The 57671-nt window shown below is 59.6% G+C and carries 50 protein-coding genes and 1 other RNA gene (2 of these 51 running past the window's edge); 30 read left to right on the forward strand and 21 right to left on the reverse strand.

From position 1 onward, the window contains the following. The 3 genes from ASC96_RS29920 to ASC96_RS29930 all read right to left on the reverse strand — a co-directional run. On the reverse strand, positions 1-224 hold the 5' portion of the coding sequence (locus ASC96_RS29920) for an ABC transporter permease subunit (RefSeq protein WP_060506701.1). The gene continues 649 nt to the left of window position 1, outside the view; the window shows 224 of its 873 coding nt (coding positions 1-224); it begins with the start codon at positions 222-224; its stop codon lies beyond the left edge, outside the window. A 72-nt stretch (positions 225-296) separates the two neighbouring features. Continuing rightward, positions 297-1400: an ABC transporter substrate-binding protein gene (locus ASC96_RS29925; RefSeq protein ID WP_060506702.1), complete on the reverse strand. Its 1104-nt coding sequence runs from the start codon at positions 1398-1400 to the stop codon at positions 297-299. A gap of 240 nt (positions 1401-1640) precedes the next feature. Then, positions 1641-2498, reverse strand: a complete 858-nt coding sequence (locus ASC96_RS29930) for a MurR/RpiR family transcriptional regulator (protein ID WP_060506703.1) — start codon at positions 2496-2498, stop codon at positions 1641-1643. A 290-nt stretch (positions 2499-2788) separates the two neighbouring features. Here ASC96_RS29930 and ASC96_RS29935 point away from each other — a divergent pair, with 290 nt between their 5' ends. The 6 genes from ASC96_RS29935 (at position 2789) to ASC96_RS29960 (ending at position 10231) form a co-directional block, all read left to right on the forward strand. Beyond that, entirely contained in the window at positions 2789-3556 is a 768-nt protein-coding gene (locus ASC96_RS29935) for an N-formylglutamate amidohydrolase (protein WP_156397736.1), read from the forward strand. Between the two features lie 113 nt (positions 3557-3669). After that, positions 3670-5217 carry an amino acid permease gene (locus ASC96_RS29940; RefSeq protein ID WP_060506797.1) on the forward strand — a complete coding sequence of 516 codons (1548 nt, stop codon included), beginning with the start codon at positions 3670-3672 and terminating at the stop codon, positions 5215-5217. Positions 5218-5321: 104 nt separating this feature from the next. Further along, positions 5322-6692, forward strand: coding sequence for a glutamine synthetase family protein (locus ASC96_RS29945; protein WP_060506705.1), 1371 nt, complete (start codon positions 5322-5324; stop codon positions 6690-6692). A 100-nt stretch (positions 6693-6792) separates the two neighbouring features. Next, a complete protein-coding gene (locus tag ASC96_RS29950) occupies positions 6793-8172 on the forward strand; it encodes an aldehyde dehydrogenase family protein (RefSeq protein WP_060506706.1) in 1380 nt (459 codons plus the stop codon). A gap of 3 nt (positions 8173-8175) precedes the next feature. Further along, entirely contained in the window at positions 8176-9321 is a 1146-nt protein-coding gene (locus tag ASC96_RS29955; RefSeq protein WP_060506707.1) for an iron-containing alcohol dehydrogenase, read from the forward strand. Between the two features lie 217 nt (positions 9322-9538). After that, a complete protein-coding gene (locus ASC96_RS29960; protein ID WP_060506798.1) occupies positions 9539-10231 on the forward strand; it encodes a ParA family protein in 693 nt (230 codons plus the stop codon). A gap of 67 nt (positions 10232-10298) precedes the next feature. Here the strand turns inward: ASC96_RS29960 and ASC96_RS29965 are convergent, their stop codons facing one another. Both ASC96_RS29965 and ASC96_RS29970 read right to left on the reverse strand, forming a co-directional pair. Beyond that, the gene (locus tag ASC96_RS29965) at positions 10299-11588 is read right to left on the reverse strand and encodes an FAD-binding oxidoreductase (RefSeq protein WP_060506708.1); all 1290 of its coding nucleotides are present in this window, start codon (positions 11586-11588) and stop codon (positions 10299-10301) included. Between the two features lie 359 nt (positions 11589-11947). Beyond that, positions 11948-13324, reverse strand: a complete 1377-nt coding sequence (locus ASC96_RS29970; protein ID WP_082512320.1) for a L,D-transpeptidase — start codon at positions 13322-13324, stop codon at positions 11948-11950. A 208-nt stretch (positions 13325-13532) separates the two neighbouring features. Between ASC96_RS29970 and ASC96_RS29975 the strand changes: the two genes are divergently transcribed. Next, the gene (locus tag ASC96_RS29975; protein ID WP_060506710.1) at positions 13533-14387 is read left to right on the forward strand and encodes a DUF4432 family protein; all 855 of its coding nucleotides are present in this window, start codon (positions 13533-13535) and stop codon (positions 14385-14387) included. A gap of 74 nt (positions 14388-14461) precedes the next feature. Continuing rightward, positions 14462-14800, forward strand: a complete 339-nt coding sequence (locus ASC96_RS29980) for a TIGR01244 family sulfur transferase (RefSeq protein ID WP_060506711.1) — start codon at positions 14462-14464, stop codon at positions 14798-14800. A gap of 54 nt (positions 14801-14854) precedes the next feature. Here ASC96_RS29980 and ASC96_RS29985 read toward each other — a convergent pair whose 3' ends face one another. The 7 genes from ASC96_RS29985 to ASC96_RS30015 form a co-directional block, all read right to left on the reverse strand. After that, positions 14855-15901, reverse strand: a complete 1047-nt coding sequence (locus tag ASC96_RS29985; protein WP_060506712.1) for a sn-glycerol-3-phosphate import ATP-binding protein UgpC — start codon at positions 15899-15901, stop codon at positions 14855-14857. After that, positions 15901-16749, reverse strand: coding sequence for a sn-glycerol-3-phosphate ABC transporter permease UgpE (gene ugpE, locus ASC96_RS29990; protein WP_060506713.1), 849 nt, complete (start codon positions 16747-16749; stop codon positions 15901-15903). Before ugpE ends, ASC96_RS29985 begins: the two co-directional genes overlap by 1 nt. A 9-nt stretch (positions 16750-16758) precedes the next feature. Then, positions 16759-17640 carry a sn-glycerol-3-phosphate ABC transporter permease UgpA gene (ugpA, locus tag ASC96_RS29995; RefSeq protein WP_060506714.1) on the reverse strand — a complete coding sequence of 294 codons (882 nt, stop codon included), beginning with the start codon at positions 17638-17640 and terminating at the stop codon, positions 16759-16761. An 83-nt stretch (positions 17641-17723) separates the two neighbouring features. Continuing rightward, on the reverse strand, positions 17724-19028 hold the full coding sequence (ugpB, locus tag ASC96_RS30000; RefSeq protein WP_060506715.1) for a sn-glycerol-3-phosphate ABC transporter substrate-binding protein UgpB: 1305 nt from the start codon (positions 19026-19028) through the stop codon (positions 17724-17726). A gap of 229 nt (positions 19029-19257) precedes the next feature. Beyond that, positions 19258-20904: a thiamine pyrophosphate-binding protein gene (locus ASC96_RS30005; RefSeq protein WP_060506716.1), complete on the reverse strand. Its 1647-nt coding sequence runs from the start codon at positions 20902-20904 to the stop codon at positions 19258-19260. 36 nt (positions 20905-20940) lie between these two features. Then, positions 20941-21891, reverse strand: a complete 951-nt coding sequence (locus tag ASC96_RS30010) for a DMT family transporter (protein WP_060506717.1) — start codon at positions 21889-21891, stop codon at positions 20941-20943. Positions 21892-21904: 13 nt separating this feature from the next. Further along, positions 21905-22840, reverse strand: coding sequence for an alpha/beta hydrolase (locus tag ASC96_RS30015; protein WP_060506718.1), 936 nt, complete (start codon positions 22838-22840; stop codon positions 21905-21907). Positions 22841-23031: 191 nt separating this feature from the next. Here ASC96_RS30015 and ASC96_RS30020 point away from each other — a divergent pair, with 191 nt between their 5' ends. From ASC96_RS30020 to metF, 4 genes are all read left to right on the forward strand, one after another. After that, the gene (locus ASC96_RS30020; protein ID WP_244482377.1) at positions 23032-23799 is read left to right on the forward strand and encodes a ribonuclease; all 768 of its coding nucleotides are present in this window, start codon (positions 23032-23034) and stop codon (positions 23797-23799) included. A gap of 92 nt (positions 23800-23891) precedes the next feature. Then, complete coding sequence (ettA, locus tag ASC96_RS30025; protein WP_060506719.1) at positions 23892-25541, forward strand: energy-dependent translational throttle protein EttA; 1650 nt, start codon at positions 23892-23894, stop codon at positions 25539-25541. 189 nt (positions 25542-25730) lie between these two features. Next, on the forward strand, positions 25731-26759 hold the full coding sequence (locus ASC96_RS30030; protein WP_060506800.1) for a metalloregulator ArsR/SmtB family transcription factor: 1029 nt from the start codon (positions 25731-25733) through the stop codon (positions 26757-26759). A gap of 1 nt (position 26760) precedes the next feature. After that, positions 26761-27687 carry a methylenetetrahydrofolate reductase [NAD(P)H] gene (metF, locus tag ASC96_RS30035; RefSeq protein WP_060506720.1) on the forward strand — a complete coding sequence of 309 codons (927 nt, stop codon included), beginning with the start codon at positions 26761-26763 and terminating at the stop codon, positions 27685-27687. A gap of 527 nt (positions 27688-28214) precedes the next feature. Here the strand turns inward: metF and ASC96_RS30040 are convergent. Next, positions 28215-29150 (reverse strand): DMT family transporter, encoded by a 936-nt coding sequence (locus ASC96_RS30040; RefSeq protein ID WP_060506721.1) that lies wholly within the window; start codon positions 29148-29150, stop codon positions 28215-28217. Between the two features lie 93 nt (positions 29151-29243). Here ASC96_RS30040 and ASC96_RS30045 point away from each other — a divergent pair, with 93 nt between their 5' ends. After that, positions 29244-30647: a cation:proton antiporter gene (locus ASC96_RS30045; protein ID WP_244482379.1), complete on the forward strand. Its 1404-nt coding sequence runs from the start codon at positions 29244-29246 to the stop codon at positions 30645-30647. Here the strand turns inward: ASC96_RS30045 and ASC96_RS30050 are convergent. The 4 genes from ASC96_RS30050 to ASC96_RS30065 all read right to left on the reverse strand — a co-directional run bounded on the left by ASC96_RS30050 (position 30634) and on the right by ASC96_RS30065 (position 34923). Then, positions 30634-31842 carry a lytic murein transglycosylase gene (locus ASC96_RS30050; RefSeq protein ID WP_060506722.1) on the reverse strand — a complete coding sequence of 403 codons (1209 nt, stop codon included), beginning with the start codon at positions 31840-31842 and terminating at the stop codon, positions 30634-30636. The two genes, ASC96_RS30045 and ASC96_RS30050, sit on opposite strands and share 14 nt — an antisense overlap. A gap of 132 nt (positions 31843-31974) precedes the next feature. After that, on the reverse strand, positions 31975-32790 hold the full coding sequence (locus ASC96_RS30055; protein WP_060506723.1) for a GH25 family lysozyme: 816 nt from the start codon (positions 32788-32790) through the stop codon (positions 31975-31977). Positions 32791-32998: 208 nt separating this feature from the next. Further along, positions 32999-33676 (reverse strand): class I SAM-dependent methyltransferase, encoded by a 678-nt coding sequence (locus ASC96_RS30060; protein ID WP_060506724.1) that lies wholly within the window; start codon positions 33674-33676, stop codon positions 32999-33001. Then, positions 33673-34923 (reverse strand): DUF3419 family protein, encoded by a 1251-nt coding sequence (locus ASC96_RS30065; RefSeq protein WP_060506725.1) that lies wholly within the window; start codon positions 34921-34923, stop codon positions 33673-33675. Before ASC96_RS30065 ends, ASC96_RS30060 begins: the two co-directional genes overlap by 4 nt. A 295-nt stretch (positions 34924-35218) precedes the next feature. On the opposite strand from ASC96_RS30065, the gene ASC96_RS30070 reads away from it, so the two are divergent. Together ASC96_RS30070 and ASC96_RS30075 are read left to right on the forward strand one after the other, a co-directional pair. Then, complete coding sequence (locus ASC96_RS30070; RefSeq protein ID WP_060511778.1) at positions 35219-36658, forward strand: bifunctional diguanylate cyclase/phosphodiesterase; 1440 nt, start codon at positions 35219-35221, stop codon at positions 36656-36658. Positions 36659-36777: 119 nt separating this feature from the next. Next, positions 36778-38130, forward strand: coding sequence for a serine hydrolase (locus tag ASC96_RS30075; RefSeq protein ID WP_060506727.1), 1353 nt, complete (start codon positions 36778-36780; stop codon positions 38128-38130). Positions 38131-38189: 59 nt separating this feature from the next. On the opposite strand, the gene ASC96_RS30080 is transcribed toward ASC96_RS30075, so the two are convergent. The 4 genes from ASC96_RS30080 to ASC96_RS30095 form a co-directional block, all read right to left on the reverse strand. Next, positions 38190-39146, reverse strand: coding sequence for a lytic transglycosylase domain-containing protein (locus tag ASC96_RS30080; RefSeq protein WP_060506728.1), 957 nt, complete (start codon positions 39144-39146; stop codon positions 38190-38192). 117 nt (positions 39147-39263) lie between these two features. Beyond that, entirely contained in the window at positions 39264-39899 is a 636-nt protein-coding gene (locus ASC96_RS30085) for a LysE family translocator (RefSeq protein WP_060506729.1), read from the reverse strand. Positions 39900-39983: 84 nt separating this feature from the next. After that, positions 39984-41198 carry a pyrophosphate--fructose-6-phosphate 1-phosphotransferase gene (locus ASC96_RS30090; protein ID WP_060506730.1) on the reverse strand — a complete coding sequence of 405 codons (1215 nt, stop codon included), beginning with the start codon at positions 41196-41198 and terminating at the stop codon, positions 39984-39986. 99 nt (positions 41199-41297) lie between these two features. Next, positions 41298-42173 carry a DMT family transporter gene (locus ASC96_RS30095; protein ID WP_060506731.1) on the reverse strand — a complete coding sequence of 292 codons (876 nt, stop codon included), beginning with the start codon at positions 42171-42173 and terminating at the stop codon, positions 41298-41300. Between the two features lie 315 nt (positions 42174-42488). On the opposite strand from ASC96_RS30095, the gene ASC96_RS30100 reads away from it, so the two are divergent. From ASC96_RS30100 to murG, 15 genes are all read left to right on the forward strand, one after another. Further along, positions 42489-43196 carry a DnaJ family molecular chaperone gene (locus ASC96_RS30100; RefSeq protein ID WP_060506732.1) on the forward strand — a complete coding sequence of 236 codons (708 nt, stop codon included), beginning with the start codon at positions 42489-42491 and terminating at the stop codon, positions 43194-43196. Continuing rightward, entirely contained in the window at positions 43193-43957 is a 765-nt protein-coding gene (locus ASC96_RS30105; protein WP_060506733.1) for an N-acetylmuramoyl-L-alanine amidase, read from the forward strand. Before ASC96_RS30100 ends, ASC96_RS30105 begins: the two co-directional genes overlap by 4 nt. 227 nt (positions 43958-44184) lie before the next feature. After that, positions 44185-44715, forward strand: coding sequence for a lytic transglycosylase domain-containing protein (locus ASC96_RS30110; RefSeq protein WP_060506734.1), 531 nt, complete (start codon positions 44185-44187; stop codon positions 44713-44715). A 107-nt stretch (positions 44716-44822) separates the two neighbouring features. Next, the gene (locus tag ASC96_RS30115) at positions 44823-46013 is read left to right on the forward strand and encodes an FAD-binding oxidoreductase (RefSeq protein WP_060506735.1); all 1191 of its coding nucleotides are present in this window, start codon (positions 44823-44825) and stop codon (positions 46011-46013) included. 66 nt (positions 46014-46079) lie between these two features. Beyond that, an RNA gene (gene rnpB, locus ASC96_RS30120) (RNase P RNA component class A) lies at positions 46080-46476 on the forward strand. A gap of 423 nt (positions 46477-46899) precedes the next feature. Continuing rightward, positions 46900-47340: a division/cell wall cluster transcriptional repressor MraZ gene (gene mraZ / locus ASC96_RS30125; RefSeq protein ID WP_060506736.1), complete on the forward strand. Its 441-nt coding sequence runs from the start codon at positions 46900-46902 to the stop codon at positions 47338-47340. Positions 47341-47354: 14 nt separating this feature from the next. Further along, a complete protein-coding gene (gene rsmH, locus ASC96_RS30130; RefSeq protein WP_060506737.1) occupies positions 47355-48380 on the forward strand; it encodes a 16S rRNA (cytosine(1402)-N(4))-methyltransferase RsmH in 1026 nt (341 codons plus the stop codon). A 3-nt stretch (positions 48381-48383) separates the two neighbouring features. After that, on the forward strand, positions 48384-48794 hold the full coding sequence (locus tag ASC96_RS30135; RefSeq protein ID WP_060506738.1) for a hypothetical protein: 411 nt from the start codon (positions 48384-48386) through the stop codon (positions 48792-48794). Beyond that, the gene (locus tag ASC96_RS30140; RefSeq protein ID WP_060506739.1) at positions 48794-50539 is read left to right on the forward strand and encodes a penicillin-binding protein 2; all 1746 of its coding nucleotides are present in this window, start codon (positions 48794-48796) and stop codon (positions 50537-50539) included. Before ASC96_RS30135 ends, ASC96_RS30140 begins: the two co-directional genes overlap by 1 nt. Positions 50540-50602: 63 nt before the next feature. Beyond that, positions 50603-52063: a UDP-N-acetylmuramoyl-L-alanyl-D-glutamate--2,6-diaminopimelate ligase gene (locus ASC96_RS30145; RefSeq protein ID WP_060506740.1), complete on the forward strand. Its 1461-nt coding sequence runs from the start codon at positions 50603-50605 to the stop codon at positions 52061-52063. Position 52064: 1 nt separating this feature from the next. Beyond that, positions 52065-53498, forward strand: a complete 1434-nt coding sequence (locus ASC96_RS30150; protein ID WP_060506741.1) for a UDP-N-acetylmuramoylalanyl-D-glutamyl-2,6-diaminopimelate--D-alanyl-D-alanine ligase — start codon at positions 52065-52067, stop codon at positions 53496-53498. Between the two features lie 121 nt (positions 53499-53619). Beyond that, positions 53620-54720 carry a phospho-N-acetylmuramoyl-pentapeptide-transferase gene (gene mraY, locus ASC96_RS30155; RefSeq protein WP_037096333.1) on the forward strand — a complete coding sequence of 367 codons (1101 nt, stop codon included), beginning with the start codon at positions 53620-53622 and terminating at the stop codon, positions 54718-54720. A 6-nt stretch (positions 54721-54726) separates the two neighbouring features. Next, positions 54727-56118, forward strand: coding sequence for a UDP-N-acetylmuramoyl-L-alanine--D-glutamate ligase (gene murD / locus ASC96_RS30160; protein WP_060506742.1), 1392 nt, complete (start codon positions 54727-54729; stop codon positions 56116-56118). A 60-nt stretch (positions 56119-56178) separates the two neighbouring features. After that, complete coding sequence (gene ftsW, locus ASC96_RS30165) at positions 56179-57333, forward strand: putative lipid II flippase FtsW (protein ID WP_060506743.1); 1155 nt, start codon at positions 56179-56181, stop codon at positions 57331-57333. Between the two features lie 22 nt (positions 57334-57355). Continuing rightward, positions 57356-57671: the 5' end (the start) of an undecaprenyldiphospho-muramoylpentapeptide beta-N-acetylglucosaminyltransferase gene (gene murG, locus ASC96_RS30170; protein WP_060506744.1), read on the forward strand. Its footprint extends 809 nt past the window's final position; the window shows 316 of its 1125 coding nt (coding positions 1-316); its start codon is at positions 57356-57358; the stop codon falls past the right edge of the window.

The following is a 57671-nucleotide window of genomic DNA, read 5'->3' on the forward strand; positions in this document are numbered from 1 at the left end:
GCCAGACTGATCTTGATGGAGATCCAGTAGGAGGCGACAATCTTGTCGGTAAACAGCCCGCCAATGTTCTCGAAGGTGAATTCGCCCGCCGGATTGAGGAAGGCGCCGGTGACGAGATAGAGCGTCGGGGCAACCAGGAACATCACTGCAAACAGCAGGAACGGCGTAATGCCGAGCCAGTCGATGGCCGTCTTCTTCAAATCAATGGCCCTGTTGGCGCTCATCCGGAAACCGTCTTGTAAAGATTGAAAAATAGCCTTCCCGCGCGGTCGCGGGAAGGCCTTGTTGCGACAGTCTTACTGTACGTTGGCGCCAACGACTGTATCCCAGCCCTTGGTGATGACTTCCTTGTAGGCTTCCTGCTGTTCGAGCGTCGGGAATACGGCCTTTTCATAGGCAGCGGCCGGCGGCAGCTTGTCGAGCAGGTCCTGCGGGATCTTGTTGTTCTTGGCAAGATCATTGAAGCGGATCGGATGGCAATAGCCCTTCAGCCAGCCGAGCTGACCTTCGTCGGAATACAGGTATTCCATCCACAGCTTTGCAGCATTCGGATGCGGAGCGTAGGCCGAAATTGCCTGGACGTAGACGCCGGCAACAACGCCCGTAGCCGGGATGACGACGTCGACCGGCGGGTTGCCGGCGAGCGTGTCACGGTCGGACAGCGCATTGTAGTCCCAACGCAGGATGATCGGGGTGGTGCCCTGTGCGAGCGGAGCCGACTTACCGATGACCGGAACGAAATTGCCCTTGGCATTCAGTTCCTTGAAGAAGGCAAGACCTGCTTCGCCGGACTTGGCAACATCACCGCCGGCGCCCGAAAGGCCAGCTGCGAAAACGCCCGAGATTGCCTGGTTGGCGGTGCGCGGGTCACCGGCCAGAGCCACCATGTTGGCATATTCCGGCTTCAGCAGGTCGGCCCAATCCTTCGGGCTTTCCTTGACGAGGTCCTTGTTCACTTCGAAGGCCATGACGCCGTAATAGTCGCCATACCAGTAACCTTCAGGATCCTTGGCTGTGTCCGGGATCGAATCCCAGGTTGCTACCTTGTAAGGCTGGATCAGGCCTTCGGCCTTGGCGGACGGGCCGAACGAGAGACCGACGTCGATCACGTCAGGAGCCTGGTCGCCCTTGTTGTTCTTGTTGGCCTTGATGGCTTCGATTTCGTCACCCGAGCCGGCGTCCGGGTTGAGTTCGTTGACCTTCAGGCCGTACTTGGCCTTGAAGCCTTCGATGACGCCGCCGTAGCCGCACCAGTCGTGGGGCAGGGCGATGGTCGTCAGGGTGCCTTCTGCCTTGGCAGCGGCAATCAGTTCGGCGCTCGGTTCAGCGGCGGCGATGGCGGTCGATGCCATGACCATGGCGGTCGAAAGCGAAAGCAGGCGGCGCATGTGTGAAATCACTGGTCTTCTCCTTTGGGTTATTTCAGTCAACTTCGAGGAAGCTGATACTGGGGTCCGATGAAGCTTATGTGACAGGTGTTGTCTCCTTTGCGGCCAGACGTTCGCAGGCGGAACACCTTCATTTCATTTTCAAAATTTACTTCCGCCTGGGTGCCGGCGTCACGTGTTTGTCTTGAATTGCGGATCGCGGCATCCCCGCACCGGTCAACCCGGCGCCACGCTCCGTAGGCACTTTCCCTCCTAAAGCGGCTTCCGAAAAAGCCTCGTTGAATCGAACAGCCCTTCGAGCGTTTTCATCCGGTCATGTGTCTCGTCCCAGATGGAACTCTGCACGGCTTCGATCAGCGCTTCGACGGCAAACAGGGTTACGACCGAGCTGTCCCAGGCCGAAGGCGCTTCGATCTGGATGCGAAAGACGCACCGCGCCGATTTGGCGATAGGCGAACTCCACTGGTCGGTGAACAGGATGATTTCCACGCCGCGTTCGCGGGCGATGCGCGACAGCGTTTCCATCTCCTGCTCGTAGCGGCGGATGTCGAACATGATCAGGACATCGCCCTTTTTCATATCGAGCACGTAATGCGGCCAGGAGCTGGAATTGGAGGCGATCTGGGTGACGCCGGAGCGGATGACCTGAAGATGCGTGAAGAAATAGTCGGCAAGAGCGCGGGTGATGCGGCCGCCGACGAGATAGATATTGCGCTTGCGCTCGGCAATCATCGCGGCGGCGCCGTCGAAATCGGCGGTTTCCAGCTGCGCCAGCGTCTCGCGCAGATTGTTCATCGTCGCATCGGCGAAACGGTTGAGAATATGCGTGCCCGGCGCATTGGCGGCCCAGCGGTCATGTTTGCTGATCGGATTTGAGATGGTTGCTTCGAGTTCCTGATGGAGGCGCGACTGGAAATCGGGAAATCCGCGGAAGCCGATCTTCTGCACCATGCGGGCGACCGTCGGCGTCGACACGCCGGCATTCTCGGCAACAGTCGTGATGCTGCCGAGTCCGGAGACCGGATAGTTGTCGAGAAGCGTCGCTGCCAACTGTTTTTCCGCGCGGGTGAGCACGGCAAAATGGGCGTTGATCACATCCGACACCGTCATAGTGCCTGCGGTATTGGTCAAAATTCATCCCCTGGGCCGGTCTCTGCCAGCTTTGTGACAGAGTAAACATCGCTGTCACAATTCGAGTCAATTGATTTTTTGAAGAGATCGTTTCAGATTCCGATTGACACGAAAGAAAACGTGAAGAATTCTTTTCAGTATCGGTAGTCGCCGGTGAATTGAGGAAAATCACCGGCCGTCCGCCATTTGCTTCCACGTCTGGTTTCAGGGGCTTTGAGCCTATCCGGGATATGCGTGGTGCCGATCAGGCAACCGGAAGGGGACCGGAGTTGACGGGACTTTTGACAGAGGCGGATGGATCGCCCGTAGCAGTGGAAAACCCGGAAGCGCTGAGCCCGGTCCTCCTGGTCTGTGAACACGCCTCCCGCCGCCTTCCGGAAAAGATGGGTTCGCTTGGGCTTTCCGAGGATGCTCTCAAAAGCCATATCGCCTGGGATCCCGGCGCACTTGCTGTCGCACAGCTTTTGGTCAAAAGCCTCGACGCTGCATTGATCTACCAGCGTTTTTCCCGCCTGGTCTATGATTGCAACCGTCCGCCGGAAGCGGAAGCGGCGATGCCGCCAGTCAGCGAAATCTTTGAAATACCCGGTAATGCAGCAATTTCACCAGCCGAGCGGCAGGCGCGAACGGACGCACTTTACGTGCCTTTCACCCGCACTCTCTCGGATTTTATCACCGCGCGAAAAGCTCAGGGCCGCGTGCCGGTTCTGGTGACGATGCACACGTTCACGCCAGTCTATCACGGCAAGCGGCGCGATGTCGAAATCGGCATCTTGCATGATGAGGATAGCCGGCTGGCGGATGCCATGCTGGCTGCTGCCGGAAAAACAACCCGTTATGCGGTACGCCGTAACGAGCCCTATGGACCGGCAGACGGTGTCACGCATACTCTGATCCAGCACGGCCTGAAGAACGGCCTGCTCAACGTAATGGTCGAGATCCGCAACGATCTCGTTTCAAATGAAATCGGCCAAAAGGTCATGGCCGATTATCTGACGGGTATCCTGGACGAAAGCCTGGCTGCACTGTCGCAATAAAAAGACCTGGGGAGCGGCATGTCCGCGGAGACTGGTCCATGGACTTCCATGGGCGGACTGGCATTTCGGCATCCGGCAATACCGCTGGAAGCTGGCTGATACAGGGGAAAAACATGTCAGACTATTCAGATACCGATAAACATGAGGACATGAAGGTCCTCCATTCGATGGGCTATGCGCAAGAACTCGAACGGCGCATGAGCTCTTTCTCGAACTTCGCCGTTTCTTTCTCGATCATCTGCATTCTTTCCGGCGGCATCAACTCGCTTGCCCAGGCAACCTCGGGTGCGGGCGGTGCTGCGATCGGCATCGGCTGGCCGCTGGGTTGCTTCGTTTCTCTCGTCTTCGCCGTCGCCATGGCGCAGATCAGCTCCGCCTATCCGACGGCCGGCGGCCTTTATCACTGGGGCTCCATCCTCGGCAACCGTTTCACCGGCTGGGTTACCGCCTGGTTCAACCTGCTCGGCCTCGTCACGGTTCTCGGCGCTATCAATGTCGGCACCTATTACTTTTTCATGGGTTCGTTCGGCACGCCGTATTTCGGCCTGGAAGACACCACGACAGTCCGTATCCTCTTCCTGGTAGTGATCACCGGCGCTCAGGCAATCGTCAACCACATGGGCATCGGCTTGACGGCCAAGCTCACGGACTTCTCCGGCTACCTGATCTTTGCAACGGCGATCGCGCTTTCGGTCGTATGCCTTGCCGCAGCGGACACCTATGAGTTCGGCCGCCTGTTCACGTTCTCCAACTATTCGGGCGAAGCCGGCGGCAATGTCTGGCCGGCAACTTCGGGCACCTGGGTCTTCCTGCTCGGCTTGCTTCTGCCGATCTATACGATCACCGGCTATGACGCTTCCGCCCATACGTCGGAAGAAACCGTCAAGGCGGCAACGTCTGTTCCGCGCGGCATGGTTTCCTCGGTTCTGTGGTCGGCACTGTTCGGCTATATCATGCTGTGCAGCTTCGTTTTGCTGCTCCCCAGCATGGACGAGGCCGCCAAGCAGGGCTGGAACGTGTTCTTCTGGGCGATGACCGAGCAGGTCAATCCGGTCATCAAGGACATTCTCTATCTCGCCATCCTGGTCAGCCAATGGCTGTGCGGTCTGGCAACGGTGACATCGGTTTCCCGCATGATCTTCGCGTTCTCGCGTGATGGCGGCCTGCCGGCATCGAAGGCTCTGGCAAAGGTTAGCCCGACCTACCGTACACCGGTAGCTGCGATCTGGACTGGATCGATCCTTGCCGTACTGTTCGTCTGGGGCTCGTCGCTCGTAACGATCGGCGAGACGCCGGTTTACACGATCGTCGTATCCTGCACGGTCATCTTCCTGTTCTTCTCCTTCGCGATCCCGATCACGCTGGGTCTGTTTGCCTGGGGTACGTCGAAGTGGGACAAGATGGGCCCGTGGAACCTCGGTGAAGGCGTTTTCAAGCTGTTTGCCGTTCTGACGATCCTGGCGATGATCCTGATCTTTGTGCTCGGCGTCCAGCCTCCGAATGATCCGGCTCTCTATGTGACCGTCGGCTTCCTGGTCCTGACCGGCATCGTCTGGTTCGGCTTTGAAAGCCGCCGTTTCAAAGGCCCGCCGATCGGCGACGAAGTTGCGCACCGCGCAGCTGAAATCGCGGCTGCCGAAAAGGCCGTTGGGCAGAAGTGATCCGCTAAAGACAGAGTGGAAGCCGCGTTCCGCGGCTTCCACGAGACGTCCACGAGACGCAGCCACGCAAGGCCGCGTTACGATCAAGCACGGGATTTTTTGCAATGAGCGCGAGCTATTCGTTTGAAGACTTGAAGAAGGATGTTGCCGAAGGCCGCATCGATACGGTTCTGGCCTGCCAGGTCGATATGCAGGGACGCCTGATGGGCAAGCGCTTTCACGCGCAGTTTTTCGTCGATAGCGCCTGGGAAGAGACCCACAGCTGCAACTACCTGTTGGCGACCGACCTCGAGATGGAAACGGTCAACGGATACAAGTCGACGAGCTGGGAGAGCGGCTACGGCGATTATACGATGAAACCCGACCTCTCGACGCTTCGCCGCATTCCATGGCTCGAAGGCACGGCGCTGGTTCTCTGCGACATGCTCGACCATCATACCCACAAGGAAGTGCCGCATTCGCCGCGCGCCATCCTCAAGCGCCAGATCGCCCGCCTTGAAGCCATGGGCCTCAAGGCTTTCATGGCGACCGAACTTGAATTCTTCCTGTTCGACCAGACCTATGACGCAGCACGCGAAAGCGGCTACCGCAACCTGAAGCTCGCCAGTGGCTACAACGAAGACTACCACATCTTCCAGACCACCAAGGAAGAGGACGTCATGCGGGCGATCCGCAACGGCCTGCAGGGCGCCGGCATTCCCGTTGAAAATTCCAAGGGCGAGGCATCGGCCGGCCAGGAGGAAATCAACGTGCGCTACGCCGATGCACTGACCATGGCGGACCGGCATGTGATCATCAAGAACGGTTGCAAGGAAATCGCCTGGAGCAAGGGCAAGGCGATCACCTTCCTTGCCAAGTGGAATTACAATGCCGCCGGCTCATCCTCGCATATCCACCAGTCGCTCTGGAGCGCCGACGGCAAGACACCGCACTTTTTCGACAAGGAGGCCAAATACGGCATGTCGGAAACGATGCGCCACTACGTCGCCGGCCTTCTGACCCATGCCAGCGAAATCACCTATTTCCTCGCACCCTACATCAATTCCTACAAGCGCTTCATGGCGGGCACGTTTGCGCCGACCAAGGCCGTCTGGTCGAAGGACAACCGCACAGCCGGTTATCGTCTTTGCGGCGAAGGCACCAAGGCAATCCGTATCGAATGCCGCGTCGGCGGCTCCGATATCAACCCTTACCTCGCCATGGCGGCACTGATTGCGGCCGGTATCGCCGGGATCGAGGGCAAGATGGAACTTGAGGCACCGTTCGTCGGTGACGCCTATGGCGGCAAGAATATCCGCGAAATTCCGGGTACGTTGCGGGATGCGACGCGCGCGATGAATTCGTCGAAGATGTTGCTTGATGCCTTTGGCGAGGATGTTATCGAACATTACACGCGCGCTGCCGAATGGGAGCAGGAAGAATATGACCGCCGCGTCACGGATTGGGAGGTGGCACGCGGTTTCGAGCGGGCGTAAGGCCTTATTTCGGGTGTAGTCGCACTCTATCTGCCACGGGCAGGCCAGCGGCCGGTCCGTGGCATCCAATATTTTCAAAGCCTAAAACAGGAAGATGATCATGACCATGATCCAATGCATTTCCCCGGTGAACGGGGAGGTTTACGCGGAGCGGCCGGCGGTTGACGCCGTTGCCGCATCCGCCGCCGTTGCGCGGGCGCGGATCGCGCAGAAAAGCTGGTCCAAGCGGCCGGTCGAGGACCGCGTCAAGCTGGTGCTGGCCGGTGTTGCACGCCTCAACGAGATGGTCGACGAGGTCGTGCCTGAGCTTGCCTGGCAGATGGGGCGTCCGATCCGCTACGGCGGCGAGTTCCGCGGCTTCAACGAGCGTTCCAACTATGTGGCAACGATCGCCGCCGATGCCCTGGCGCCAATCATTGTCGAGGACAGCGCCAATTTCGAGCGCCGGATCGAACGGGTCGCCCATGGCGTGGTGTTCGTTATCGCACCGTGGAATTATCCCTATATGACCGCGATCAACACGGTTGCTCCGGCGCTGATGGCGGGTAATACCGTGATCATCAAGCATGCCAGCCAGACTATCCTGGTCGGTGAGCGCATGGTGCGCGCCTTTGTCGAGGCCGGTGTTCCGGAAGATGTGTTCCAGAACATCTTCCTCGATCACGCAACGACGTCGCAGCTGATCGCGGCCAAGAGCTTTGATTTCGTTAACTTCACCGGTTCGGTTGAAGGTGGGCGGTCGATCGAGCGGGCGGCCGCTGGCACTTTCACCGGGCTTGGCCTCGAACTCGGCGGCAAGGACCCGGGTTACGTCATGGAAGACGCGGATCTCGATGCGGCCGTCGATACGCTGATGGACGGCGCGATGTTCAACTCCGGACAGTGCTGCTGCGGTATCGAGCGCATCTATGTCAACGAGAACCTCTATGACGATTTCGTCGAGAAGGCTGTCGCCTTTGCCTCGGCCTACAAGCTTGGCAATCCGCTGGAGCAGGAAACCTCTCTCGGGCCGATGGCGCACAAGCGCTTCGCTGCCGAAGTACGCTCGCAGACCGCCGAAGCCATCGCCAAAGGCGCCAAGGCTCTGGTCGATCCGAAGCTGTTTCCGCAGGATGATGGCGGCGCTTATCTTGCCCCGCAGGTTCTGGTCGATGTCGACCACTCGATGAAGGTGATGACCGAAGAGAGCTTTGGCCCCGTCGTCGGCATCATGAAGGTGAAGAACGACGCTGAAGCGCTGGCCTTCATGAACGATTGCAAATACGGCCTGACTACGTCGCTCTGGACCAAGGACCCGGAACGTGCTGCCCGGATCGGTAACGATCTTGAGACTGGTACCGTGTTCATGAACCGCGCCGACTACCTCGATCCGGCGCTATGCTGGACCGGCGTCAAGGAAACTGGCCGCGGCGGTTCGCTCTCGGTTATCGGTTTCCAGAACCTGACCCGCCCGAAATCCTACCATTTGAAGAAAGCCTGAACGATGACCATTACAGCCAACTGGAGCTACCCGACATCCATCAAGTTTGGGGCAGGGCGGATCAAGGAGCTTGCCGACCATTGCAAGGCGCTCGGCATCAAGAAGCCGCTTCTGGTCACCGACCGTGGCCTTGCACCGATGCCGATCACCCAGAACGCGCTCGATATCCTTGAGGCTGCCGGTCTTGGCCGCGCGCTGTTTGCCGATGTCGACAGCAATCCGACCGACGTCAATCTCGATGCCGGCGTAAAAGCCTTCAAGGCTGGCGGCCATGACGGTGTCATCGCTTTCGGTGGCGGTTCTGGCCTTGACCTTGGCAAGTGCGTCGCCTTCATGGCTGGGCAGAGCCGTCCGGTCTGGGACTTCGAGGATGTCGGCGACTGGTGGACCCGCGCCAGCGTCGAGGGCATTGCGCCGATCATCGCCGTGCCGACGACGGCCGGTACCGGTTCGGAAGTCGGCCGCGCCTCGGTCATCACCAATTCAGAAACCCACACGAAGAAGGTAATCTTCCATCCGAAGTTCCTGCCAGCGGTGACGATCTGCGACCCGGAACTGACAGTCGGCATGCCGACGGTGATCACCGCCGGTACTGGCATGGACGCATTCGCGCATTGCCTGGAAGCCTATTCCTCGCCGTTCTACCATCCGATGTCGGCCGGTATCGCGCTGGAAGGTCTGCGCCTCGTCAAGGAATATCTACCGCGCGCCTATAAGGATGGCACGGATATCGAAGCCCGCGCCAACATGATGTCGGCGGCTGCCATGGGCGCCGTCGCCTTCCAGAAGGGGCTCGGCGCCATCCATTCGCTGTCGCATCCGGTCGGCGCCATCTACAACACCCACCACGGCATGACCAATGCCGTCGTCATGCCGCCGGTGCTGCGCTTCAACCGTCCGGCGATCGAAGGCAAGATCGGCTTGGCGGCCGCCTATCTCGGCATTTCCGGCGGGTTCGACGGGTTCTATGATTATGTGCTGAAGCTGCGCGAAGACCTCGGCGTGCCGGACAAGCTGTCGGCGTTGGGCGTCGGCACAGACCGTATCGACGAAATGGCAGCGATGGCGATCGTCGACCCGACGGCCGGTGGCAATCCGGTCGAGTTGACACTCGATGCTGCCAAGAAGCTTTTCCGCGACTGCATTTAACGTCGATAGCATTGTTCCTGAGAAGCCCGGAAAACCTTTGTTTTCCGGGCTTTTTTCATGTCCGGGAGGCTTGATCTTGGCCGGGTAGTTAATTCGAGGGAGGGCGCATTCAGTCTTTGTTAACCACGATCTGAAAGGTTTGGTTAATCGAAGCGCGATGCGATTTGCGCTCCCCGAGAGCCATGCAGCGGCTCTGACTTTTCAGACAGGAACGGACATGCCAGTCATTACATTCGCAAACACCAAGGGCGGCGCGGGCAAGACGACTGCCGCGCTGATCCTGGCAACCGAACTGGCGCGCAGCGGCGCGCGCGTCACCATTCTTGATGCTGACCCGCAACACTGGATTTCCCATTGGCACGATATTTCGGGCAAGGTCCCGAATATCGAGGTGATTTCCTATGTGACGATGGCGTCGATCCAGACGCATATCAACGACAACCGGGCAACGACCGATTATTTCATCATCGACCTTGCCGGCGCGCGCAACACATTGATGGCAACCGCCATTGGTCTGTCGGATCATGTGATGATCCCGATCCAGGGCTGTGCCATGGACGCCAAGGGCGGCGCCCAGGTGTTGGAATTGCTCGGCCATCTCGAAGAAAAGGCCGGAATCCGTATCGATCATTCCGTCGTTTTGACGCGCGTCAACTCACTGGTGACGACGCGCGCATTGCAGGTGGTTAAGCAGCTGCTGTCCGAGAGGGCAGTGCGGGTGCTCGATACGCCGATCATCGAGCGCGCGGCCTTCCGTGATGTTTTTGACTGTGGTGGCACCTTGCAGACGATGGACCCCTTGCGGGTCAGCAATCTCGATAAGGCCTGTCAGAACGCCCGTGCCTTTGGTGACGAAGTGCGGCAGCTTGTTCCGCTCCGGTTGACCCGAAACATGCGCCGCGCCGCTTAATATCTGCGGGCTTTCCAATATTTCAAACGCCGCGTGGCTCGACGCGGCGTTTTGCGTTTCACGAACCCTAAAATCGGCGGTCGATAAAGTGCTTGGCCTGCGCGCCCGCATGATAGAAGGCAGACTTGACGCTACGCAAAGGATCGGGGGTGACTGGCGTTTCGGCGAGTGGCAACGCGTTGGGCTCCCCCATGACATGGTTTGCCAGCGCGCGGCCAAAGACGGTGCCAGGTGCGATGCCACGGCCGTTATAGCCGCTCACGGAAAAGACGTTCGGGGCCATCACGTGCATTTGCGGCAGGTTGTTCGTCGTCATGCCGATACGGCCGTCCCACCAGTATTCGAAGCGGAAATCGCCGAGCGCCGGAAACAGGGTACGCAGCGAGCGTTTTGCAAACGCGCGATGAGTACCTTCAGCGATCGCATCCAGGCGGCCAACGCTGCCGAAGATCAGACGATTCTGTTGGTCCATACGGAAGGACGTCATTACCAGCCCGGTATCCCAGCAACCTTGCCGCTCCGGCAGAATGGTGCGGGCGATGTGGTCGGACAGCGGATTGGTGGCAAACTGGAAGTAGGGCAGGATCGTCAGTTCTTGCGTGTACGTCGTCCACGGCGTCTGGGCGAGCATGTCGCCATAGGCGTTTGTGGCGACGATGATGGACTTGGCGGTGATGGTGCCGCCACCCGCCGTCAGCTTCCACAGGTCGCCCGTGCGCGCGGCGGCGCGCAGCGGTGTTTCGGTATAGATCTGTGCGCCGGCTGTAAGGGCCGCACGGGCAAGGCCTCGGGCATAGGCCAGCGGCTGGATCGTGCCGGCCCGCCGGTCAAGCAGAGCACCGGCAAAACCGGCTGCGCCGGTCAGCGATGTGGCACGATCGGCATTGACCACTTCGACGGGTGCACCAAACGTCTTCCACTGCCGCTCGCGGTCCTGAATATCCTTCATACCCTCGCCGCCGACTGCCAGGTGCAATGTACCGTTGCGGACGGCTTCACAGGCGATGCCATGTTTTTCGACAAGATGGTAGACCAGCGACGGGCCATCGCCGAGTTCCGTCAAAAGCCGCGTACCGACCTTGGCCCCGAGTGTGGCGATCAGATCCTCCGGCTTCGTCCACATACCAGCATTGACCAATCCGACATTGCGGCCGGAGCCACCGAAGCCGATCATCCTTGCCTCTACAATGGCAACGCTGACACCCTTTTCAGCAAGATGCAATGCCGCCGAAAGGCCGGTAAAGCCGCCACCGATCACGGCGACATCGACCGTGATATCGGTCGCAAGCGGCCCTGTTTGCGGGGCCGCCGGTGCCGTGGCATGCCAGAGGTTGGGAAGAGTGCGTTCGGCGGCCATTACGGCAATCCTTGTCTGTCGGAATTGGTGTTTCAGTTTTCCGACAGATAATGCATTGCCGCAACGTCTTTTAATGACAATATCTGATGAGGTCATGAGGTATCGGGATATCGGCCTTTGCGCACCCGCGGGAGATCACGTGAGTGAGGTCGTGGCGCCACCAAGCTAAGCGCCACGACCTCCGATCTCCGCCTCCGCGAACCTATGCCCAATCATATCGCGTTCCGTACCGGCAAGCCGGCGCAGTGACGGGGTCTATGTCCAAGCTGCAGCTGACGGCAACCCTGACATATTCATCTTCGCTGATGTTGTTTGTTCGTCACCCCCCAAATAGGGGAGGATTTTGAGTTTTATCGCTCTTAGTCAATGAATTCCACCGTCGTGCCGACGCTGACCATCTTGGCGAGCTCTGTTGCATCCCAGTTGGTCAGGCGGACGCAGCCATGACTCTGGGTCTTGCCGATCTTGGACGGCTCCGGAGTGCCGTGAATACCATAGGTCGGTTTTGACAGCGCGATCCAGACGGTCCCGACCGGGCCGTTCGGCCCCGGCTGCAGGGTCAGGACCTTGTCGTTTTGGCCCTGCTTGAAGTTGATCTTCGGATTGTAGGTGTAGCCGGGATTGAGCGCGATGCGGTCGACCTGCACCGTGCCGGAAGGTGACGGTGTGTCGGACGAGCCGATGGTTGCCGGATACGCGGCGATCAATGTTCCGGCTTCATCATAGGCAAACACCTGCTTGCGGTATTTGTCGGCGACAACGCGGGTGACCTTGGCCTTCTTGGTCTCGCCCGGATTGATGACCTTGATGATGGTGCCGGGGATGGTGAAATCGATACCGGGGTTCAATTCGCGCAGATAGGCCTCGTCCATGTGGAATTTCTCGCCCAGCATTTCCGATGTCGACGTAAAGGAAAGGTGCGGCAAGACAGCCTTGTGGGCATAGTCTTCCGGAATGGAGGCGACGTAGGGGCCGGCCGCATCGGCCGCGGTGATCGTGTAGGTGGTGATCGGCAGGCCGCCGGTGAAACGTAGTCGCTCAAGGATGTCGTCGGTATTGTTTGGATCGAGCGTTTCTCCGGTTGCCTGCTGCCAGGCTTCGATCGCCTTTGTCACATTGGAACCGGTCTTGCCGTCGATCACGCCCGGAGAAAAACCTTCCCTATCGAGGAAAACCTGGAGTGCAGTGATTTCGGCGCTGGATTTCTTGGTGATGCGGGCGGCAGATGGCAGGGACTGGCGCTCTGGCCCGTTATCCTCGGGCGGCAGGGCAGCCATGTCGTTCTCGTCCTGCATCGGCAGGCTTGCCGGCAGCTCTTGCCGATCGACATTTCCCGGCGAGACATCGCGGTAGTCCGGAATGGAACCGGTAATTTCACCTTGCCGCGAATAGCCCTGGTCGGTGAAGGCGGGATCGGAATAACCGTAGTCCGGATTGACATAGACGTCGCGGTTGCGTTCGCGGCGGCGCATGTCATTGCCCTGCCGTCCCGTTCCCATCACGGTGGCGACCACATTGCCCCAGCTATCGACCAGAACCGTGCGGCCGCGGCGGTCGCGCATCATCCGCACGTCACCGGATTCAGGAATGTAATCGAGAATATCACCTTGCGGCGTCACCAGCACCGAATTGGGCGGCAGGCGGCCATAACTGTCTTGCGCTTCGGCGGCAGTGGCAAAAGCGAGCACGCTGACGGCGGAAAAAAGGGCAAGGCGGGTTCTGGAAACGAACGTCACGGTGAAACCTGTTATCTGGCAGTTGATCTCGGGGCGTACAAATCAATTGGGACGGTAATATGAATAAACTGAATTCATTATGAACAGTTCCCTAAAATCCTTCGAATTCGGTGGGTTGACCATTTTGAGCAGGTGATAGGCCCGTTTCCTTGCGATAGCTTTCAATTATTCCCGATTCAACCGGGTGGAGCACACGGGAGAACCAACAATGCCGATCCGAATCTCCGGTGGCGACCCGGAAAATGATTTCCAGATTCTTCTCGACCGTCAGTCTGCGCTGGATATCGGTGCGTTCGTTGTCGATGGGATCGACCTTTCTCCCGGCACGGCAATTCCATCCGGCGGCGACCGGCGCATCGATCATGCGCTGCAGGGGTTTTTCTTCACCTGCGGCCCGGACCATATCCGCCACCCCGAGCCCGTCGAGGGACAGGATGACGGGCAAAGATTTCCTCTGCACGGCTCGCTGTGCGGCACGCCGGTGGGCGAGACCCGGATGTCGCTACCGGATGAACCGCCAGGCTGCACCGCGCAAACCGATGTCGTGCTTGCGACGGGTGGAAAGGCCCGTGTTTCCCGCCAGTGGGCCATCAGTGCCGACAAGCGGGAGGTCACGCTTTCCGATCGGGTGACGAACACGGGCGAGAGCCCGTTTGCGCCGATGCTGATGTATCACATGAATATCGGCGGCTGGATTGCGGGCGAGGAAACACGGATCCGTGGGACGATGTTCGGCGGCGAAGAGCGTGGCTGGCGATTCGGCGAGGGGGAGAGTGCGCATTTCTGCGTGCCTGCCGCTCCGGCCGCCGAGGACGGCTGGGCGCAGGTGACGCTTGGGCCGCTGCCGGCTTTGGGCGGCCATTGCCTGATCGTCCGGTTTTCCACGGCGACCCTGCCTTTCCTGCAGATGTGGCGGTGTCAACGCGGTACGGCCGACGTGATCAGCATTGAGCCGGTTTCCCACCGGCTTGCTAAGCGCACCGAGCTTGCCGCGGCGGGCGAAATGCCGATGCTGGCGCCCGGCGGGACGGTCGAGTATGCGCTGGCGTTCCAGATCCGGTGATCCGCCTTTCCAATTGACGCGTGACACCGCCGGTCTTACATCAATCCGGGCATTATTTTGAGGAAGGCACAGCCATGGACATTCGCCAGATCAACGATGAATATTCGGTCACCGGACAGATTTCGGTTGAGGACCTCGATGCGATCAAGGCGCTTGGTTTCAAGTCGATCGTCTGCCACCGCCCGGATTTCGAACAGCCCGACCAGCCGCAGTTCGCAACCATCGCTGCTCGGGCCAAGGAACTCGGTCTCGGCATCACCCATATCCCGGTCGGTCCGATGGGCGTGACTGCCGATGCCGTGCGTGAAATGGTCGATGCGCTGGATACGTTCGAGCGCCCGATGCTCGGCTATTGCCGCTCCGGCGCCCGCTCGACGAATGTCTACCAGCAGACCCAGCACATTCGCGGCTGATAGTTCTTGATGGCGCGCATCCTTGCGATTGTGCACCGTACCAAGCAACGGGTCTCAAGCTAGCCGCCGGCCGGTGTCATCGAAAAAGTGCAGGTTTTCCCACGCTGCATGAACTGTGGCGAGATCATCGAGACCGATCTTCGACCGCCCGGGAACCCGAAAGACGACTGGCTGGCGATCCGGCAGCGTGCCGTGAACATAGCTCTCTGCGCCGACCAGTTCCACAGCTGCCACTTTCACATCGATCGTCAGGCCGCTGTCTGCGCTATTTGACGCCGACAGATGCAGATCCTCCGGCCGTACCCCGAGTGTCGCTGTGCCCGCCGGTAGGGAAGGGCCGTTGCCGATACGCCAATCGCTCGACCATTTTTTGGACAGGAGATTCATCGAGGGGGAGCCGATAAACGTCGCTACAAACGTCGTTTGTGGTTTTTCGTAAAGTTCGATCGGGGTGCCGACCTGTTCGATCCGGCCGGCATTCAGGACGACGAGCCTGTCGGCCAGTGTCATGGCCTCCATCTGATCATGCGTCACGTAAACGCTGGTGGTGGCGAGCGCCCGTTGCAGGCGCTTGATCTCGACACGCATCTGGACGCGCAGCTTGGCATCCAGATTGGACAGCGGTTCGTCGAACAGGAACGCCGCCGGTTCACGAACGATGGCACGGCCCATGGCGACGCGCTGCCGCTGGCCGCCGGACAATTGCCGCGGTTTGCGATCGAGAAAGGGCTCGATCTCCAACGCTTTTGCTGCGTCGGCAATGCGCCGGTCGATCTCGTCTTTCGGCGTGTTGCGGTTCTTGAGGCCATAGGCAAGATTTTGGCGAACCGTCATGTGCGGATAAAGCGCATAATTCTGGAACACCATGGCGATGTCGCGCTCGGATGGTTCGAGCTCGTTGACGACGCGGCCGCCGATCGAGATCGTGCCGCCGGTAATGCTTTCAAGGCCGGCGATCATGCGCAGGAGTGTCGATTTCCCGCAGCCGGACGGACCGACGAGTACCACCAATTCGCCATCGGCGATATCAAGGGACACGCCTTGGATGGCCTCGACCGGGCCGTATTTTTTGCGAACGTCGTTCAGGATGATATTGGCCATTACTTCTCCGTATCCACGAGACCTTTGACGAACCATCGCTGCATCAGCACCACGACCAGAATGGGTGGGATGATGGCGAGGATCGCAGTCACCATGACGTAATTCCAGGGGGTCGATGCGTCGGTGAAATCGACCATGCGCCGCAGGCCGATGATGATCGTGTTCATCTTGGCATCGTTGGTAACCAGCAACGGCCAGAGATACTGCGTCCAGCCGTAGATGAAGAGAATGACGAACAGCGCGGCGATATTGGTGCGCGACAGCGGCAGCAGAATATCGCGCATGAAGCGGAATGGCCCGGCATTGTCGATGCGGGCCGCCTCGACCAGCTCGCCGGGGATTGTCAGGAAGAACTGACGAAACAGGAACGTCGCGGTGGCGGACGCCATCAGTGGGAGCGTCAACCCCGCATATGTATCGATCATGCCGAGATCGACGATAACCTTGTAGGTCGGCAGGATGCGCACCTCCACAGGCAACATCAGCGTGACGAAGATCATCCAGAAAAACGCCATGCGGAAGGGAAAGCGGAAGAAGACGATGGCAAACGCCGAGAGAAAGGAAATCACGATCTTGCCGACGGCGATCGCGATCGCCACGACGAAAGAGTTGAAGAGCAACCGTTCCAGGCTGACCCCGACAACACGCTCGACGCCGCCGGCCATGGCTTCGGTGTAATTTTCCACCATATGGCCGCCGGGAAGCAGAGACATCGGCGGACGGATGATCGCCTCGGAAGTCGCCGTCGAGGCGATGAACGTGTAGTAGATCGGGAAGGCAACGATGATGATCCCGAGGATGAGGACGAGGTGGCCGATCAGGTTGGCTATGGGACGTTTTTCGATCATCTCTTGCCCTCAACCATAGTGCACCCGTTTTTCGACGAAGCGGAACTGGAAGGCGGTGAGCCCGATGACAATCACCATCAGAATGACGGATTGCGCCGCCGAGGATCCGAGGTTCAGATTGACGAAGCCGTCGTTGTAAACCTTGTAGACCAGGGTTTCTGTCGCCTTGGCCGGACCGCCTCCGGTGACGGCGTGGATGATGCCGAACGTATCGAAGAAGGCATAGACCGTGTTGACCACCAGGAGGAAGAACGTGGTCGGGGCAAGCAGCGGGAAGACGATGGTCCAGAAACGCCTGCTGCCGCGGGCGCCGTCGATCGAGGCAGCCTCGATCAGTGATTTGGGGATGGCCTGTAGGCCTGCCACAAAGAACAGGAAATTGTAGCTGATCTGTTTCCAGGCGGCGGCGACCACGACCAGTGCCATCGCTTGATTGCCGTTCAAAAGCGGATCCCAGGCAAAGCCGTTGCGGCGTAGAAGATAGGCGAGCGTGCCCATTGCCGGATTGAACATGAACAGCCAGAGCATGCCGGCGACCGCGGGTGCGACCGCGTAGGGCCAGATCAGCAGCGTGCGATAGAAACCCTGACCGCGCACCACCTTGTCGGCGGCGGTGGCGAGGAGCAAAGCGACGCCCATGGAGACAAGGGCGGTCAAAAGACTGAAGACGACCGTGACCTGCAGGGCGTGAATATAGTTCGGATCGGACAAGACCGCCTTGAAGTTTGCAAGGCCGACGAACCCGCTTTTCAGGCCGAACGGATCCTGCCGGACCATGGACTGATACAGGGCCTGACTGGCCGGCCAGAAAAAGAAGATGACTGTCAGGATGATCTGCGGCGCGATCAGCAGATAAGGCAGGATCTTGTTGGGAAACGCAACGTTGTGCAAAGGTTCTCCTCCAGCGGCGGACGGGCAGCGAGACGGCGTCCCCGCCACCCGCAAACGCATGCGGGCGGCGGGTGACCGGAGGGTTAGTTACCGACGGCTTCGGTGATGGCAGCGTTCCCACGTTCGACGGCCTTGTCGAGCGCTGCCTTGGCGTCCTGCTGGCCAGCCAGCATCGCCTCGAATTCCTCATTCATGATGTCGCGCACCTGTGGCAGGTTGACGAGGCGCACACCTTTGGAATTTTCGGTGGGCGCCTTGCCCATCATCTGCAGGATCGGCGTTTCGCGGCCGGGGTTCTTGTCATAGAAGCCGGATTTCTTGGTGTCTTCGTAAGCTGCATTCGTCACCGGCATGTAGCCGGATACCTGATGCAGGCGGGCCTGGATCTTGGTCTGCGACAGGAAGTTGAAGAACTGCGCGACACCCTTGTATTCCTCGTCGCTCTTGCCGCCGAAGACCCAAAGGCTTGCGCCGCCGGGAATTGTGTTCTGCGGGCCATGTCCTTCGTAATAGGGGAGCTGGCCGATACCGTATTTCACACCGGACTTGATGATATCGCCCAGGCCGCCGGAGGATTCTGTGAGGATCGCACACTCGCCCGACATGAACAGCTGCTTGGCCTCCGATGTCCGGCCGCCGTAACGGAAGGTTCCATCCTTCGCGAGATCGGCAATGGACTGAAAGTGCTGAACGAAGAGAGGGGAGTTGAACTCGAGCTTGACGTCATTGCCGCCGAGGCCGTTTTCATGGGTGCCATAGGCAACATTGTTCCACGCGGCAAAGTTCTCGGTCTGGATCCACGTCAGCCAGGTGGACGTAAACCCGCAGGCGGCGGCACCGCTGGTCTTGATCTTCTTGGCAGCATCAAACACTTCCGGCCACGTTTTCGGTGGGTTGTCGGCGTCAAGTCCGGCTTTCTGGAAGATATCCTTGTTGTAGTAGAGGATCGGCGAGGATGAATTGTAGGGGAAGGACAGCATCGTACCGTCCGGTTTCGAATAGTAGGCCACGATGCCGGCAAGATATTGCGATTTGTCGAACGTGTAGCCGCCCTTCTGCAAGACGTCGGCTGCTGGAACGATTGCGCCTTCCGCGCCCATCATCACGCCGCTGCCGGCATCAAAAACCTGGATGATCGCCGGTGCCTGCTGCGAACGGAAGGCGGCAATGCCGGCGTTCAGCGTTTCCGGATAGGTGCCCTTGAAAACGGGGGTGATCGTGTACTCGGCTTGGCTCTCGTTGAATTCCTTGGCCAGCTGGTTGACGACCTCGTTGTTGGCGCCTGTCATCGCATGCCACCATTGCAGATCGGTCGCGGCATAGGCGCTCGCCGGCAGCGTAAGCGAGAGCGCAAAGAGTGCGGTCGATGTGAAAAATGAACGTCTCATGTTTTTCCTCCCTGGTGGTGACAAACGGAATACGGTGCACTTTCATCACGTTCCGCTGGCGATCCTCCTCGATCGATAGCGGAATTCACGACATCCAAGCCTGCACAGAGAACCATGCAAGGCCCCGGATGCCACAATGTTGTCACATAGACATAGAAGCCGAAAGCGCTTTGTCCACCAAAAGATGCCGGCTTTTCTCCGGCATAACTGTCTGGCGGAGAATGCTTAATTAGCCATTGCGGATTTGGCTCAGTGTGCGCGTGGGCGTGATCGCCTCCGGATCAAGCCTGATCTCGATGATCGCCGGCTTGCCGCTTTGGCGGGCACGCTCGAAGGCGCCGGCAAATTCCTCCGTCTTTTCCACCAGCTCACCGTGGCCGCCATAGGCGCGGGCAAAGGCAGCGAAATCCGGATTGGTGAGATCGGTGCCGCTGACCCGGCCCGGATATTCCCGCTCCTGATGCATGCGGATCGTGCCGTAGATGCCATTGTTGATGACCAGCGTGATGATCGGCAGGTTGTAGCGCACCGCGGTGGCAAATTCCTGGCCGTGCATCATGAAACAGCCGTCACCGGCAAAGCAGATGACCTCCCGCTCAGGATGCAATTGTTTGGCGGCAACCGCTGCTGGCAGGCCGTAACCCATCGAACCCGATGTCGGCGCCGCCTGCGTATTGAATTGCTGGAAACGATGGAAGCGGTGCAGCCAGGTGGCATAGTTGCCGGCGCCATTGGCAAAGATCGTGTCCTTTGCCGTGTTTGCTTCGATGTAGCGCATGATCGGTCCCATCTGCACGTCGCCGGGACCGGTTTCCGGCGGGGTCGACCAAGTGAGATAGGATTGATGCATCCGTGCCGTTCGCTCCGACTGCCTGTGCGGCTGAGCCGGCGTCAGCGTCTCCAGGGCGGCTGCGAAGTCAGCGGGCGACGCGGCGATGGCCAGGTCCGGACGGTAGACCCGGCCGAGTTCGCCGGGGTCGGGATAGACATGCACCAGCGTCTGCTGCGGATAGGGCACGTCCAGAAGGGTATAGCCCGAAGACGGCATTTCGGAGAACCGGCCGCCGATCAACAGCACCAGGTCTGCTTCGCGGATGTCCTTGGCCAGCGCCGGGTTGATGCCGATGCCGACATCACCGGCATAGTTTGGATGAAGATGATCAAACAGCATCTGGCGGCGGAAGGAGCAGCCGACAGGCAGATCGAAGCGTTTGGCAAAGGATTGAAATTGCAGGACGGCCTTTTCGCTCCAGCGCGTGCCGCCGACAATGGCGATCGGCCGTTCGACTTTGGCGAGCAGGGCTTCCAACTCACGCATCTGGCCGGGGCCGGGATGGCTTTCCACCGGTTGATAGGGCTTTGCCGAGGCCGCTTGCGTCTTCTGCGTCAGCATGTCTTCCGGCAAGGTCAGGACCACCGGGCCGGGGCGGCCGGATGTGGCGACTGCAAAGGCACGGGTGACGAATTCCGGGATACGGGCGGGATCGTCGATCTCACCGACCCATTTGGCGATTTCGGTAAACGCGCGGCGATATTCGATTTCCTGGAAAGCCTCACGTTCGCGGGCATCGCGTTGGACCTGGCCGATGAACAGGATCATCGGGATCGAATCCTGGCGGGCGATGTGCAGGCCGGCGGATGCGTTCATGGCGCCGGGACCACGTGTCACCATGCAGATGCCAGGCTCGCCGGTCAGCCGCCCCCAAGCGTCGGCCATCATCGCGGCGCCGCCTTCCTGACGGCAGACCACGACATCGATATCGGTGTCGTAGAGCGCGTCGAGCACCGCGAGATAGCTTTCGCCCGGCACACAGGACACCCGCGTGACGCCATTTGCCTTCAGCGCCTCAACGATCAATTCTCCGCCTGTCTTCATGTCTGCTCCTCCCAAAGCGTCTTAGAAAATGTTGTGTCAGATGGCCGGCGAGACCGGCGCGATACCCGCTGTTTTGTTGACCCGGCGTTCGCGCCAGATGATGTAGAGGCCCGAACCGATGATGATGGCGATACCCAGCCATTTCAGTGCATCGGGCAGGTGGCCGAAAACCAGCCACCCGAAGATCGTCGCCGAGACGATCTCCAGATATTGCAGCGGCGCCAGCACCGAGGCGGGGGCGGCGCGATAGGCATAGACACCGAGCACACCGGAAATCGTTGCGGTGACGCCGACGCCGAGCAGATAGAGGCTGGCGGTCATATCCGGCAGGACGGGATCGAAAATCTCCGACCCGGTGCCGTCGCCGATATACAGCAGGACAGCGCAAAACAGCGCGCCCCAGACGCCGGCGTGAAACTGCATCGACCATGGGTCCTCGTTCTGCGCCACCATGCGGGTGACCAGCAGGAACACAGCAAGCCCGAAGGCCGAGACAACCGGCAAGAGCGCAATCCAGCCGACTTCCTGCATGCTTGGCTGGATCACCAGAAGCGCGCCGAAAAAGCCGACGCCGCAGGCGGTATACCGCCGCCAGCCGATGGTTTCCTTGAGGAAGATGCTGCCGAGGATGGTCAGGATGATCGGTTCGACGAAGAAGATGGCGATGGCATCCGCCACTTCCATCGCCTTCAGCGTGGTGATGAAGGACAGCATTGTGACGACGAGCAGTCCGCCGCGCAGCATATGCAGTCCGGTTTTCTTCCAGGTGAGATCGAACAATGTACCGCGGACGATGACGATCGGCAGGATGAAGATCATCTGCAGGACGAAACGCACGGCGGTGATTTCTGCGGAGGGAACGGTGGTGATTGCGAGTTTTGCAAAAATATCGATCAGCGGCGAGATCAGCACCGCGATGACCATCAGGCTGAGGCCGAAGGAAACGTCGTTGCTGCGTGTTGCCGGGTTTGCGGGAATACCGGTCATGCCAGGTCTTTGCTCATTTCCGTTGCTCCGCGACGGAAAGACACCAGCCGGCAAAATCCCGCATGGCACCATCGCGCTCAATTTCGTTCAAGGTTTCATGGCGCATGGTGGGGTAGACCACTGTCGTCACGTGCTTCAACGCTACCTTTTTCATGCGCTCAGCCAGCCACGAGATTTCCCGGCCGCCATTGGTGGCCGGATCCTGGCCGCCACCGACAAGATGGATCGGCAGGTCCTGCGGCAACCGCTGCAGCCGGTCCGGCTCTGCCCCGGCGAAAGTCAGCTTGAATAGATCGATCCACATCGAAACGCTGGCATCGAAACCACAGAGCGGATCAGCGATGTATTTTGCCACTTCTACCGGGTCATGCGACAGCCAGTCATAATCGGTTTTGCGATTGGGGATGGATTTGGCCCAGGTGCCAAATGTCAGCTTCGACAACAGCGTGCTCGGCACATCGGAGCCTTTCAGCATCTTTTCGATGGCAAGCAGGGCCTGCGCTGCGCGGCCGGCAAGGCCTGGATTGAAATTGGAATTCCAGACAGCCAGCCCATCATAAAGAGCAGGGTCTTCCTCTGCGGCATTCAGCGCGATCAGGCCACCCATGGAATGGCCAAATAGGATGACGGGAAGGCCAGGGTGACGGATTGCGGCCATCGCGCGCATTGCCCGGACGTCCTCGACAACCTTGGTTGTTCCTTGCGACTGGGCATAGCGGCCAAGCGGTGCATCGGCGGCTTTGGTTGCGCCGTGACCGCGATGATCGTGCGCATAGACGTTAAAACCGTGGGTGGCCATGGCTTCGGCCAAACGGGCATAGCGGGCGGAATGTTCGGCCAGTCCGTGGCTGATAAGCAGTACGCCTTTATGCGGGCCGCTGGCAGGCCAATGGCGCCAGGCGAGGGCGGCTCCACTTGGGCTTTGCAACGTTTCGACCGTGGCGAACACCCGTTAGATCCTCCCAGGCGAAATTCTGCGCTTGATCTTTATCAACTTGATTTAACAGCCAAAGGCAACCGGCGCTTGGTGCTTGTTTGACATCAGGTCAGGAAAAATCGGCCACACATGGATTTCTGGTTGCAATTTTCCCGTTTTAATCGCTAAATGATCTTGTTTTGTTCTTGTTGGCGGAGGCCCATATGCCGGGAAATGTGAGGACTGTCTTCGTGCCGTTTCTGCATCGTCTGGGGATGATCCTGGTCGCTGTGCTGTTTGTGCCGCCGGTCTTTGCGGCGGAGGAGGCCGCGTCCGTGAAAGGTAAGACCGAGTACATTTTCGCCATCAGCTGGCAGCCGGGATTTTGCGAAACCCGGCCAAACCGCAAGGAATGCGCCGGCCAGACCTCGGAGCGTTATGACGCAACCCATTTCTCCCTGCACGGCCTTTGGCCGGTGAAGAAGAGCTATTGCGGCGTTTCTGCGGATATCAAAGCGCGCGACCGCAAGGGCGACTGGCTGGACCTGCCGCAACTGGCGATGGCGGAGGAGACGGCCGCGAAGCTGATGGTGGCCATGCCGGGAACGCAATCAGGCCTCGACCGGCATCAGTGGCTGCGCAGTGGCACGTGCCATGGTAGCACCGCGCAGGACTATTTTTCGGTGCAGCTTCGTCTTCTCGAGGAAATCAACGGCTCGGCGGTGCGCGCCCTGTTTGCGGCCCGGCTTGGTCAGGACGTCACGGAACGCGAGGTCAAACAGGCCTTTGACGAGAGCTTTGGCAAGGGATCGGGTGATCGTGTCCGGATGCGGTGTGAGAAGGCCGGTGCGCGCAGCGTTGTCACCGGGCTGACGATCGGCTTGGCGGGCGATGTTTCAGCCATGTCCGGCCTTTCAACTCTGATCCTTGCGGCCGCCGATACCGATTTCAAATGTGCAAAAGGCGCCGTCGATACGGCCGGCATTGAGTGAATGGCGTGGCTAAAGCCGGTTTCTTCATTGCTCCGCCGGGATAATTCGCCTACATAGCGGGCAAAATCCCATTCCGTCGGAGCAGTCTCTCTATGGCACGTCAATTCATTTATCATATGTCCGGGCTGAACAAGTCCTACGGCACCAAGAAGGTGCTGGAGAATGTTAATCTGTCGTTCTATCCGGACGCCAAGATCGGTATTCTCGGCCCGAACGGTGCCGGTAAGTCGACCGTACTGCGCATCATGGCCGGTCTCGACAAGGAATATACCGGCGAAGCCTGGGTCGCCCAGGGCGCGACGGTGGGTTACCTGGCGCAGGAGCCGCAGCTCGACCCGAACAAGACGGCGATGGAAAACGTCATGGAAGGGGTGGCCGACAAGACCGCCATCCTCGAGCGTTACAACGAACTGATGATGAACTATTCCGACGAGACGGCGGAAGAGGGGGCAAAGCTCCAGGATATCATCGACGGCCAGAATCTGTGGGACCTCGAAAGTCAGGTCGAGATGGCGATGGAAGCCTTGCGTTGCCCGCCCGGCGATGCCGACGTGACCAACCTTTCGGGTGGTGAGCGCCGCCGCCTCGCCTTGTGCAAGCTGCTGCTCTCCAAGCCGGACCTGCTGCTTCTCGACGAACCAACCAACCATCTCGACGCAGAAACCATCGGCTGGCTGGAAAACCATCTGCGCCAGTATCCCGGCGCCGTGATGATGATCACCCACGACCGTTACTTCCTTGACAACGTCACGGGCTGGATCCTCGAGCTCGACCGTGGCCGCAGCATTCCCTACGAAGGCAACTACTCGGCCTACCTGCTGGCCAAGGCCAAGCGCATGGCGCAGGAGAACCGCGAAGACGCCTCCCGCCAGAAGGCGATCAGCCGCGAGCAGGAATGGATTGCGTCCAGCCCGAAGGCCCGCCAGTCGAAGTCGAAGGCCCGCATCAAGGCCTATGACGAGTTGGTCGAAGCAGCTGACAAGATGCGTCTTGGCGATGCGCAGATCATCATTCCGATCGGCGAACGCCTCGGCCAGGTGGTTATCGAAGCCGAAAACATCACCAAGGGTTATGGCGATCGCGTCTTGATCGACGACCTGTCGATCAAGCTGCCGCCAGGTGGCATCGTTGGTGTCATCGGCCCGAACGGTGCTGGTAAGACGACGCTGTTCCGGATGATCACTGGCCAGGAAAAGCCGGATAGCGGTACGTTCCGCGTCGGTGATTCCGTCAAGCTCGGTTATGTCGATCAGAGCCGCGATGCACTTGATGGCAACAAGACCGTCTGGGAAGAAATTTCCGGCGGTGCCGAAGTCATCAAGCTCGGCAAGCTGGAAATGAACTCGCGCGCCTATTGCGGCGCCTTCAACTTCAAGGGCACCGACCAGCAGCAGAAGGTCGGCAATCTCTCCGGCGGTCAGCGCAACCGCGTTCACCTTGCCAAGATGCTGAAGGCCGGCGGCAACGTGCTGCTTCTCGACGAACCGACCAACGACCTGGATACGGAAACGCTGGCAGCGCTTGAAATCGCTCTGGAAAACTTTGCGGGCTGCGCTGTGATCATCAGCCACGACCGCATGTTCCTCGACCGGTTGGCGACGCACATTCTCGCCTTCGAAGGCGACAGCCATGTAGAATGGTTCGAAGGCAACTTCGAAGACTACGAAAAGGACAAGATCCGCCGCCTTGGCCCGGAATCGGTCAATCCGAGCCGCGTCAGCTACAAGCGCCTGACGCGATAAAGGGGCGGGCCTCGTTGGTCGCACCAGGGTTGCGAAACCGATACTTGTTTCGCCTGATGAATTGAGACGAAGGCGGTCCGCTTGGGCCGCCTTTTTCATGTTCCGAAGCCTGTGGCCAATGCCACATTTCAACTTGCGGAAAATCCGAAAATCACATAAACATATCTTTATGTGTTGATGAGGTTGGTGATGGCGCGAGAGCACGGGCTGGGGCTGGACGAGTTGGTGGATGTGCTGAAAGCGGCTGGCGAGCCGACGCGCATGCGTCTTTTGGCGCTCCTGGCTGCCGGCGACCTGACCGTTACCGATCTTACCGAAATTCTCGGTCAATCGCAGCCCCGAATTTCTCGTCACTTGAAGCTGCTTGCGGAAGTCGCGTTGATTGATCGCTATCAGGAAGGTGCCTGGGCCTATTTTCGCCTGCGAGGCGAGGGGGCTGGCGTGGCGCTGGTGCGAGACCTGCTGTCGGCTTCCGATGTTGCCGACGCGGTGTTGACGCGCGACGGTGAGCGGCTGGCGGCGCTGAAACAGGCGCGTTCGGAAAAAGCGCAGGACTATTTCAGTCGCAATGCCGCCGAATGGGACGAATTGCGCCGCCTGCATGTCAGCGAAGCAGATGTCGAGGCCGCCTTGAAAAAGGTCGTCGGTACCGAACCTGTCGATGGTCTGCTCGATCTGGGGACCGGAACCGGCCGTATCCTGCAACTTTTCGAGGGGCTGTACCGCCGTGGCGTCGGTGTGGATGCCAGCCGCGACATGCTGGCCGTTGCCCGCGCCAATCTGGACCGCGCTGGGATCACCAAGGCTTCGATCCGGCATGGCGATATCTTCAATCTGCCGCTGGATGGCCGTCAGTTCGATCTCGTCACCATCCATCAGGTCCTGCACTTTCTGCCCCAACCGCAGGCGGCGATCGCAGAGGCCGCCCGCATGCTTGTCCCCGGCGGCCGGCTGGCGATCATCGATCTTGCCCCCCATACACTGGAATATCTGCGTGACGAGCATGCGCATATGCGTCTCGGCTTTTCACGCCAGACGATGGCCGATTGGCTGGAGAAGGCCGGGCTGACTGTCGAGGAGACGGTGGATCTGACCCCGGACACAGGCCGGGACCGGCAGTTGACGGTGACCATCTGGCTTGCCCGCGACCAGCGGCAGGCGGCTACAATCGATACACCCGAGGGCAAACGCGCTCTCGCCTATGCCGGGAGGACATGACATGGCGATACACACCCTTTACCCGGCCGAACGCGGAAACCTGCGGCTTTCCTTCGAATATTTTCCGCCGAAGAACGACGATATGGAAACCCACCTGTTCCAGACCGTCGCAGACCTGTCTGCCTTCGATCCGGCCTTCGTGACGATGACTTATGGCGCCGGTGGCTCGACCAAGGCACGTTCACTGACCGCCGTGCAACGGATGATCCATGATGAGGGTTTTGCCAATACGGCCGCCCACCTGACCTGCGTCGGCGCGACGAAGCCGGAAGTCGATGCGATTGTCGATGAATTCATCGGCAACGGCGTACGCCATTTCGTGGCGCTTCGCGGCGATCCGCAAGGGGGGATTGGTGCCCGATACGAGCCGTTTCCGGACGGTTACGAAAATGCTGCGGCCCTTGTGGCGGCCATCCGTCAGAAGGGCGATTTTGAAATCTCGGTATCTGCCTATCCGGAAAAGCACCCGGAAAGCCCGGATGTTGATGCTGATATCGACATGCTGAAACGCAAGGTCGATAATGGCGCTACGCGGGCACTCACCCAGTTCTTCTTCGATAACAATGATTTCGAGCGCTATCTCGAGCGTGTCCGGCGGGCGGGCATCACCATTCCTGTCGTTCCAGGTATCATGCCGATCAACAACCTCGCGGGCATTACCAAGTTTGCCGGGCTCTGTGGTGCAAGGGTGCCCGAGGCCATCATCACCCGGCTGATCCATCTCGATGAAAGCCCGGAGGAGCGCTTCAAGGAAGCGACCCATATCGCCGCCGAACAGATCGTCGATCTGGCACGGCGCGGCCTTCGCGATTTCCATCTCTATACGATGAACCGTTCGCCGCTGGTGACGGCCGTGTGCGATCTGGTTGGATTTGAGCGGGTAGTGCCGGCTGCTGTACCTTCCCGGTCAGCCGGTGCCGCTGCCTGAGAAGGCCAATGCGGCGCCATCGATAAAAGAAAAGCCCTTGAGACCGGACGGTTTCAAGGGCTTTTATCTTTGTCAGCTTCAGGCTTGCGGTCCTTCACGAGGCGCCTTGCCTGGCTGGATGCTGCTGCAATGGATTGCGGTTCTAAAGTCCTTCTTTATCGATTGGACTATGTGGCTAATGCTTTCAGATGAAAAGCATCGTTGCGACAAATACAAACGCTGCACTTATCATGAGGACATTCAACGAATGTGTAATTCCCATAACCGGCCCTCCTTGCGTTGACCTCCGGAAGATAGGGGGAAAATGTCACGCATGAAAGGAAAAGTTATGCTGCATTGCGGTATCGGAGGTGCCGTCAAACCTTGTTCACAGGGTTAAGGTCATGATTGAATGAGGTTTTGGCCGCTGCCACAATTTTTTCACAATGCCTTTGCTTTGGTTAATGTAACGCACTGAAATGCGCTGTGAGTGGCCGATTGGACACATCATCGAAGCGCGGGCGGCAGTTTGATTCCGTCATTGGGGTTCATGTGCGGCGGCCGGGCAAGAGGCGGCCATCAAGCACCACAAGGCCGGCGGCGATCAAAAGCATGCCGGCAATATCGGTCTGCTCCAGCGTTTCCCCGAGGAACAGGAAACCGAGGAAAATGGCGCTTGGCGGCACCAAAAGGGTGACCAGCGACGTATTGGTGGCACCGGCCCGGCTCATGATGCGGAAGAACAGGATGTAACCATAAGCAGTCGACAGAAGGGCCAATGCCAGGATCGCCAGCACGGAGGTCATTGGCGGGAAGACCAGTTGCCAGGGCTGATCGACGATCAGGGAAAGCGGCAGCATGATCAGCGTTGAGGCGGTGAGTTGTCCGGCCGCCGTGACTGGCGCTGCCAGTCCCCGGAATCGCTTGCCGTACGTTGCCGCAAAACCGTAACTGATCGCGGCTGCCACCGGAAACAGCAAAGCCCAGAGCGGTATGCTGCTACCCGCCTGCGTGAGACCGGGCAGGGCGCTTGGGCCGATCAGCACCGCGGTGCCGGCAAGGCCGAGCAGGCAGCCGATGATCTTGGCCAGGCTCAGCTTTTCATCCTGCGTCAGCGCGTTGGCAATCAGCACTGTCCAGACCGGTGTGGTAGCGTTGAGGATGGCGGCGAGGCCAGCGCCGATCTGCGTCTGGCCGAGAAAGATGAACGTGTGCGGAATGGCATTGTTGATGAGGCCGAGCAGCAGGAACTGCGGCCATCGCGCCTTGAGTTCGCGATAGATGTCATAACGGCCGAAGATGTAGATATGCAGCGCCAATGCGGCCAGCGCCACACGCAACAGAACAAGGGTAAACGCCGGTACATGCTGGATGGCGATGCGTGCGAAGAAGAATGAACCGCCCCAGATCAGCCCGAGCAGAGCCAGAAGCCCCCAGGTGGCAAGCGTCATTCGGTTTTGCAGACCGTCCGTTTTCGCGTGCATGTGACTTGACCTTCCCCTGCCTCATTCGGAACATACCGAGGGTTAAGCCTTGTCCTGGGTTTTAGCCACCCGATTCTCGACCATGTCACAGATATGAAGGACGATCTGCTGGAGCAGTTGACGACACAATCCATATCCGCCGCGCATGATGGTCAGGGGCTGATCTCCATCGCGATCGTTGTCGCGGTCGCAGCCATCCTCGGGCTGGGGTTCCTGCGCCTGCGCCAGCCGCCGCTGGTCGGGTTCATCCTGGCGGGCGTTGCCTTGGGGCCGACGGGGTTCGGCTTTATCTCCAACAATGCCAATGTCACCCTGCTTGCCGAAATGGGCGTCGTCGTCCTGTTGTTCTTCATCGGCATGGAATTGTCGATCAAGGCGTTTGTGCTCAGCTTGCGGCAGGCCTTGAGCGTGGCAGGCGGGCAGGTGATCGCAGCTATCGCCGCGGCCGGGCTGATCGCGCTGATCACGGGCGCAACCATGGCCGAGGGGTTGATCCTCGGCTTCGTTATCGCGATGTCCTCCACCGTCGTCGCCATGAAAATGCTTGAAGACATGGGGGAACTGCGCAGCGAGACCGGGCGGATCGCCGTCGGTGTGTTGATCGCTCAGGACATTGCCGTGGTTCCGATGCTCATCCTGGTCTCAAGCCTTGGCGGCGAGGAGACGCATTTCGGCACCATTGCAATCAAGATGATTATCGCCATTGCCATGCTGGCCGCCTTGTTGTGGTGGTTTGGCCGCCACGGGAAATTGAGGGTTCCCTATAGCGAGGCGGTCGAGGACAAGGTCGAGATCCTGGCATTGGGCGCGCTTGCCGTCTGCTTCGGTGCTGCCGCCATTTCAGGTCTTGCGGGCATGTCGCCGGCCTATGGGGCATTTCTGTCCGGTATTGTGATCGGAAACTCTACGCTGCGCAGCCGGGTCATACCGGTGATCGAGCCGATCCAGAGCGTGCTTCTGGTGGTCTTCTTCCTGTCGATCGGGTTGCTGATCGACCTGACCTTTATCGGCGAGAATTTCTGGTCGGTGCTCAGTGCTGCAGTGATCGTCATTGCGGCAAAAACGGTGCTGAACATTTTCCTGCTGCGCAAGACCGGCTCGTCGCCGCAGGTGGCCCTGGTCGCCGGACTGTCGATGGCGCAGATCGGCGAGTTTTCATTCGTGCTGGCGGCTGCGGGCCTTGGTGCTGGTGTCCTGCAGTTTGATACCTACAAGGTGGCAATCGCCGTTACGGCGGTGTCGTTGCTGGTTTCGCCGCTTTGGGTGAGCATGATGCACCGATTGGAAAATATCGCTTCCGAACATCTGCTGACCTATCGCAAGGCCTTTGCGGTCGCCTATGCACGCGAACTGAGCGAAGTGTCGAAAGGTGGCGCGGCTCTTGCCGCTGCCCGTTGGTCGCTGAAGTTGCGCTACCGCGCATTGCGTCTTGCCCGCCACCGCCGGCGGCGGGCAAAGTCTGACATCAAGCCAGAAACGGATATTACAGAGCGCTAAGCACCGCCTGCGTCGCCCAGCCATCGGCCGGTATGCCAAGGCGCTGCTGTTCCTTCTGCAGCGCCGCACGGGTTCCTGAGCCGAGAATGCCGTCGATCTTGCCGACGTCATGGCCCATGGCCTGCAGCTTCGTCTGCAACTCCTTCATGCTTTCGTCGTTCAAGCCGGGTTCGGGGGTGTGGGTGTCATAGGTTGGAGCACCGGCAAGCCGGGTGGCGAAATAGGCAGCCGAGGTCGTGTAGATGAACGACTGGTTCCATTCGAGATAGACGTTGAAATTCGGATAGGTCAGGAAGGCGACGCCGTGGCGGCCCTGCGGAATGACCAGCGACGAGGCGAGCTGCGGGAAGGCGGTGTTGCCGTCGCGCGGCTTGACGCCGAGCTTGAACCAGTCGCCTGCGGTCATGCCGGTCTGAAGCCCGGTTTTTTCCCAGGGCAGGTTTTCCGGCAGGTTGACTTCCTGGATCCAGGGCTGGCCTGCGGTGAAGCCGAGGCTCTTGATGAACTTTGCAGCCGTCAGAATAGCATCCGGCGAGCTTTGCTTGAGGTTGACGTGGCCATCGCCATCGCCATCCATGCCCTGCGCGATAATGTCTTCCGGCAGCATCTGCACCTGGCCGATTTCACCTGCCCACGCGCCGGTCGTTGTTTCCGGGTCGAGGTCGCCGTGCTGGACCATCTCGATGGCTGCGATCAGCTGCGGGCGGAACATTTCCGGGCGGCGGCAGTCATGCGCCAGCGTCACCAGGGCGTTGCGGGTGTTGAAATCGCCCTGGACTGCGCCGAAATCGGTTTCCATCGCCCAGAACGCGGTGATGACTGGAGCCGGAACGCCGAATTCCTTCTCCGCCCGTGCGAAGACGGCAGCATATTCCTTCATCTTCTTGGCGCCGATATCCAGCCGGGCCTTGCTGACGGTGCGCTGGGAAAATTCGGTAAAGCTCTGCTTGAAGACACCCTGGGCGCGGTCGCGGCTCAATACCTTTTCAGAAATGGCCGCACCGGCCAACGCACGATCGACGACGTCGGCTGGAATGCCCTTGGCAACCGCTTCTGCCTTGACGCCTTGAAGGAAGGTGGCGAGATCGCCGCCGCACGGAACGGCTGGCGTGGCCGGCTGCTGTGCCAGCGCAGAGGAGGTGAGAAGGGTGAGAAAACCGATCGAGAGAACGGAGCGCAGTGTGCTGCGTGTCATCGCAAATCCTTGTTGTAAGGCCGGAACCGGCCGAAAGCAGCGTAAAAACGGGCTGCTCTTGTTTCGCTGAAAATATGGCAGCGGCTGTCACACGGCAATGAGGCGGAAAGAAGAAATGCCGCCGCGTCTGTATCAGTTTTGCGCCGTTTGGATTTCTGCGGGTGCGCGCGGTTTTGAAACGGCCGCAACCCAGCTTTTCCAGTTCTTCTGTGAACCCGCAAAGACGTTGATGTCGGCATTGCCCTGGATGCCGGGGATGACCCCCGTGCTGGTGTATTGCCAGAAGGCCCAGCGGCGCTCGGGATAGATTTCCGTCGGGTGTGCTGCGACGGAGCGAACCCAGAAATGATAGTCCTTGAACTGGCCGACGAGATTGTCGCGGTGGAAGTCGACCGAGGTATAGATGATCGGGCGCTTGCCGTAATAGGCTTCCAGCCGGTCCATGAAGCGTTTCATCTCCGTCTGTACGGTCAGCGGCGACGGACGATACGTGCAGGTCTTGGATTCACCGTTCCATTCGACGTCGAGAACCGGCGGCAGGTAGACCGCACTTTTCGGCACGTTGGCGATGAACCAGTCGGCCTGCTGGTCGGCTGTCGAGCAGAAATAATAGAAATGATAGGGCGCGTAGGGCAAGCCGGCGGCGCGGGCCTGCTGCCAGTATTCGCCGAACTTGGCATCGATCCGGTCCTTGCCTTCGGTCGCCTTGATGAAGGCGAAGGAAACGCCGGAGCCTTTTACCTTGGCCCAATCGATATCACCCTGCCATTTCGACACGTCGATGCCGTGGATATTGTGATGCTGCGGCGTGCGCGCGCCAAAATTCTGCGGATCCTTGTCCTGAAACTTTGGCGGGATCGATGCCGTGGAGACGAGATCGTAATCGGTCATCGTGCAGGCGGAAAGAAGCGAGACAATAGGCAGGAGAGCCAGGAGGAGCCGGCGCATGAGGTTTCCGTTCTGAAACGATCGACGTTGCTGCCTCACGCGATGATATCCGCTGATGTGAATCCCCCAGGAGGCGTGAGCCTCATTTTCACCATATCATCGTAAAAATTGAGTTAGTTTCAAGCGGCAATTGCGAAGGTGGCGCAGCGGAGCGCCAGAAGCATGCATTTTGGGCTGATTTACCGCGAAACACCATGATGTCGCGGAGCTAGCTGCCTTGCTTTGCCGGGCGCCGGTAGATGAACAGCCAGGCGTAGCCGCGTCCAATGGGGCGGAATTCCACGGTGCCGCCGACGTCGCTGGCTATGAGCCTGAGCACGCTTTCCATCGTCTTGCGCGGCGTGACGTGGAACTGCTGCAGCCATGTTTGGAGGACACGCCGGAACATGCGGGGCAGGCGTTCCTGCTGGCCGAAATCGGCAATATGCAACGATCCGCCAGGATTCAGTGCCGCGATGGCCGTGCCGATTGCCTTTTCCCAATCCGGGATCATCGACAGGGCATAGGAGACGACGATCCGGTCGAACCCGGTTTCGCCGAACTCGGACGCCTGGAAATCGGTGGCGTCGGTAACGCGCAGGATTGTTCTGGGCTGGCCGGGTTTGCCGAGTTTTGCCTCGGCGGAGACGAGCATTTCCGCTGAGATGTCAAACCCGAACAGCCGCGCATGCGGAAAGCGCTGGCCAATCAGCGCCAGATTGCGGCCGGTACCACAGCCGACTTCAAGCACGCTGCCACCGGCTGGAACATTCAGCTCGTTGATCAGCGTATCACGCCCGAACAGATAGTATTTGCGGGTGAGATCGTAGAAATGCCGCTGGGTGCGATACATCCGGTCCATGCGGTCGGCATGGCTGGTGCCTGTTTCGGTGCTGACCGCCGTCATGCCACTTTCCTGTAAATGTGGAAGCCTCCGTAGATGGCCGAGCGGTCCTTCAGGTTGAGCGCCTGCGACTGCTCACGATCATAATGCCACTGGCCAAGCACGTTTTCGGAGACGCGGCCTTCCAGAATGCTGGCTTCGGCAGCGGTGCGGAAGATGACCATGGCGCCCTCTGCGGATGTGCGGGTGATTTCGGTCCACAAATCGTTGAGCTGACGGTCGTTCATCCAATCCTGCGCATCGAGCAGGACATAACGGTCGACGGAACCGGCAGCCTTCTTGGCCAGCAGTTCGGTGAAGCTGGCGTGATGCACATGGACACGCTCGGCATTGTTGCGGATCGTTTCGTGGCGGCTGGCCTGCAGATAGTCTGGCAGGTCGCCCTCGTGCGGCAGCGGATAGCGGCGGGCAAAGGCCTGCCAGGCAAAGTAATTTTCCTTCAGCGGGAAATGGCATGAAAGCTTTTCAAGCCGGTGACGCAGGACGCCGGCCAGCGACTTTTCCGCGCTAAGGCTGGCCAGTTCGTCGAACTGCTGCGGTGGGATGCCGAGACCGAACAGTGAACTTTTGCGGCTGGTGATCCAGCGGATGACCGGACGGTCGAACAGGGGCGCCAGCCGTTCATCGAAGAACTGGCGCTGCTCGCGCATGGAACGGGTATTGGCAAGCTCGCTCGGATCGACACCATGCAGCCGCGCCAGCAGGTGCCCCAGGCCGATGAAGCGGCCGAGCAGACCTGTACGGTAGATGTTTTTGCCGAAAACGTTGATGCGGCGCTGGCCGGTCAGGCCGCGGGCGCTCCAGTATTTCCGTGTCTCGCCATCCAGCTTTGGTTCGATGAAAAGGTCGTAGGCCTGGACGTTGGCGGCATGATCATGCCGTGCAAGGAACCGGACAATATCCGCATGAGTGGGCAGATGACGGAAGGCGGCGAGCTTCAAACGGTTGAGAGCCACGTGATGCCGGTTGAGGTCGACCACATCAATGCGCTCGGGCGCTGCCGATAGATAAGCCAGCATATTGCAGCCGCCGGAAGCAATGGTCACGATATGATGCTCGGGCCGTAGTTGCATCGCGGCCATATCAACGGCCGGATCCTCCCATATTTGCGGATAGACGAGACCGGAAAACAGCAATCCGAAGAGACGCTCCGACAGGCCCTCCAAACTCAGCGGCTTATGCTGAAGCAAGGCGGTTTTCAGCTTGCGGTTTCGTTTGCCGTAGCCTGCATCGGGTGCGAGATCAGTCATGTCAGCCTGCCATCCGTTGACGTTGGAGGAGCTTCTAAGACGAGTCCGCTACACTTTGATGACGCCTGCAATGATGCTGGTTTTGTATGATTTTTTACCCATAAGAATTGATTAAGTTTGTATATGTTAGATACAGTGAGTTTTTCGGGGCGCTAACATGATGTTAAAGGCTTTCCTACCGAAGCCCGAGCAGCGGTATGCTGCAATGGGCGCGGTGATCGGAGCATTGTTTCCGGCAGTTTGTATTTTCTATGACGCTATGATCGCTGATGTTCACGGGGTTTGGGGCAGTGGAATGCTCGCAATTTCAGTTGCTTCATTGATCGTCATGCCGCTTGTCTGCGGCCTGTTCTTTTACCAGAGGGGACGTGCGCAAAGCCGCCTGCTGGAAGAACTCGAGTTGCGCCGCAGGACGGAAGAAAACCTCTCGCGGGTTGTCCACACAGATCAGCTGACGGGTATCGCCAATCGCGTCGCGCTGGAGCGCGATCTTCGCGAACTGCTCACCACCGGATCGATGCCTCCAGGCCGCACGGCTCTGTTGATGCTCGATCTTGATCGCTTCAAATTCGTAAACGATTCCATGGGGCACGATGCTGGCGATGCGTTGCTTGTCGCGCTTGGCCAGCGGTTGATCCAAGCAATGTCAGGCATCGCCGCGGTTTATAGGCTGGGCGGAGATGAGTTTGTTATCGTCGTTGCCGGCTCTCCGTCGCAAGGCAAGCTTGACGATATCTGCATGACCATCAAAGGTCTTTTCATCGAGCCGTTTCAGCTTTCGTCCGCGCAGTTCTGGACGGGCGGGAGCATCGGCGTCGCCTATATAGAGCCGGAAGACCGGTCAATTTCTGCGGTTCTCAAGCGCGCCGACCTGGCACTCTACAAGGCCAAGGAAATTGCCGGCAACAGCCATATGGTCTATGCGCCAGAAATGGCGGAGGAGGCAACGCGCAAAGGCGAGATCGAGTATGATCTTTCCCGCGCATTGGCGGCCGGCGAATTCTATCTGGAATACCAGCCGATCGTCGGTATCGAGAGCCGCGCGATCCGCTCCTTCGAAGCACTGATTCGCTGGCGCCACCCGGACAAAGGCATCATCCCGCCTGATCATTTCATCGCTGCTGCCGAAAAGACCGGCCTGATCCTGCCAATCGGAAACTGGGTTTTGAGGACCGCCTGCCTGGAAGCGGCGCGGTGGCCTGCACCAACTGGCGTCGCGGTCAATGTCGCAGGAGACCAGTTCAAGGACCGCGCTTTCGTTCCCCATGTCAAAGCGTGCCTTGATGAAGCCGGACTTGCTCCAGGCAGGCTCACCATCGAGGTCACCGAGTCGATCTTCTATGTCGATGCCGATATCATCCGCGAAAGCCTGACTGAACTCCGTGCCTATGGTGTCCGTATCGCGCTTGACGATTTCGGCATCGGATTTTCGTCGATCAACAATCTCAGGCGTTTTCCACTCGACCAGCTCAAAGTCGATCGCTCGTTCACCCAGGCGATGCTTGGCAATCAGCGGGATGCCGAAATCGTCGATATCATCCTACAGCTTGGAAACACGTTCCAGGTGTCGACCACGATAGAGGGTATCGAAACCGAGGGGCAGATGGAATTCGTACGGGCGCTTGGCGCTTCGGAAGCCCAGGGCTTTCTGATTTCAAGGCCGGTGTCGGCGGAGGGCGCGATTGCCATCCTTCAGCGGGAGCCGGAAAGGCTCGCGGCGCGGTTAATCGGCTAGAGCCGGATTGCCCGGACGAGGCTCAAGAAACATGTTTAGCATCAAAGTGATTGCCACAAAGCCTTCCTAAATGCGTGGAATCCTGTTCTTCTGACACCAGCGAAGCAGGGACGATGTGCATGAAGAGAAAACGGTGGTTCTGGCTCGCAGGCTCGGTATCGGCAGCAGTGGCAGCTGCCGCGGGCTGGCTTGTCATCATGCCGCCGGATTTGCTGCGGGTCGGTGACGGTTATGCAGCCAAGATCGTCTGCTCCAACGTTTTCATTGCCGACAGGGATGCAAACACGGTTCTTGCCGAGGATGTCCAAGCGCCTGGGCATCCGCTTCTGCGCCTGGTGCGGATATCCGTCGATAACATGCGAAAAACAGTCACAGCGCGCATGTTCGGTTTTGCGGCGCCGGGCCGGGCCATCTATCGTGAGGGGCTTGGCTGCACCAATGTCACCGAGGGCGAATTCGCAGCTTTCCCCGGAAACCGGCAGCTTCGCCGCCGGGCGCCGCAATCGGATGATGCCAAGCCGTGGCCGGATGGCAGCGGCACCGCCGTCAATCCGGCAGTCCAGACGCTTTTGACCGATCCGCAGCTTGCAGGCCCTGGCATGCGCGCCATCGTCGTCGTCAAGGATGGCAGGATCGTTGCGGAAAACTACGGCGAGGGTTTTAACAGTGCAACGCCGTTGCTCGGCTGGTCGATGACCAAGTCGGTGACGGCTGCCCTGATCGGCTTGCGGATCCGCGACGGTCAGATGGCGCTCGACCGGACAGAACTTCTGCCGCAATGGCGTAACGATCCGCGCAGCCAGATCAAGCTTGCCGATCTCATGGCCATGCAGAGCGGTCTGCAGTTCAACGAGGATTACGGCGATGTGACTGACGTCACGCGCATGCTCTATCTGGAAGGCGACATGGCCAATTTCTCGGCGGCCAAGCCGCTGGAGGCAAAGCCAGGCGAGCGTTTCAGCTATTCCAGTGGCACATCGACCATTCTGTCGCGGCTTTGGATGGACACCTTCGGCAGCGTGCGCGAGGCACTGACGTTTCCGCGCGCTGCGCTGTTCAGGCCGCTTGGGATGAACAGCGCAGTCCTGGAGCCGGATGCGCATGGCACCTTTGTCGGCTCGTCCTATATGTATGCGACAGCGCGGGACTGGGCTCGGTTTGGCCTCTTCCTCCTGCAGAATGGCAGCTGGAACGGTGAACAATTGTTGCCGCAGGACTTTGTCAATTACATGCGCACGCCAACCCAGGCATCGGGCGGACGCTACGGGGCAGGGCAGGTCTGGACAAAGTTCGGAAGTGACGGCGGGCCGCCTTTGCCCGGTGATGCCTACTGGCTGCAGGGGCATGACGGTCAGACCGTGATGCTGGTACCGTCGCTTGGCCTAGCGGTCGTCCGGCTGGGGCTGACGCCGTCGCGCAGTGGCTATGATGTGCGCCAGCTGCAGGCCAAAATAGTAGAAGCGGTCAACTGACCGCTTCCAAGCTTGAAATCACTAAAGTTGAAACATGATAAGGAGAGGCCGGCCCGGCCTTACTTCATGCCAAGCGTTTCAAGCAGGCCCTTGCGCTTGGCGTGGTAATAGTAGCCGCTGGCATAGAGCTTGACGGCGCCGTCGTTCTGGTTGTCGGCCACCATCCAGGCACCGGCCAGATATTTCGTCGCATATTTCAGGTTGGTTTCGGCATCGAACAGGCCTTCGGCGGGGCCTTCGTAGCCAAGCCCCTTGGCCGTGTTGTAACGGATCTGCATCAGGCCGTAATTGCCGGCATGGTAAGCGCGCGGATTGTAGGTGCTCTCGCGCTTGACGACGCGGTGGACCAATTCTTCCGGAATATTGTTGAGCTTGGCGTAATAGGCGATCAGGCGGTCGAGTTCCGGGCGCGAACTTGTCGGCTTTTCCGTGATGCCCAAGGACGCCGGTATCGACTTTGCCATCGCATAGGCGCTGGCGCCGATCGATGGCTTGGCCATCGGGACGATCATGCGCTTGGCGACCAAGGTTTCCAGACCGACCGGCTCGCCAGTATCGAAATCCGATTCCATCGCCGCCATCATCATGCCCTCTGGAATCTGGGGCATGCGATCGGACTTCGCCGAAACCATGGTGTTGGCCGTGTCCGGCAGGACGGCTGCTGTTGCCGCCTGAGCGGCTGCAGATGTCTGGGGAGCCACCAGTGCATTGGCGGCCACTGCAGGTGTTTCAGTCTGGTTGGTCGCGGCAACCTGGGTCGCTGCCGTCTCACCGGGCTTCATCATGGCTGTTTCGGCTGCCAGTGCTGCGGTCGTTGCAGCGACGCCATCCGGTGCCGGCAGAGCGTAAGCCGTCATTTCCGTTCCGGGCTTGGGCAGCGGCGTGACCGTCTGCACCGCCATCAGCTGTTCCATCGGTGTCCGCTCGATGCTCGAGCAACCGCTGACAAGCGAGGCCGAGATCAGGGCACAGGCCGTAACAGCCGGTTTTGAAACGGAAAAACGGAAATTCGCCATGCTGTCACTTTCGTGCTGTCAGGCCACAGGGCCCTATGCAAATCAGCAGCCAGAGGCCACCATGCGCCGGATGTCATTAACCTATGAGACGCTGAACCGCAAGCGCGGGACGTCTTTTCAGGCGCCGGCGCGCCGCAAGCCCGCTGTTAGAAGGCCCGCGCCGATCAAAAGCGACCCGCCCGTGCGGTTGACGATGGCCTGAACTTTGGGCTTTCGAATCGTCTGGCGCGCAGCCGATGCCATCAGTGCATAGAGCGTGGCGTTGAGCGTTGCGAGCACCAGAAATGTGGTTTCAAAGATCAGCATCTGGTTGAACAGCGGGCGGCTGAGATCGAGAAACTGCGGCAGGAAAGCGACGAAGAACACAATGCTTTTCGGATTAAGGGCGGTGACCACATAAGTGTGCAGGAATATCCGCAGCGGCTTTTCTGCGGGTACCGACAGGGTGCCATCGGCAGCCTCGGTTGCGATCGGCGCACGCCAGAGCTTGATTCCGAGCCAGATCAGGTAGGCGGCGCCAACCCATTTCAGGACGGTGAAAATTGTTGCAGATGTGGCCAGCAGTGCGCCGAGCCCAAGCATCGAGGCCGTCATTGCGGTGAAGTCGCCCAGCGCCACGCCGGCGACCGTCGCGCTTGCGACCTTTCGCCCATGCCCGAGCGCATAGGAGATGACCAGAAGAATGGTCGGACCGGGAATGGCGAGAAGAATGGAGGAGGCGGCGACAAAGGCCAGCCAGTGTTCGATCGACATGAAAACGGCTCCGTTTGGACTTGGCGTTCGATCGAGGAAGCCATGCGCAAACGGAGCCGTCAATAGGCGTTTATAAGCCGGATATCAGTTTGCCGGCGACCATTTCTGGCCGATCACATCCATGACCTCTCCGAACCATTTGACCGAGGTGTCGAAATGCTTGCCGCCACGAATGCGCGGGAATTCGATTGTCCGCAGCTTGCCGCCTTGATCTTCGTCATGGCCGGTGACGCCGGAGACCTTGTTCAGGGCGCTTTCGACGGCAAGATCGACCATGCCCTGGATGAGGCGCAGGTCGTCGGCATTCGCCGGTGCGGAGCGGGCATAGTAGCCGGACTTCTGCACCATCGACCGTTCGGCGCCGAGGAGGGCTGCGAACTGCTTGGAGAACCAGCCGCCGACATTGATCGTGTCGATTTTCACGTGACCGAAGGCGTCGCGCTTGACGGCTTCACCGGCTGCTTCGCGCTCTGCAACGACGGCATCGAGGCAGGCGCCTTCCGAGACGAACAGGGTGACGAAACCTGTCTTGTCCATGATGGCGCGCAGCCGTTCGGCTTCGGTTTCCAGATTGAAAGCGGTCTCGGGCAGATAGAGGCCGTCGATATTTTTCATCTGACGGTTCATCATGAAACCATCGACGAATTCCCGGTCGTCGATATGCTGGATATAGGAACGGGCGGTCGCTGCTGTCAGCCAGCCGCAGTGGCGGCCCATGACTTCGTGGACGACGAGCGTGCGCGGTGCGGCACTTTGTTCGTTGCTGACATTGTCGAAGAACTTTGCGCCGTATTCGGCGGCAGTCCAGGCGCCGAGCGACTGGCGGATCGGCACGACGTCGTTATCGACGGTCTTCGGCAGGCCGACGACGGTGAGGTTGTAGCCGTTGGCGCCGAGATAGGCGGCAAGGTCGGCCGCCGTCGTGTTGGTGTCGTCGCCGCCGATTGTGTGAAGGATGGTGATGCCGTCGTCGGCCAACCGTTCGGCTGCGACGCGCAACGGGTTCTGGCCTTCCTTGACCAGGCCCCGCTTGATGCAATCGGCCGTGTTGGTCAGCTTCACCCGGCTATTGCCGATCGGCGAACCGCCGTGACGGTGCAGGATATGCGCCTTTTCGCGCATATCCCGGGTGATTTCGATGCGATCGGCCAGCAGCAGGCCCTGATAGCCGGAGCGATAGGCTACCAATTCGATATCGGGCGCAATGTCGGTATAGCGCTCGATCAGGCCGCCCACGGCAGAGGATAGGCATGGCGCGAGCCCGCCTGCGGTCAGCATTGCAACTTTCTGTTTGGCCATGGAGTCCTCCTCGGGGATTGCGGCAAGATCGTTCGGGGTCTCTCTAGCGCAATTCCCATGGAAGTTAAATGACATGCTGCATGTATGGCGGTGGACGGATCAGGCGATCCGCGCTTTTCGTCCGAGCCAGACGATCAGGGCAACGGCAATGGCAAAGCCAATTGTCGAGGGGCTGATCACTTCACCGAGCAGGACGGCGGAGACGGCGAGCGTGACGAATGTTTGCAGCAGTTGCACCTGCGCCACCCGCGCGATACCGCCGAGCGCCAGCCCGGCATTCCAGAAGATGAAACCGGCAAACATCGACATCAGGCCGAGATAGGAGAGGGCGCCGAGTTCGGCAGCCGTTGGAGCTTGAATTCCATCCTTCATCACCAACAGCGTGGCAACGACGGAGAGCGGTGCGGTGATGACCAGCGCCCAGGAAATCACCTCCCATCCCGGGATGATCCGCGAGACCTTGGCCGACAAGACATAGCCGAGCGACGCGGTGATGGCGGCGAGAAAGAGCCATGCGTCGCCGGCCTGCAGGTGAAAGCCACTTTCGCGGATGGAGAAGAACACCACCAGTGCCGCACCGGCAAGGCCATAGGCCCAGAAGGCCGCACCCGGCCGCTCGCCATCGACAAGGGAGGCGAAGATCGAGGTCAAGAGCGGCAGGATTCCGAGGATGACGCCGCCATGGCTGGCAGGAATGGTCTGCATCGCTGTGGTGGAGAAAATGGGGAAACCGTAGACTACGCAGATGCCAGCGCCGAGCAGAATTGTGCCCTGTCCTTTTGGCCATCGCCTGCGCATCACGAGCAATGTTAGTCCGGCAGCGATCGAGGCAATGACGGCGCGGCCGAAGGTGATGAAGAAGGGGGAAAAGCCGCCAAGTGCGATGTGGGTCATCGGCAGGGTGACGCCGAAGATGATGACGCCGATCAGGCCAAGTGCCATGCCCATGGCCTGCGGGTGGGTGGAAATACGCATCGGAACTCCAACGGAACGTGGGTTGTCCGGTCGCACCTTGCCTGGTTCGAAGCCAAATTCATTTGCATGATTGGACGATCACGACAACGAATGCTATAATAGTGAGGTGCCATCACAAATTCGTCATTTCAGTCTGATCCGCGGCTCTGGCGCCTTGCAATCCGCGCCAACATCTGGTCATGCTGGTTGGTGAGCTGCATGATTGTCGTGGCGGCACAGCCGTGCGAGCCGCCTTGCATTTGCGCATGGACGCACTGCCCGTGCCATTTCCACTTCAAATACGTGGATCAGCCAACTATGGGAAAGAACGTGCCTATGTCATTCTGGGATAGCATCCTCAGCATCGTCACCGCGACGGGCAATGCGCTCGCCGGTGTGATTGAAGCTGTGCGGACGCTGTTTGAAGGCGATCCGGAAACGCGCCGAAAGGTGGCGTTTTCCGTTGCCATGATCGCGCTGTCCGCCAAGATGGCAAAGGCCGACGGTATCGTCACCGAGGCCGAAGTGTCGGCATTCCGCGATATCTTCAAGTTTCCCGACGACCAGGCACAGAATGTCGCCCGGCTCTACAATCTGGCCCGTCAGGACGTCGCCGGCTACGAGGCCTATGCCGAAAAGCTCGCTTCGCTTTGCGTGTCCTGCGATCAAAATTGCCCCGTGCTGGAAGACATCATCGACGGGCTCTTCCATATCGCCAAGTCCGACGGTGCCGTTCATGAGAAGGAATTGAACTTTCTCACGCGCGTTGCCGAGATCTTCCACATGAAGGAAGAGCGCTTTCAGGAGATTATGGCCCGCCACATTCATAGCGCCGGCGCCGATCCGTACAAAATCCTTGGCGTCTCGCCGAAGGACGATTTTGCGATCATCCGCAAGCGCTACCGTGTGCTGGTGTCGGAAAACCATCCGGACGTTCTGGTTGCCCGGGGCGTGCCGCAAGAACTGCAGGCGATCGCCAATGATCGCATGGCTGAACTCAATGCCGCCTATGAGGCGATCGAGAAAGAACGCCGCGCCGCATGACGGACTTCGCCTGTGACTACCCCACAGCACGTTTCGTGCCATCGCCCAATCATGGCGAAAGGGCAGGCGGGCTGAAGCCCGACATGATCATCCTGCATTATACCGGCATGGAGACGGCGGCTGCAGCCCTCGATTGGCTCTGCCGCGACGAAAGCCAGGTTTCCAGTCACTATTTCGTCCATGAGGATGGCCGTGTCGATCAGCTGGTTGCAGAGGATCGCCGCGCCTGGCATGCGGGCAAGAGCAGCTGGAAGGGCGAGACCGACATCAACTCGCGCTCGATCGGCATCGAAATCGCCAATGCCGGCCATCCCGGCGGGCTGCCGGATTTCCCCTCCATACAGATTGATGCGGTCGTTGAACTGTGTCGAAATTGCGGCGAGCGGTGGTCGATAACCCCGGAAAGGGTGCTGGCTCACAGCGATATCGCCCCTATTCGCAAGGTTGATCCAGGAGAAAAATTTCCTTGGGAACGGCTGCATACCGGCGGCGTCGGGCATTGGGTTCCACCGGCCCCGATCGGTGGCGGTCGATTTTTCCAGCGTGGCGATCAGGGCCAGCCTGTCGAGGCTGTGCAGACTATGCTGTCGCTCTATGGCTACGGAATTGAAGTGACAGGCGTTTTCTGCGAGAAAACCGAAGGTGCGGTGGCCGCGTTCCAGCGGCATTTCCGTCCAGCGCAGGTCGATGGCATCGCCGATATTTCGACGCTGGACACGCTGCACAGGCTGCTCTCGACCCTGCCGGATTTCAGCCGCTGAACCGTTGCCCTGCCGGTCATTCCGAAGGCCGTTTCCGGCTGCTTTCCGATTAATTTTGTGCACTGCCACATCATCACCACGATGCCGGGGTCTTTTGCGGCCATACCAAACCGCAGGGAATTCAGGCCTCCAGCCATTCCTGTTGATGACGAAAATCGGGATGTGAGACGGCAGGGCGGGGTGCGCCCAAGAGGCCGTGGCGCCCGAAAGTGGAGACTTCAAGCTAAATGAGACTATCGTATCTTGCTGCGGCGGCGGCATGCTTCTGCATGCTGTTTTCTGGGGTTGAAACGTCGTATGCCGGGGGCACCGACAAGACCATCACATCCTCCATCAAGCCAGTAAACAGAACGACCGGTTATCCCTCACCGGGCACGGATTCCCTCAAATCTTCCGTCTACAGCGGCCTGATCAAGACCTATGCCAAGCAGTATGGCGTCCCGGTCGATCTCGCCCATGCGGTGATCAAGGTCGAAAGCAATTTCAATCCCAAGGCACGCGGCAGCGCCGGCGAAGTCGGGCTGATGCAGATCAAGCCCGCAACAGCGCGCATGATGGGGTATTCCGGGGGGAAACAGGGCCTGTTCGATCCCGAAACCAACATCAAATTCGGTATGAAATATCTCGCCATGGCACATGAATTGTCCGGCGGTTTCACCTGCGGCACGATCCTGCGCTACAATGCCGGGCACGGCGCCAAGAAGATGAACCCGGTATCGCGCCGTTATTGCGGCAAGGTTCAGGCGATCATCGATTGATGCCAGAGGATGCCGGACCGAAAATCCGGCGCCGTATTTTCAAGTTCGCAGATGCCAGCTGGCTGGTGCCATGATATTGCCGAGGGATCGTTTCCCGAGGGCGCATCATGGCAGGCACATTCGATTTCATCATTGTTGGCAAAGGCATGATGGGGGCGGCGGCAGCCCGCCATCTGGCAAAGAGCGGCGCAAAGATCGCGCTGATCGGGCCGGACGAGCCGGAAAATTGGGCGAGCCACGATGGTGTTTTCAGCAGTCATTACGACAATGGCCGCATCACCCGCACGATCGATCCCGATCCTGTCTGGGCGCTTCTGGCGCAGCGATCCATTGAGCGCTACGCCGATATCGAAACGGGCAGTGGTGTCGGCTTCTACAGCGAAGCGGGCTGCCTGATCGCCGCACCTTTGCCGGGTGGTGAGGAAACAACGCTCGACCACGTCATCGCCGCCCGCAACCGTCTTGGCGTCGAGGCACCGTTTGTCGATGAGCAGGAACTGGCTGGGCAGTTTCCCTGGTTCCGGTTTCCGCCGGGCTATGGCGGCGTCTTCGAACCGCGCAACGCGGGCCATATCGATCCGCGCGCCTTGGTCAAGGCCCAAGTCATTCTCGCTCAAAAGGCCGGGGTTACGGTTGTTTCGTCAGAGGTCTCTGCAGTCGCGCGTGTCGGAAGCAGTGTGAATGTTCGTACGGTTGACGGAGCGATTTTGAAGGGCGGCCGCGCCGTTATCGCTGCTGGCGGATTTTCGATATCCGCGAAATTACTTGCCCGGCCTCTGGATCTCACCGTCAAGGCGCGCACCGTGCTGTTTGCCGAGGTGGCGGAGGCTGATCTCCCTCGATTTGCCGGAATGCCGTCGCTGATTGGGTCTGCGCTTCAGCAAGACGAGAGCTATTATCTCTTGCCGCCGATCCGTTATCCAGGTGGTAAGTTTTATATCAAGATTGGTGGCGATCCGAGCGACGTCAATATTGCATCGGAGCCGGAGGTTCGCGCCTGGTTCCGGGGAGAGGCCAATCGATCCGCTGCCGACCATATGGCGGGCTTGTTATCCCGCGCCATGCCGTCCTTTGTGCCTGCTTCGCTCCGCTGGAGCCCTTGCGTGACCACCTTCACCCGCCACGGTTATCCCTATATCGGCTTTGCCGATACGGATCGCGTTGCTGTTTTGACTGGTGGCAATGGCGCGGCGGCAAAAAGTTCGGACGAGATCGGCCGGCTCGGCGCGTCGCTGCTTTTGAACGGTGTGCTCGATGCGCCCGAATACGATACGGATTTTGCCGTCTGCTTCAGATAGAGTGCCCGCATACCTTTTTACTTTTGTCACTGGCAATTGCCGGACACCTCGGCTATGGACCGCGGGCCAGTTGGCCGGGCAGCCGCGCTCCGCTATGACCGAAAGGTTGCGGGGGGAGGAAAGTCCGGGCTCCACGGAAAAACGGTGCCGGATAACGTCCGGCGGGGGCGACCCCAGGGAAAGTGCCACAGAGAGAATACCGCCTGCCTCGGCAGGTAAGGGTGAAAGGGTGGGGTAAGAGCCCACCGCACGCATGGCAACATGAGTGGCAAGGCAAACCCCACCGGGAGCAAAACCGAATAGGGATGACGTGGTTCGCGCAAGCGTTCCGGCCTTTTCCGGGCCAGTCATCCGGGTGGGTTGCAGGAGGCAGCGCGCAAGCGTTGTCCCAGATGAATGGCTGCCACGTTCCGGCTTTCGGGCCGGAGCCATACAGAACCCGGCTTACAGGCCAACTGGCAAATTTCCCTTCTTTTTCAACTTCACAGGTGGCGATCTTCGAAATCTCGTATCTGTTTGAATATGTATTTAAATTTTAGATTACTAAAATATAATACACGAAATCCATGCGGCATGATTCGCCGGGGAATCCAAAGTCTTGACTGTGCGTTTGTAACCATTTGTTAAACTTAACAGACTATCAATATTTGCTGACGACGCGTGCTGAAATAGAGCAAATCCCATTGACGCCCATATGGTCCCATGTTATCCCAGTCATGCACTGCACACGGGCTGATTCAAGCCTACTCACCGCAAGTTTCGGAGTTGCTCCGTAAGGGGTTTTCGATCGGGCATGTCGCCCGGCTGTGGGGTGCTGCGTGTCCTTTTGATGGTGCGTGTGGGCTGTTGGGGCTGGCATGTCCACCGGGAACGGCTGTACCGTGTCATGAACCGCTTCCTTTCGCATGCGACAAACAGGATCGATTCCAAGGGGCGGGTTTCCGTTCCTTCGATGTTTCGTTCTGTCTTGTCGGCGCTCGATATTCGGGAGCTTTACTGCTTTCAGGATTTCGTCTTTCCGGCTATCAGCGCCGGCGGTCCCGAATTGCTGGATCGCTTCGAAAGGCAAATCAGTGGCGAGGATCCGTTCTCGCCACGGGCCAATCAGATGTCGCTCCTGGTTCATGGGGGCGGGGTCTTCATGAAGCTCGACCAGGAAGGCCGGTTGATGGTCACGGATTTCATCCGCGATTTCACGGGTATCGACACGGAAGTCACTTTCGTGGGGCGGGCGGATCATTTTCAGTTGTGGGCGCCGCACGTGTTTGCGGAAGCGCAGGCAGCGGCAAGGGAAGAGCACAGATTGCGAGGTCTGCGCTCGGGCTAGAGTGGAGAGGCGGAATGATGACGGATCAAGGCACAGGTTTTGCTGATGCCGAAGGCGGACCGGTCCGTCACATTCCGGTTCTTCTCCCCGAGGTTCTCGCAAGCCTGGATCTTGCTCCAGGTAAAATCATCCTTGATGGAACGTTTGGCGCGGGCGGTTACACGTCGGCGATTCTTGCTGCTGGTGCCGATGTGATCGCGCTTGATCGCGATCCGGCAGCCATTCTGGGCGGTCAGCCCTTGGTCGCTGCCAGCGCCGGTCATCTCACCCTTGTCCATTCCCAGTTCTCCGATCTTGCGCAGCATGCTCCCGACGGTGGTCTTGATGGCATCGTGCTGGATATCGGGGTTTCCTCAATGCAGATCGATGAGGCGGATCGCGGCTTTTCCTTCCAGCGGAAAGGCCCGCTCGATATGCGCATGTCGTCGGATGGCGTCTCTGCCGCCGATGTCGTCAATCGCGCCAAGGTGTCGGATCTCACACGCATCTTCGGCTTTCTCGGTGAAGAGCCACAGTCCGGCCGCATCGCCCGCGCCATCGAGAAGCGCCGCCTCGAAGAGCCATTCGTCACGACCCGCGATCTCGCCGGTCTGATCGAGCTGGTGACGCCGCGCAAGGCCAAGGACAAGATCCATCCCGCCACGCGCGTCTTCCAGGCGTTGCGCATTTTCGTCAATGACGAGCTTGGCGAGCTTGCCCGTGCGCTGTTTGCGGCTGAACGTTGCCTGAAGCCCGGCGGGCGGCTGACTGTGGTCACTTTCCATTCGCTGGAAGATCGGATCGTCAAGAAATTCTTCCAGGATCGCGCCGGCAAGGCCTCGGGTTCCCGTCATCTGCCGATCGCGCATGAACGCGCGGCAACTTTCGCACCAGTTGGAAAGTCTATGGTGGCGGCAAGCGAAGAAGAAGCATCCCGCAATCCACGCGCCCGGTCCGCCAAAATGCGGGTTGGTGCGCGGACCGCGGCTCCGCCCGAGGCAGATGACCTGTCCATTTTCGATTTGCCGAACCTTGCAAGCCTTGGAAAGATGGGGGGCTGAGACATGTTGCGTAGTTTTGACATCGTCCTGATCGTCGTCATGACAGCCGCCGCCACGGTCACGTACACGATCAAGCATCAGGCCGAGAACAAGCTTGAAGAGGTTCGCAAGCTGGAGGCGGGGATCAAGCTTGAGGAAGACACGATCGATCTCCTGCGCGCCGACTGGGCGCTGCTGACGCAGCCAAACAGGCTGGAGAAACTCGTCGGCGTCTACCAGCAGGATTTGCAGCTTGCGCCCACCGACCCGACCCAGCTTTCCCGCCCGGAAGAATTGCCGATGTTGAAGGCCGACATGCCGCCGCCCGCGGACGTTCTGGAAGCCATGGGGTTGGCGAAGGGCAAGGGCAACACCAAGGCGAAGAAGCCCGTGGTTGACACGGACGATATTGCAACCGGTTCGGTGGATCGCTGATGTCTTTTCTTTCCCGCATCATGGTCGTCAAGAGCAAGGCTCACTTCTCCGCCGGCGGCAACAATCATCCCGGTGATCTCGGCAAGCCGTTCGAAGGCACGCGCAAGCGGACCAGCAATCAGGCGAAAAGCCGGGTTGCGATCGTCATCGCCAGCTTTACGGCTGTTTACTGCATCATAGGTGGCCGTCTGGTCCAATACGGTCTGGCCCAGCCGGAGATGGTCTCGAGCATCGGCCGTGCCGATAATCTGATGGCGTCGCGCCCCGATATTCTTGATCGCAACGGTGAAATCCTCGCGACCGATATCCGCACGGTCTCGCTCTATGCGGAACCGCACAAGATCGTCGATGCCGATGAAGCCGTCGAGCAGCTGTCAACCGTTCTGCCCGGCCTGAACGTCGCCGATATCTACAACAAGCTGAAATCGCAGTCGCGTTTCCAGTGGCTGCGCCGTCAGTTGACCCCCAAGCAGCAGAGCGAAATCCTGGCGCTGGGCATTCCTGGTATCGGCTTCCGGCCGGAAAAGCGCCGCTTCTATCCGGGCGGCGCAACTGCCTCGCATATCGTCGGTCACGTCAATGTCGACAACCGCGGTATCGCCGGCATGGAACGCTGGATCGACAATCAGGGGCTGGCCGATCTCGCTGCCATCGGCATGACCAGCGATGCCAAGCTTGAGCCCGTCAAGCTGTCGATCGACCTTCGGGTGCAGAATATCATGCGCGATGTCATCGTCGACGCGATGACGAAATTCCGTTCGCTTGCCGCAGGTGGCGTGGTGATGGATGTGAAGACCGGCGAAATCCTCGCCATGGTCTCCTATCCGGACTACGATCCCAACAAGCCGGCCGATGGAGCCAAGGAAGGCTGGATGAACCGCATGTCGAACGGTACGTTCGAGATGGGCTCGACCTTCAAGTCCTTCACAACGGCGATGGCGCTCGATTCCGGCAAGGTAAAGCTTACCGACAGCTTTGATGCCACCAACCCGATCCGCATTGGCGGCTTCACCATCAAGGACTTCCACGGCAAGCGCCGTGTTTTGACCGTACCGGAAATCTTCCAGTATTCATCCAACATCGGTACCGCCAAGATGGCCGACATCGTCGGCATCGAAGACCACAAAGAGTTCCTGACCCGCATCGGGTTGCTGACCAAAATGCCGACCGAACTGCCGGAAGTGAAAACGCCGAGCCAGCCGCGTGTGTGGAAGAAGATCAACTCGATCACCATCTCCTTCGGCCATGGCGTCTCGACCACACCGCTGCAGACGGCAGTGGCGGGAGCGGCCCTTCTGAACGGCGGCAGTCTGATCGAGCCGACCTTCCTGCCGCGCACGGTGGAGCAGGCTCAGGCGGCCTCGACGAAGGTCATCAAGAAATCGACCAGCGACGACATGCGCTTCCTGTTCCGCTGGAACGGCGTCAACGGCTCAGGCCGCAACGCCCGCGTGCCGGGCTTCAATGTCGGCGGCAAGACTGGTACGGCCGACAAGGTCGTCAACGGCCGCTATTCGAACGACGCCAACTTCAACGCCTTTCTGGCCGGCTTTCCGATCGATGATCCGCGTTACGTGGTCCTGACCTTCATTGACGAGCCGAAAACCGACAAGGGCAATGGCGCGGCACTGGCAGGCAACACCGCTGCACCGATGGTGCGCGATATCATCAGCCGTTCGGCGCCGCTTCTCGGCGTCGAGCCGAAGTTCGGTGAAGACGGTTCTGCCTTGCTTGTGTCTTATTGACCATGGAATGACAATCTGGAGGATTCGCCGCCCGGCGCGTCGGTATAACTGAAAAGTGCATCCATGAAGATCAAAGACCTGATCGGGAAGGATTTCCCGGAAATTGCGTCACAGCTGGGCTCAGGGGCCGGCGACATCGATATCGCCGCCATTACCGCCGATAGCCGGCAGGTTGCCCCGGGTTCATTGTTCGTTGCTCTCTCGGGAAGCAAGGCCGACGGCAAGGCTTTTATCGACGATGCCATCGCCCGCGGGGCGGCTGCCGTTGTGACCGGCGTCAAGGCTGCAGGCGAGACGCCCGTTCCGGTCCTGTCTGCCTTCACACCGCGCCGCGTGCTGGCGATTGCCGCAGCCAACTTCTATGGAAACCAGCCGGATACGATGGTTGCCGTCACCGGGACCGCAGGCAAGACCTCAGTTGCCTCCTTTGCCCGGCAGATCTGGGCGCATGCGGGCTTTGCGGCTGCGATGATCGGCACGACCGGCGTGATTGCGCCCGGCCGCAACGATTATGGTTCGCTGACGACGCCCGACCCGGTTTCGCTGCACAAACTGCTGGCCGAACTGGCCGATGCCGGTGTTACCCATGCTGCGATGGAGGCGTCCAGCCACGGATTGGACCAGAACCGGCTTGATGGCGTCCGCCTTGCTGCTGCTGGCTTCACCAATCTTGGCCGCGACCACATGGATTATCATCCGACCGTCGAGGACTACATGGCTGCAAAGATGCGGTTGTTCGATGGTGTCTTGCCAAAAGGCTCGCCGGCGGTGATCTTCTCCGATGATGCCTGGTCGGCACAGGCGATTGCTGCTGCAAGAGCCGCGGGACATCTGGTGCTGACTGTTGGCCGTAAAGGTGACTACCTGTCGCTGAAGCGGGTCGAGCATTTCCGTCACAAGCAGATTGCCGAAATCCATGTCGGCGACGAGATTTTCGAAGTGCAAGTGCCGCTTGCCGGCGATTTCCAGATATCGAACGCGCTGGTTGCGGCAGGTCTCGCCATGTCGACCGGCGTTAGCGCCCGAGCGACGATGGCTGCCCTTGAAAAGCTGCAGGGTGCGTCCGGCCGTCTCGAACTGGTTGGTCATACCAAAGAGGGCGCACTCGCCTATGTGGACTATGCCCACAAGCCGGATGCCCTGGAAAACGTCCTGACCTCCGTCCGTCCGTTTACCACCGGCCGCATCATCGTGGTGTTCGGCTGCGGCGGTGACCGTGACAAGGGCAAGCGTCCGATCATGGGTGAGATCGCTACGCGGCTTGCCGATGTGGTGATCGTCACCGACGACAATCCGCGCTCGGAAGTGCCTGCCGTCATTCGCAGCGAAATCATGGCTGCGGCGAAAGGCGCCACCGAGATCGGCGACCGCGCCGAGGCGATCAAGGCTGCTGTCGACATGCTGAAATCGGGCGATACGCTGATCGTCGCGGGCAAGGGGCATGAGGAGGGGCAGACCATCGGCTCCGTTACCCTGCCATTCTCCGATCATGACGAATTGCGCAAGGCATTGGGAGGTCATTGATTTGGGCTTTCTGTGGACCACGAGCGACCTGATGGCGGCTATGCACGGCCGCCCGATGGGCAATCTGCCGGAAGGCATCACCGGCATTTCCATCGATAGCCGGTCTCTCGGCAAGGGAGAGGCCTTCTTCGCCATCAAGGGCGACCGTGTCGATGGGCATGATTATGCCGGTATCGCGATGGCCAATGGCGCAACCCTTCTGGTTGTCAGCGAAGCGAAACTGCCAGCACTTGGACGGTTGAACGCGCCGATGATCGTCGTCGATGACGTTCTCGACGCTATGGTGCGGCTCGGCTGCGCCGCGCGTGACCGCAGCGCCGCCAAGATCATCGCCGTCACCGGGTCTGTCGGCAAGACGACGACCAAGGAAATGCTGCGGCACATGCTTCAGCCATCCGGCCGGGTGCATGCGTCTGTCGCGTCGTTCAACAATCACTGGGGCGTGCCGCTGACCCTGTCGCGCATGCCGGAAAATACCGATTTCGGCATTTTCGAAATCGGCATGAACCATGCCGACGAAATCCGGCCGCTGGTCAAAATGGTGCGCCCGCACGTGGCGATCATCACCGCGATCGCTGCCGCCCATCTTGGCAATTTCAAGGACCTCAAGGAAATCGCTGCCGCCAAGGCGGAGATCATGGAAGGCCTTGTCGATGATGGCCACGTGATACTCAACCGCGATAACGAACAGTTTGCCATGCTTGAGAAGGCGGCAAACGCGCTCGGCGTTGCTCATGTTCATAGCTTCGGCAGCAGCGCCAAGGCCGATTTCCGCATGGTCGAATATGCCGGCGGCTCGGAACGCGGTACGCTTTGGGCCGCGCTTGACAACAAGACGCTGGAAATCCCGATTGGTGCGCCCGGTAGGCACATCGCGGAGAATGCCCTTGCAGCTCTGGGGGCGGTCAGCCTCGTTGGCGCGAATATGGAGGCGGCCATTGCTGCGCTCGCCACACTTCAGCCCGAGAAGGGACGCGGTGCACGCCATCGCCTGGCGATCGGGCCGGGTGCGTTTGTGTTGATCGATGAAAGCTACAATGCCAATCCGGCTTCGATGCGGGCTGCGATCTCGCTTCTGAAAGACACGGCCCTGCCTGAAGGAGGGCGCCGGATCGCCATTCTCGGCGACATGCTGGAAATGGGCGAATCCTCTGGCGACGTTCATGCCGGGCTGGCGCTTCCGCTGGTTCAGGCCGGGATTACCGATATCTGGCTCGCTGGCCCGGAAATGGCGCATCTGCGCGATGCTTTGCCGGATAACGCGCATGTCGAATACCGTCCGTCGGTCGATGAACTGAAGGAATTTGCGCTTGGCTCCATCGCCGCTGGGGATGTGGTGATGATCAAATCGTCGAAAGGAACCGGCTGTGGCAGGATCGTTTCGGTTCTTCTTGAGCGATATCCGGCCTCTTTTGGCCCGGAACACACTGAATAAGGCAGGACAAGGCTTTATTGGCCGCTGTTCTATGCTGACACTTTTGATACCACGCAGTTATCCTTTCATCAGGTGATTCTGATGGATGGCACTGCAACGAACCTTTGGGGAAAGGTCCCTCATGCTCATCTGGCTTGTCGAACTGGCGGACCATTTTCAATTCTTCAACCTGTTCCGCTACATCACGTTCCGGACCGGCGCCGCCCTGTTCACCTCGGCATTGATCGTTTTCCTGTTCGGGCCGCGGATGATTTCGTCGCTGCGTGTGCGGCAGGGACGTGGCCAGCCGATCCGCGCGGATGGCCCGCAGACCCATTTCAAGAAGGCGGGAACGCCGACGATGGGTGGCCTGATGATCCTTGCCGGTATTGTCGGAAGCTCGTTGCTCTGGGCTGACCTGTCCAGCGTCTACGTCGTCTCGACATTGCTGGTGACACTCGGTTTCGGCGCCATCGGCTTTTACGATGACTATCTGAAGGTAACGAAACAGTCCGACAAGGGCTTTTCCGGCAAGGCTCGGCTCGGTATCGAATTCCTCGTTGCTGGTATCGCCGTGTTCTTCATGATGCGCACGGCGCTTTCGGCTGGTGTATCGGGTTCGACCTTTGGATCGTCGCTGACATTCCCGTTCCTCAAGGATTTCACGCTTAATCTCGGTTATTTCTTCATCCTGTTCGGCGGTTTCGTCATCGTCGGCGCTGGCAATGCCGTCAACCTGACGGATGGCCTCGACGGTCTCGCGATCGTTCCGGTGATGATTGCTGCCGCCTCCTTTGGGGTGATCGCCTATCTCGCCGGTAACGCGGTGTTTGCAAACTACCTGCAAATCCACTTCGTGCCGGGAACCGGTGAGCTTGCCGTTATTCTAGGGGCCGTCATCGGGGCAGGGCTGGGCTTCCTGTGGTTCAACGCCCCGCCGGCGGCTATCTTCATGGGCGATACCGGTTCGCTGGCGCTCGGCGGCCTGATCGGTGCCGTTGCCGTCGCCACCAAGCACGAAATCGTCATGGTCATCATCGGTGGCCTGTTCGTCATGGAAACCCTGTCGGTGATCATCCAGGTCTTCTGGTTCAAGCGCACCGGCAAGCGCGTCTTCCTGATGGCGCCGATCCATCACCATTTCGAAAAGCTCGGCTGGACGGAAAGCCAGGTGGTTATCCGCTTCTGGATCATCGCCGTCATCCTCGCCATGGTCGGCCTTTCGACCCTGAAGCTGCGGTAAGAGACTATGATCCCGGTCACCACATTCAGCGGCAAAAAGGTCGCATTGTTTGGTCTCGGCGGATCAGGCCTTGCGACCGCACAGGCGCTGGTTGCCGGTGGCGCGATTGTCACCGCCTGGGACGATAATCCGGACAGCGTGGCAAAGGCTGCGGCTGCCGGGATCGGTAACGGCGATCTCCATCAGGCGAATTGGGCTGATTTTTCCGCCTTCGTTCTGTCGCCAGGCGTGCCGCTGACGCATCCGAAGCCGCATTGGACGGTCGATCTCGCCCATGCCGCCGGTGTCGAGATCATTGGCGATGTCGAACTGTTCGTGCGAGAGAGGCGGGCGCATGCGCCCGATTGCCCGTTTATCGCCATCACCGGCACCAACGGCAAATCGACGACCACGGCGCTGATCGCGCATATCCTGAAATCCAGTGGCCGCGATACGCAGCTCGGCGGCAATATCGGCACGGCGGTGATGACGCTCGATCCGCCAGCGCCTGACCGGTTCTACGTCGTCGAGTGCTCGTCCTACCAGATCGATCTGGCTCCGACGATCAATCCGTCGGCCGGCATCCTGCTCAACCTGACGCCCGATCATCTGGACCGGCATGGTAGCATGGAGCACTATGCTGACATCAAGGAACGGTTGATTGCCGGTAGCGACACGGCAATCGTCGGCGTCGATGACGTTTACACCGAAGCAATCGCCGACCGGGCGACATTGGCCGGTCAGCGGGTCATGCGGATCGCCCGCCACCGCGCGCTTGGCGAAGGACTGTTCGCGGATGGCACGCGTGTCATGCGTGCCGAGGGCGGACTGGCGGCAGAGATTGCCGATCTCGACGGTATCGCCACGCTGCGGGGCAATCACAATGCCCAAAATGCGGCGGCGGCCATTGCGGCCTGCCTGTCCGTCGGCGTTTCCGAAAGCGAAATCCTTGCCGGGCTATCTTCGTTTCCCGGATTGAAGCACCGCATGCAACCGGTTGGCCGCAAGGGCAGCGTCGTTTTCGTCAATGACAGCAAGGCGACCAATGCCGATGCGGCTGCACCGGCGTTGTCGAGCTATGAGCGAATCTACTGGATCGCCGGCGGCCTTCCCAAGGAGGGCGGGATCACGACGTTGGCACCCTTCTTTCCGAAAGTCGCCAAGGCCTACCTGATCGGCGAGGCCGCGCCGGCCTTTGCCGCGACGCTTGGCGAGGCGGTTGCGTTCGAGATTTCCGGAACTCTGGAGCGGGCGGTTGCCCATGCTGCCGCCGATGCGGCCAGCGACACGGCCGAACTATCGGCGGTGATGTTGTCACCGGCCTGCGCAAGCTTCGACCAGTACAAGAACTTTGAAGTGCGCGGCGATGCCTTCGTCAGCCATGTCGCTGCGATCGACGGCGTGACGATGCTGATATGAGGGCGATGGCCCTGACTTTGAGAGATTGGCGCCGGACGCGCCGTTGAAGGGGACGAACAAATGGTAAGCCGTGCCGAACGTGGCCCCGTGGCCGACTGGTTCTGGACGATCGACAGGTTCTTTCTGGCGACCTTCATTCTGTTGATGGGCATCGGTTTCATGCTGTCCTTTGCGGCAAGCCCGGCGGTGGCCGAGCGGCTCAATCTCGACAGCTTCCATTTCGTCAAGCGTCACGCGGCTTTCCTTTTGCCGTCGCTGGCGGTGATGGTCGGCATCTCCTTCATGTCGCCGCGGCAGGTGCGCCGCACGGCGATGATCCTGCTTTTGGCGTCGCTCGCCATGATGGTTCTGGCGCTGTTCTTCGGGGCAGAGGTCAAGGGATCGCGTCGCTGGATCTCGCTGGCCGGCTTGTCGGTGCAGCCGTCCGAATTCATGAAGCCGGCTTTTGTTGTCGTCTGCGCCTGGCTGTTTTCCGAGCATGCCCGCCAGCCGGAAATCCCCGGAAACCTGTTTGCCATCCTGTTGTTCGGCATTGTCGCCGCACTTCTCGTTGCTCAGCCTGACCTTGGTCAGACGATCCTGACCACCGCCGTCTGGGGTGGCATGTTCTTCATGGCCGGCATGCCTTGGCTGTGGATTGTCGTGCTGGGAGGTTCCGCTGTCGGTGGCCTGGTGGTCGCCTATACTGTTCTGCCGCACGTGGCCGGACGTATCGACCGGTTCATGACCGGTGAGGGCGACACGTTCCAGGTGGATACGGCCCTGCAGGCGATCATCCGCGGTGACTGGTTCGGACAGGGACCGGGTGAGGGTGTCGTCAAGCGGATCATCCCTGACAGCCACACCGACTTCATCTTCTCGGTTGCTGCGGAAGAATTCGGTATCGTCTTCTGCATGGTGATCGTGCTGATCTTCGCCTTCCTCGTCATGCGTGGTCTGAGCCATGCGTTTCGCGAGCGCAATGATTTCACCCGCTTTGCCGTTGCGGGCCTGGTGCTGCAGATCGGCATCCAGTCGATGATCAATATCGGCGTCAATCTGCAGTTGCTGCCGGCCAAGGGCATGACCCTGCCGTTGATCTCCTACGGCGGTTCGTCCATGGTGGCGATCTGCGTGACGGCGGGATTCATCCTGGCGTTGACCCGCCATCGTCCGGAAAAGCGCGCTGTCGAGCGTAGCCTGTTTCGTTCCGGCATGGGCGTTCCGGCCGAATAGGCCGATGGAATAAGGACTGAACATGACCAAAGGCATTATCATGCTCGCCGCCGGTGGTACCGGCGGCCATCTGTTTCCGGCGGAAGCGCTGGCGCACGAACTGAAGGCGCTCGGCTACTCCATTCATCTGGTGACGGACAGCCGGGCAGAACGTTTCGCCGGCAAGTTTCCGGCCGATGAAATCCACGTCGTTCCATCGGCGACGATCGGATCGAAGAACCCGTTGAAAGTCGCATCGTCGCTGTGGACGCTCTGGTCGGGTATCCGCGTTGCTGGCCGTCTGATGAAGAAGGTACGGCCGAAGGTGGTCGTCGGTTTCGGCGGTTATCCGACCATCC

It is taken from the genome of Rhizobium sp. Root1204, from assembly GCF_001424965.1.
In the GTDB taxonomy this organism is placed as follows: domain Bacteria; phylum Pseudomonadota; class Alphaproteobacteria; order Rhizobiales; family Rhizobiaceae; genus Pararhizobium.

Bases quoted from the DNA above. Each gene is read 5' to 3' on its own strand.
- ASC96_RS29945 (WP_060506705.1), top strand. From the start codon at position 5,322: ATGAGCGCGAGCTATTCGTTTGAAGACTTGAAGAAGGATGTTGCCGAA.
- ettA (WP_060506719.1), top strand. From the start codon at position 23,892: ATGGCACGTCAATTCATTTATCATATGTCCGGGCTGAACAAGTCCTAC.
- mraY (WP_037096333.1), top strand. From the start codon at position 53,620: ATGCTCATCTGGCTTGTCGAACTGGCGGACCATTTTCAATTCTTCAAC.
- ASC96_RS30065 (WP_060506725.1), bottom strand. From the start codon at position 34,923: ATGACTGATCTCGCACCCGATGCAGGCTACGGCAAACGAAACCGCAAG.
- ASC96_RS30105 (WP_060506733.1), top strand. From the start codon at position 43,193: ATGACGGACTTCGCCTGTGACTACCCCACAGCACGTTTCGTGCCATCG.
- ASC96_RS29965 (WP_060506708.1), bottom strand. From the start codon at position 11,588: ATGGCCGCCGAACGCACTCTTCCCAACCTCTGGCATGCCACGGCACCG.
- ugpB (WP_060506715.1), bottom strand. From the start codon at position 19,028: ATGAGACGTTCATTTTTCACATCGACCGCACTCTTTGCGCTCTCGCTT.
- ASC96_RS30050 (WP_060506722.1), bottom strand. From the start codon at position 31,842: ATGACACGCAGCACACTGCGCTCCGTTCTCTCGATCGGTTTTCTCACC.
- mraZ (WP_060506736.1), top strand. From the start codon at position 46,900: ATGAACCGCTTCCTTTCGCATGCGACAAACAGGATCGATTCCAAGGGG.
- ASC96_RS30095 (WP_060506731.1), bottom strand. From the start codon at position 42,173: ATGCGTATTTCCACCCACCCGCAGGCCATGGGCATGGCACTTGGCCTG.
- ASC96_RS29980 (WP_060506711.1), top strand. From the start codon at position 14,462: ATGGACATTCGCCAGATCAACGATGAATATTCGGTCACCGGACAGATT.
- ASC96_RS30110 (WP_060506734.1), top strand. From the start codon at position 44,185: ATGAGACTATCGTATCTTGCTGCGGCGGCGGCATGCTTCTGCATGCTG.
- ASC96_RS29960 (WP_060506798.1), top strand. From the start codon at position 9,539: ATGCCAGTCATTACATTCGCAAACACCAAGGGCGGCGCGGGCAAGACG.
- ASC96_RS29955 (WP_060506707.1), top strand. From the start codon at position 8,176: ATGACCATTACAGCCAACTGGAGCTACCCGACATCCATCAAGTTTGGG.
- ASC96_RS30090 (WP_060506730.1), bottom strand. From the start codon at position 41,198: ATGGCCAAACAGAAAGTTGCAATGCTGACCGCAGGCGGGCTCGCGCCA.
- ASC96_RS30080 (WP_060506728.1), bottom strand. From the start codon at position 39,146: ATGGCGAATTTCCGTTTTTCCGTTTCAAAACCGGCTGTTACGGCCTGT.
- ASC96_RS30070 (WP_060511778.1), top strand. From the start codon at position 35,219: ATGCTCGCAATTTCAGTTGCTTCATTGATCGTCATGCCGCTTGTCTGC.
- ASC96_RS30145 (WP_060506740.1), top strand. From the start codon at position 50,603: ATGAAGATCAAAGACCTGATCGGGAAGGATTTCCCGGAAATTGCGTCA.
- ASC96_RS30020 (WP_244482377.1), top strand. From the start codon at position 23,032: ATGCCGGGAAATGTGAGGACTGTCTTCGTGCCGTTTCTGCATCGTCTG.
- metF (WP_060506720.1), top strand. From the start codon at position 26,761: ATGGCGATACACACCCTTTACCCGGCCGAACGCGGAAACCTGCGGCTT.
- ASC96_RS30055 (WP_060506723.1), bottom strand. From the start codon at position 32,790: ATGCGCCGGCTCCTCCTGGCTCTCCTGCCTATTGTCTCGCTTCTTTCC.
- ASC96_RS29930 (WP_060506703.1), bottom strand. From the start codon at position 2,498: ATGACGGTGTCGGATGTGATCAACGCCCATTTTGCCGTGCTCACCCGC.
- ASC96_RS29985 (WP_060506712.1), bottom strand. From the start codon at position 15,901: ATGGCCAATATCATCCTGAACGACGTTCGCAAAAAATACGGCCCGGTC.
- ASC96_RS30045 (WP_244482379.1), top strand. From the start codon at position 29,244: ATGAAGGACGATCTGCTGGAGCAGTTGACGACACAATCCATATCCGCC.
- ASC96_RS29975 (WP_060506710.1), top strand. From the start codon at position 13,533: ATGCCGATCCGAATCTCCGGTGGCGACCCGGAAAATGATTTCCAGATT.
- ASC96_RS30115 (WP_060506735.1), top strand. From the start codon at position 44,823: ATGGCAGGCACATTCGATTTCATCATTGTTGGCAAAGGCATGATGGGG.
- ugpE (WP_060506713.1), bottom strand. From the start codon at position 16,749: ATGATCGAAAAACGTCCCATAGCCAACCTGATCGGCCACCTCGTCCTC.
- ASC96_RS30040 (WP_060506721.1), bottom strand. From the start codon at position 29,150: ATGCACGCGAAAACGGACGGTCTGCAAAACCGAATGACGCTTGCCACC.
- ASC96_RS30085 (WP_060506729.1), bottom strand. From the start codon at position 39,899: ATGTCGATCGAACACTGGCTGGCCTTTGTCGCCGCCTCCTCCATTCTT.
- rsmH (WP_060506737.1), top strand. From the start codon at position 47,355: ATGATGACGGATCAAGGCACAGGTTTTGCTGATGCCGAAGGCGGACCG.
- ASC96_RS30005 (WP_060506716.1), bottom strand. From the start codon at position 20,904: ATGAAGACAGGCGGAGAATTGATCGTTGAGGCGCTGAAGGCAAATGGC.
- ASC96_RS30075 (WP_060506727.1), top strand. From the start codon at position 36,778: ATGAAGAGAAAACGGTGGTTCTGGCTCGCAGGCTCGGTATCGGCAGCA.
- ASC96_RS29940 (WP_060506797.1), top strand. From the start codon at position 3,670: ATGTCAGACTATTCAGATACCGATAAACATGAGGACATGAAGGTCCTC.
- ASC96_RS30030 (WP_060506800.1), top strand. From the start codon at position 25,731: ATGGCGCGAGAGCACGGGCTGGGGCTGGACGAGTTGGTGGATGTGCTG.
- ASC96_RS30100 (WP_060506732.1), top strand. From the start codon at position 42,489: ATGTCATTCTGGGATAGCATCCTCAGCATCGTCACCGCGACGGGCAAT.
- ASC96_RS30010 (WP_060506717.1), bottom strand. From the start codon at position 21,891: ATGACCGGTATTCCCGCAAACCCGGCAACACGCAGCAACGACGTTTCC.
- ASC96_RS30140 (WP_060506739.1), top strand. From the start codon at position 48,794: ATGTCTTTTCTTTCCCGCATCATGGTCGTCAAGAGCAAGGCTCACTTC.
- ASC96_RS30135 (WP_060506738.1), top strand. From the start codon at position 48,384: ATGTTGCGTAGTTTTGACATCGTCCTGATCGTCGTCATGACAGCCGCC.
- murD (WP_060506742.1), top strand. From the start codon at position 54,727: ATGATCCCGGTCACCACATTCAGCGGCAAAAAGGTCGCATTGTTTGGT.
- ASC96_RS29950 (WP_060506706.1), top strand. From the start codon at position 6,793: ATGACCATGATCCAATGCATTTCCCCGGTGAACGGGGAGGTTTACGCG.
- ASC96_RS30060 (WP_060506724.1), bottom strand. From the start codon at position 33,676: ATGACGGCGGTCAGCACCGAAACAGGCACCAGCCATGCCGACCGCATG.
- ftsW (WP_060506743.1), top strand. From the start codon at position 56,179: ATGGTAAGCCGTGCCGAACGTGGCCCCGTGGCCGACTGGTTCTGGACG.